43 protein-coding genes and 1 tRNA gene (1 of these 44 running past the window's edge) are annotated in these 57,671 nt (G+C 41.4%); 24 read left to right on the top strand and 20 right to left on the bottom strand.

Annotation, left to right across the window (positions count from 1 at the left end; translation table 11 throughout):
- The 3 genes in view from leuD to leuB are tightly spaced (at most 25 nt apart) and all read left to right on the top strand, a layout consistent with a single transcriptional unit that may run on beyond the window.
- On the top strand, positions 1-257 hold the final stretch of the coding sequence (leuD, locus tag H6A27_RS08200) for a 3-isopropylmalate dehydratase small subunit (RefSeq protein WP_204508323.1). 346 nt of this gene lie to the left of the window's left edge; the window shows 257 of its 603 coding nt (coding positions 347-603); its start codon lies beyond the left edge, outside the window; it ends in the stop codon at positions 255-257.
- Positions 258-274: 17 nt separating this feature from the next.
- A complete protein-coding gene (locus H6A27_RS08195) occupies positions 275-1,795 on the top strand; it encodes an alpha-isopropylmalate synthase regulatory domain-containing protein (protein ID WP_204508321.1) in 1,521 nt (506 codons plus the stop codon).
- Positions 1,796-1,820: 25 nt separating this feature from the next.
- Positions 1,821-2,882 (top strand): 3-isopropylmalate dehydrogenase, encoded by a 1,062-nt coding sequence (gene leuB, locus H6A27_RS08190; RefSeq protein WP_204508320.1) that lies wholly within the window; start codon positions 1,821-1,823, stop codon positions 2,880-2,882.
- A gap of 89 nt (positions 2,883-2,971) precedes the next feature.
- On the opposite strand, the gene H6A27_RS08185 is transcribed toward leuB, so the two are convergent.
- From H6A27_RS08185 to msrA, 5 genes are all read right to left on the bottom strand, one after another.
- Entirely contained in the window at positions 2,972-4,276 is a 1,305-nt protein-coding gene (locus H6A27_RS08185) for a tetratricopeptide repeat protein (RefSeq protein ID WP_204508318.1), read from the bottom strand.
- A gap of 15 nt (positions 4,277-4,291) precedes the next feature.
- The gene (locus H6A27_RS08180) at positions 4,292-5,506 is read right to left on the bottom strand and encodes a TlpA family protein disulfide reductase (RefSeq protein WP_204508316.1); all 1,215 of its coding nucleotides are present in this window, start codon (positions 5,504-5,506) and stop codon (positions 4,292-4,294) included.
- An 82-nt stretch (positions 5,507-5,588) separates the two neighbouring features.
- Positions 5,589-6,866: a M56 family metallopeptidase gene (locus H6A27_RS08175; protein ID WP_204508314.1), complete on the bottom strand. Its 1,278-nt coding sequence runs from the start codon at positions 6,864-6,866 to the stop codon at positions 5,589-5,591.
- Positions 6,867-6,915: 49 nt separating this feature from the next.
- Positions 6,916-7,281: a BlaI/MecI/CopY family transcriptional regulator gene (locus H6A27_RS08170; RefSeq protein WP_204401433.1), complete on the bottom strand. Its 366-nt coding sequence runs from the start codon at positions 7,279-7,281 to the stop codon at positions 6,916-6,918.
- A 226-nt stretch (positions 7,282-7,507) separates the two neighbouring features.
- A complete protein-coding gene (msrA, locus tag H6A27_RS08165) occupies positions 7,508-7,993 on the bottom strand; it encodes a peptide-methionine (S)-S-oxide reductase MsrA (RefSeq protein ID WP_204508312.1) in 486 nt (161 codons plus the stop codon).
- Positions 7,994-8,107: 114 nt separating this feature from the next.
- Between msrA and H6A27_RS08160 the strand changes: the two genes are divergently transcribed.
- The gene (locus H6A27_RS08160) at positions 8,108-8,932 is read left to right on the top strand and encodes a tetratricopeptide repeat protein (protein WP_204508311.1); all 825 of its coding nucleotides are present in this window, start codon (positions 8,108-8,110) and stop codon (positions 8,930-8,932) included.
- Between the two features lie 149 nt (positions 8,933-9,081).
- On the opposite strand, the gene recQ is transcribed toward H6A27_RS08160, so the two are convergent.
- Complete coding sequence (gene recQ / locus H6A27_RS08155) at positions 9,082-10,902, bottom strand: DNA helicase RecQ (RefSeq protein WP_204508331.1); 1,821 nt, start codon at positions 10,900-10,902, stop codon at positions 9,082-9,084.
- A 329-nt stretch (positions 10,903-11,231) separates the two neighbouring features.
- Between recQ and H6A27_RS08150 the strand changes: the two genes are divergently transcribed.
- From H6A27_RS08150 to ffh, 9 genes are all read left to right on the top strand, one after another.
- Complete coding sequence (locus H6A27_RS08150; RefSeq protein ID WP_204401429.1) at positions 11,232-11,696, top strand: helix-turn-helix domain-containing protein; 465 nt, start codon at positions 11,232-11,234, stop codon at positions 11,694-11,696.
- Positions 11,683-13,647 (top strand): dipeptidyl-peptidase 3 family protein, encoded by a 1,965-nt coding sequence (locus tag H6A27_RS08145; protein ID WP_204508310.1) that lies wholly within the window; start codon positions 11,683-11,685, stop codon positions 13,645-13,647. The genes H6A27_RS08150 and H6A27_RS08145 overlap by 14 nt, the downstream gene beginning before the upstream one ends.
- A gap of 8 nt (positions 13,648-13,655) precedes the next feature.
- Positions 13,656-14,327, top strand: coding sequence for a DNA alkylation repair protein (locus tag H6A27_RS08140; RefSeq protein WP_204508308.1), 672 nt, complete (start codon positions 13,656-13,658; stop codon positions 14,325-14,327).
- 53 nt (positions 14,328-14,380) lie between these two features.
- Positions 14,381-14,839: a Fur family transcriptional regulator gene (locus H6A27_RS08135; RefSeq protein WP_204401423.1), complete on the top strand. Its 459-nt coding sequence runs from the start codon at positions 14,381-14,383 to the stop codon at positions 14,837-14,839.
- A gap of 23 nt (positions 14,840-14,862) precedes the next feature.
- A complete protein-coding gene (locus H6A27_RS08130; RefSeq protein WP_204401421.1) occupies positions 14,863-16,134 on the top strand; it encodes an adenylosuccinate synthase in 1,272 nt (423 codons plus the stop codon).
- A 371-nt stretch (positions 16,135-16,505) separates the two neighbouring features.
- Complete coding sequence (locus H6A27_RS08125) at positions 16,506-18,455, top strand: ABC-F family ATP-binding cassette domain-containing protein (RefSeq protein ID WP_204508305.1); 1,950 nt, start codon at positions 16,506-16,508, stop codon at positions 18,453-18,455.
- 14 nt (positions 18,456-18,469) lie between these two features.
- Complete coding sequence (locus tag H6A27_RS08120) at positions 18,470-20,506, top strand: M13 family metallopeptidase (protein WP_204508303.1); 2,037 nt, start codon at positions 18,470-18,472, stop codon at positions 20,504-20,506.
- Between the two features lie 162 nt (positions 20,507-20,668).
- Entirely contained in the window at positions 20,669-21,991 is a 1,323-nt protein-coding gene (locus H6A27_RS08115) for an MATE family efflux transporter (protein ID WP_204508329.1), read from the top strand.
- Between the two features lie 70 nt (positions 21,992-22,061).
- Complete coding sequence (gene ffh, locus H6A27_RS08110; protein ID WP_204508301.1) at positions 22,062-23,387, top strand: signal recognition particle protein; 1,326 nt, start codon at positions 22,062-22,064, stop codon at positions 23,385-23,387.
- A gap of 99 nt (positions 23,388-23,486) precedes the next feature.
- Here the strand turns inward: ffh and H6A27_RS08105 are convergent, their stop codons facing one another.
- Complete coding sequence (locus H6A27_RS08105; RefSeq protein ID WP_204508299.1) at positions 23,487-24,650, bottom strand: exo-beta-N-acetylmuramidase NamZ family protein; 1,164 nt, start codon at positions 24,648-24,650, stop codon at positions 23,487-23,489.
- A 70-nt stretch (positions 24,651-24,720) separates the two neighbouring features.
- Here H6A27_RS08105 and H6A27_RS08100 point away from each other — a divergent pair, with 70 nt between their 5' ends.
- Together H6A27_RS08100 and H6A27_RS08095 are read left to right on the top strand one after the other, a co-directional pair.
- On the top strand, positions 24,721-25,257 hold the full coding sequence (locus H6A27_RS08100; protein ID WP_204401411.1) for an HD domain-containing protein: 537 nt from the start codon (positions 24,721-24,723) through the stop codon (positions 25,255-25,257).
- A gap of 101 nt (positions 25,258-25,358) precedes the next feature.
- On the top strand, positions 25,359-28,115 hold the full coding sequence (locus H6A27_RS08095; RefSeq protein WP_204508298.1) for a putative LPS assembly protein LptD: 2,757 nt from the start codon (positions 25,359-25,361) through the stop codon (positions 28,113-28,115).
- A 9-nt stretch (positions 28,116-28,124) separates the two neighbouring features.
- On the opposite strand, the gene ung is transcribed toward H6A27_RS08095, so the two are convergent.
- Positions 28,125-28,787 carry a uracil-DNA glycosylase gene (gene ung, locus H6A27_RS08090; protein ID WP_204508297.1) on the bottom strand — a complete coding sequence of 221 codons (663 nt, stop codon included), beginning with the start codon at positions 28,785-28,787 and terminating at the stop codon, positions 28,125-28,127.
- Positions 28,788-28,920: 133 nt separating this feature from the next.
- Entirely contained in the window at positions 28,921-29,961 is a 1,041-nt protein-coding gene (gene asnA, locus H6A27_RS08085) for an aspartate--ammonia ligase (protein ID WP_204401405.1), read from the bottom strand.
- A 228-nt stretch (positions 29,962-30,189) separates the two neighbouring features.
- Here asnA and H6A27_RS08080 point away from each other — a divergent pair.
- Positions 30,190-30,261: transfer RNA gene (locus H6A27_RS08080), tRNA-Arg, on the top strand.
- A gap of 411 nt (positions 30,262-30,672) precedes the next feature.
- Positions 30,673-31,422 (top strand): copper homeostasis protein CutC, encoded by a 750-nt coding sequence (locus tag H6A27_RS08075; protein ID WP_204508295.1) that lies wholly within the window; start codon positions 30,673-30,675, stop codon positions 31,420-31,422.
- On the opposite strand, the gene H6A27_RS08070 is transcribed toward H6A27_RS08075, so the two are convergent.
- The 3 genes from H6A27_RS08070 to nagB all read right to left on the bottom strand — a co-directional run bounded on the left by H6A27_RS08070 (position 31,406) and on the right by nagB (position 36,966).
- Positions 31,406-34,039, bottom strand: a complete 2,634-nt coding sequence (locus tag H6A27_RS08070) for a transglutaminase domain-containing protein (protein WP_204508288.1) — start codon at positions 34,037-34,039, stop codon at positions 31,406-31,408. The two genes, H6A27_RS08075 and H6A27_RS08070, sit on opposite strands and share 17 nt — an antisense overlap.
- Before the next feature lie 129 nt (positions 34,040-34,168).
- Positions 34,169-36,154: a glucosamine-6-phosphate deaminase gene (locus tag H6A27_RS08065; protein WP_204401399.1), complete on the bottom strand. Its 1,986-nt coding sequence runs from the start codon at positions 36,152-36,154 to the stop codon at positions 34,169-34,171.
- A 20-nt stretch (positions 36,155-36,174) separates the two neighbouring features.
- Positions 36,175-36,966 carry a glucosamine-6-phosphate deaminase gene (gene nagB, locus H6A27_RS08060; RefSeq protein WP_204508287.1) on the bottom strand — a complete coding sequence of 264 codons (792 nt, stop codon included), beginning with the start codon at positions 36,964-36,966 and terminating at the stop codon, positions 36,175-36,177.
- A 182-nt stretch (positions 36,967-37,148) separates the two neighbouring features.
- Between nagB and H6A27_RS08055 the strand changes: the two genes are divergently transcribed.
- Positions 37,149-38,351, top strand: a complete 1,203-nt coding sequence (locus H6A27_RS08055) for an ROK family transcriptional regulator (protein WP_204508285.1) — start codon at positions 37,149-37,151, stop codon at positions 38,349-38,351.
- 61 nt (positions 38,352-38,412) lie between these two features.
- On the opposite strand, the gene H6A27_RS08050 is transcribed toward H6A27_RS08055, so the two are convergent.
- The 4 genes from H6A27_RS08050 to lysS form a co-directional block, all read right to left on the bottom strand.
- On the bottom strand, positions 38,413-39,144 hold the full coding sequence (locus H6A27_RS08050) for an inorganic diphosphatase (RefSeq protein ID WP_204508283.1): 732 nt from the start codon (positions 39,142-39,144) through the stop codon (positions 38,413-38,415).
- Positions 39,145-39,236: 92 nt separating this feature from the next.
- A complete protein-coding gene (locus H6A27_RS08045) occupies positions 39,237-40,586 on the bottom strand; it encodes a glucose-6-phosphate isomerase (protein ID WP_204508282.1) in 1,350 nt (449 codons plus the stop codon).
- 10 nt (positions 40,587-40,596) lie between these two features.
- Positions 40,597-41,592: an NAD(P)H-dependent glycerol-3-phosphate dehydrogenase gene (locus H6A27_RS08040; RefSeq protein ID WP_204508279.1), complete on the bottom strand. Its 996-nt coding sequence runs from the start codon at positions 41,590-41,592 to the stop codon at positions 40,597-40,599.
- A 20-nt stretch (positions 41,593-41,612) separates the two neighbouring features.
- Positions 41,613-43,343 (bottom strand): lysine--tRNA ligase, encoded by a 1,731-nt coding sequence (gene lysS / locus H6A27_RS08035; RefSeq protein ID WP_204401387.1) that lies wholly within the window; start codon positions 43,341-43,343, stop codon positions 41,613-41,615.
- A 245-nt stretch (positions 43,344-43,588) separates the two neighbouring features.
- Here lysS and H6A27_RS08030 point away from each other — a divergent pair, with 245 nt between their 5' ends.
- The 6 genes from H6A27_RS08030 to H6A27_RS08005 all read left to right on the top strand — a co-directional run bounded on the left by H6A27_RS08030 (position 43,589) and on the right by H6A27_RS08005 (position 49,800).
- On the top strand, positions 43,589-44,350 hold the full coding sequence (locus H6A27_RS08030) for an amidohydrolase (protein ID WP_204508278.1): 762 nt from the start codon (positions 43,589-43,591) through the stop codon (positions 44,348-44,350).
- Between the two features lie 8 nt (positions 44,351-44,358).
- The gene (locus tag H6A27_RS08025) at positions 44,359-45,981 is read left to right on the top strand and encodes a thiamine pyrophosphate-dependent enzyme (protein WP_204508276.1); all 1,623 of its coding nucleotides are present in this window, start codon (positions 44,359-44,361) and stop codon (positions 45,979-45,981) included.
- Positions 45,978-46,565: an indolepyruvate oxidoreductase subunit beta gene (locus H6A27_RS08020; protein WP_204401381.1), complete on the top strand. Its 588-nt coding sequence runs from the start codon at positions 45,978-45,980 to the stop codon at positions 46,563-46,565. The genes H6A27_RS08025 and H6A27_RS08020 overlap by 4 nt, the downstream gene beginning before the upstream one ends.
- Positions 46,566-46,608: 43 nt before the next feature.
- Positions 46,609-47,916: an aminotransferase class I/II-fold pyridoxal phosphate-dependent enzyme gene (locus H6A27_RS08015; protein ID WP_204508274.1), complete on the top strand. Its 1,308-nt coding sequence runs from the start codon at positions 46,609-46,611 to the stop codon at positions 47,914-47,916.
- A gap of 39 nt (positions 47,917-47,955) precedes the next feature.
- Entirely contained in the window at positions 47,956-49,257 is a 1,302-nt protein-coding gene (locus H6A27_RS08010; RefSeq protein WP_204508273.1) for a phenylacetate--CoA ligase family protein, read from the top strand.
- 126 nt (positions 49,258-49,383) lie between these two features.
- Entirely contained in the window at positions 49,384-49,800 is a 417-nt protein-coding gene (locus H6A27_RS08005; RefSeq protein WP_204508272.1) for an ACT domain-containing protein, read from the top strand.
- A gap of 61 nt (positions 49,801-49,861) precedes the next feature.
- Here the strand turns inward: H6A27_RS08005 and H6A27_RS08000 are convergent, their stop codons facing one another.
- From H6A27_RS08000 to H6A27_RS07985, 4 genes are all read right to left on the bottom strand, one after another.
- A complete protein-coding gene (locus tag H6A27_RS08000; RefSeq protein ID WP_204508270.1) occupies positions 49,862-51,109 on the bottom strand; it encodes a sensor histidine kinase in 1,248 nt (415 codons plus the stop codon).
- Complete coding sequence (locus H6A27_RS07995; protein WP_204508268.1) at positions 51,106-52,464, bottom strand: sigma-54-dependent transcriptional regulator; 1,359 nt, start codon at positions 52,462-52,464, stop codon at positions 51,106-51,108. The genes H6A27_RS08000 and H6A27_RS07995 overlap by 4 nt, the downstream gene beginning before the upstream one ends.
- Positions 52,465-52,601: 137 nt before the next feature.
- A complete protein-coding gene (locus tag H6A27_RS07990) occupies positions 52,602-54,941 on the bottom strand; it encodes an ABC transporter permease (RefSeq protein WP_204508266.1) in 2,340 nt (779 codons plus the stop codon).
- Between the two features lie 124 nt (positions 54,942-55,065).
- Positions 55,066-57,402 (bottom strand): ABC transporter permease, encoded by a 2,337-nt coding sequence (locus H6A27_RS07985; RefSeq protein WP_204508264.1) that lies wholly within the window; start codon positions 57,400-57,402, stop codon positions 55,066-55,068.
- Positions 57,403-57,671 lie beyond the last annotated feature (269 nt).

Below are 57,671 nucleotides of genomic sequence, written 5' to 3'. Positions count from 1 at the left end.
ATTTCGTTCTTCCGGTAGTGGTAAGCGAAGAATTCCTTAAAGAGCTTTTCGATTCCATATATGCAGATCCTAAAACAGAGGTAGAGGTAAATCTTCCTGAACAGACTATCACCAACAAGGCTACAGGCAAATCGGAGAAATTCGAGATAAATGCCTATAAGAAGCACTGCCTGATGAACGGTCTGGACGATATAGATTTCCTTGTAGAAAACAGGGACAAGATAGCAGCATACGAAGAAGCTGTAAGTAAAAGATAATAATTGAACTGATAAATATGGATCATCCTGTAATAGAAATAATGGATACAACACTCCGCGACGGTGAACAGACCAGCGGAGTATCGTTTGTACCACACGAAAAACTGATGATAGCCCGCATGTTGCTAGAAGACCTGAAGGTTGACAGGATAGAGGTGGCATCGGCACGTGTGTCCGACGGAGAACTGAATGCTGTCAGGATGATATGCGATTGGGCAGCACGCCACAATATGCTATATAAGGTAGAGGTACTTGGCTTTGTGGACGGTACTGTCTCTGTTGATTGGATACATGATGCAGGTGGCCGTGTGATAAACCTTCTTTCAAAGGGCTCGGAGAAACACTGCCGTTATCAGCTGAAGAAAACACTTGAGGAACATCTTGAAGATATTCGCCGTACAGTGGCATACGCTTTGGACCGTGACATGGAAGTCAATCTTTATCTGGAAGATTGGAGTAACGGTATGAAAGACTCTCCGGAATATGTTTTCGGGCTTGTTGACGGATTGCTTGATGTAGGAATAAGGCGTTTTATGCTGCCCGATACTTTAGGTATTCTGAATCCTCTTCAGGTGATAGAGTATATGCGCAAAATGAAGAAACGCTATCCTGATTTGCATTTCGATTTCCATGCACACAATGACTATGACCTGGCTGTCAGCAATGTATTGGCAGCAGTTCTGAGTGGAGTAAAAGGTCTTCACACCACAATCAACGGCTTGGGCGAGCGTGCAGGAAATGCTCCTCTTGCCAGTGTGCAGGCGATATTGAAAGATCATTTTCAGGCTATCACACATATTGACGAAAGCCGTCTGAATGAGATAAGCCGTACTGTTGAATCATATTCAGGTATAAGTATTCCTGCCAACAAACCTATAGTAGGTCAGAATGTGTTTACTCAGGTGGCAGGTGTCCATGCCGACGGTGACAGCAAGAACAATCTTTACTTCAACGATCTTCAGCCGGAACGTTTCGGTCGTGTGAGGGAATATGCTTTGGGTAAGAACTCAGGTAAGGCGAATATCCGTAAGAATCTTGAAAGCCTTGGATTGGAGCTCGATGAAGAATCAATGCGCAAGGTGACAGACCGTATCATCGAACTTGGCGACCGCAAGGAACTTGTGACTCAGGACGACTTGCCTTATATCATTAGTGATGTGCTCAAACATGATACGGTAGATAAAAAGGTCAAGCTTTTAAGCTACTTTGTCACCCTTGCCCAAGGATTGAAACCTATGGCTACATTGAGCATAGAGATAGACGGTAAAGTATATCAGGAAAGCTCAAGTGGTGATGGTCAGTACGATGCTTTTGTACGCGCATTGCGAAAGATATATAAAGGGACACTGAACCGTAAGTTCCCTATGCTTGTGAATTATGCCGTTACCATTCCACCGGGCGGACGCACAGACGCATTTGTACAGACAGTGATAACATGGAATTATGAAGACAAGGAATTCCGTACCCGTGGTTTGGATGCCGACCAGACAGAAGCAGCAATTAAAGCTACAATAAAAATGTTGAATCTTATTGAATAGAAAATAAACTTAAAACTCAAATACAATGGATTTTAAAATAGCAGTATTAGCCGGTGACGGAATAGGACCGGAAATCTCCGTTCAGGGAGTTGATGTAATGACAGCCGTTTGTGAGAAATTCGGCCATAAAGTTTCATACGAATATGCCATCTGTGGTGCAGACGCAATAGATAAAGTTGGCGATCCGTTTCCGGAAGCAACTTACGAGGCTTGTAAAAATGCCGATGCGGTATTGTTCTCGGCAGTAGGTGATCCTAAATTCGATAATGACCCTACAGCAAAAGTCCGTCCGGAACAGGGACTTCTGGCTATGCGCAAGAAACTCGGTTTGTTTGCAAACGTCCGTCCAGTGCAGACTTTCAAATGCCTGGTACACAAGTCTCCTCTTAAAGCAGAACTCGTTGACGGTGCAGACTTTCTTTGTATCCGCGAGCTGACAGGAGGTATGTATTTCGGCGAAAAATATCAGGATAACGACAAGGCATACGATACAAATATGTACACTCGTCCTGAAATCGAAAGAATCCTGAAAGTAGGTTTCGAATATGCGATGAAACGCCGCAAACATCTTACTGTGGTAGATAAGGCAAATGTGCTTGCTTCTTCACGTTTGTGGAGACAGATTGCCCAGGAAATGGCTCCGCAGTATCCAGAAGTGACTACAGACTATATGTATGTGGACAATGCAGCAATGAAGATGATTCAGGAACCTAAGTTCTTCGATGTAATGGTTACAGAAAATACATTCGGTGATATCCTTACAGATGAAGGTTCTGTAATCAGCGGTTCTATGGGACTTCTTCCATCTGCTTCTACAGGCGAAAGTACACCGGTATTCGAGCCTATCCACGGTTCTTGGCCACAGGCTAAAGGGCTGAACATCGCCAATCCGTTGGCACAGATATTGTCTGTAGCAATGCTGTTCGAATATTTTGATTTGAAAGAAGAAGGAGCATTGGTCCGTCGTGCCGTTGATGCTTCGCTTGATGCCAACGTACGTACTCCTGAAATTCAGGTAGAAGGCGGTGCCAAATACGGTACTAAGGAAGTTGGCCAGTGGATTGTTGACTATATCAAGAAAGCATAATCATTACTCATATACAATATAAGAAGTCCGGACAGTTTTTTATCTTCTGTCCGGACTTTTTTTATATTCTGTGGTCGAATGTAATAATCTTACTGTGGTTTTCCTTTAAAGAATTTATGTTCCTTGATATTCTTGATTTTTATTTCTGCGTCTTGATAATAGGTTCTTCTGTCATTGTCTATTTCTCCGTTCTCGTCATATTTATAACGCTTGTCTTCGGGAACATTCTCCATATATTTGTTGAAATATTTTAAAGCATTCTCGTAGTCATCTCTGTAATAATATCTGCATCCGATGGTATAGAACAACACATTATCCTTGGAGTATTCGTATTGCTTTAATAAAGCGGCTATTTCACTTTTGGTGTCAAGGTTCAGCTCGCAGCATTCTGCCAGACCTTTGTAGAGTCGGATCATAACACTGTCTGTTGGCATGGTCAGCGATATGGCAGTATTCATGGCTTCTACACCTTCTTCTTTCCATGAAGTACGGGCAGCAGATTTGGCGAAATAATATAAGGCTCCTGTGTTTGGTCCTGACGGTTGCATTATGCTTATAGCCTTTTTCAGATTGTCGTAAGCGGAATAAAAATCATAGTTGCCGTAGTACGACATACCGAGATAGAACAATGTCAAATAAGAATTGTCGCCCATTCTTTTCAGGCTTTCATATCTTTCTATCGCTTTGGGATACATTTTCATCATGCAGAAAGCTTTTGCATTTTGGCGGTTCACGTCTATGTTGAGCGAGTCATGTCGTCGGTATTCCTCTGTAATGAGCATCGCGTATGAATACTGCCCATTGTTATTTACCATATTGGCTATTCTGGATATAATCTGAGGGTCCAGCGAATCACGGCGAAATGCGGCATTATATCCGGCAAAGGCAGATAGAGGATCTTCGTTTTCGTAAGTTTCTCCCAACAGGCGGTAAGCCGTGGCAGAAGTGGAATCACGGTCTATCCAGTCATGACATGCTTTCCTCGCATTTTCCAGGTCGTCAAGAGCAATCAGGGCATTGATGTGTTTTTGTCTGAAGAAAGATTTGTCGGGGCTGAGTCTCACGGCATGAGCGTATGCTTCAGAACTTTTCCTTACATCTCCAATCCTTCTGTAGCACTCCGCTATTTCTGCCCATGATTTTAGTGAAGTACTGTCCCGCTCAAGTCTCTTCTGGAGTAGCGGAAGTGCGGTTTGCCATTTGTTGAGTTCCTTACAGGCCTGTAGCCTGAATTCCGTACATTCCTCGTCAAGCGAGTCGGTACACGAAGTAATTTCAAGAACCTTTTCGTATTCGTAATTATCAATTGCAATTCTTATGCTGTCCTTGTTTTGAGCCAGCACTCCGAGCGTAAAGGTGCATGACAAACAAAAAAGAAGTCTTCCTGATTTCATATTTGTGTATGTGATTTATAGATTTTTCTTAATCTCGTCCTCTATCTCTTTGTCACTTATCTTTTCGGCGTATCCTTGGAATTTCTTCAATATCTTTCTGTCTTTACCTATCAGATAAAATTGAGGAACACTGCTTCCGGCCTGATAGTCATTAATAAGTTTTTCTATACTTTCCTTGTCGGCAGTGAGGAATTTGTATTTTATATCATTCTTCCTGATATAGTTCTCGCTCGATGATTTTCTCTTTATCCATGTCTCAACAGCTATGATTTCAAGCTCATTATTGTCGTATTTCTCTCTAAGCCTGTTCAGGAAAGGGATAGAAACTTTACACGGACCGCATCCTATTCCTGTGAGCTGTAGCAGGACAATCTTAGATTTAATGTCTTTAAGTGAGATTTTCCGGTCGTTAATATCAGTCAGAGTCCATTCCGGAGCAGTCTTGCCTGTCATGTCAACGGCAGGCTTCTCTTTTTTCTGTCCTCTTATATACCGTTCATAGCCTTCCGGATAGTAATCTTCTGCTATTATTTTTCCCATTCCCGAGGGGTTGAATACAAAGTCGGAACAGATTTCTTCATTTATATTATGTTGCATTTCCCTGCGATAGCGGTATGGTATATCATTTTCTTTAGAAATCCATACTTTGTAAATAGATGTAGGGTCGTATGTGTATGGGTTTTCCGGCAAATATTGTGCCTTACCGAAAAATTCTACCTGATTGGGCATATTTATCGTCAGTTCCATAAGAAAATCCTTTCCTTCGTCCTTCAGTGTTAGGACAATGCTGTCGTTTGTGTTCAGCGCATAATCTATTATTGCTTTCATGTGATAAAAAGCTTCTTGTTTGATTAATCTGAACGCTACAGGCCTTTTTCGTGTGAAGTCATCTATCACTATTTCTTTCTCCTTTTCTTCAATATACGATTGAACAGTTCCGTCATATACTGATAGAGGATGCTTGAATTCCTTATCGGATGCAATGATATATGAATAACCTATGGCGGTATCTTCAGGATTTACATGCTCGTATATTTCCCTATGTTCGTTGTAAACAGGTTCATTGTCTCCCGGCTCCCAAGATTTAAGTACACAATGGTATTTTACGGAATTTACCTTGTTCATATTCTCAAGCACTTCAGAAAGATATTCCCTGTCAGTTTTCTTTCCGCAGGCGGAAAACATTACCATGAATAATATGGAAATATAAATGTAGATATGTGTTTTCATAAATAGTGATAGTCTTATATTAAGAATCCACTTTAAGATTCCTGCCGTTAATCACATCTTAAAGTGGATTCAGAAAATTGATTTACTGTAGTCTGAATGTTACAGGGACGGTGTATTTAACTCTTACAACCTGACCTTTCTGCATTCCAGGTTTCCATTTAGGCATTTCGCCCAATACTCTCAACGCTTCTGCATCAAGGTCCGGATCTACAGAACGTAAAACGTTAAATTCAGTAGGAGTGCCGTCCTTTTCAACTACGAACTGAACGATTACTCTTCCTTGCACTTTTTTGTCCTGAGCTGCTTTAGGATATTTAATATTATCCTTAAGGTATGTCATAAGCTCCTTCATGCCTCCCGGAAATTCCGGCATTTGTTCCACTACTGCGAATGTTTCGTCCGTTGTTGCTGGTTTGTCAATAGGAACTTCTACCGCATCAGGTTTTACAGTAGTAGCGTTTCCTTTTACATCATCAGTCTTTGTTGCTTCCGAAGAGCATGAAATGTTTCCGGCAAGGAGTAGAGCAAAGGCCGGAATGGCGAACAGGGCATATTTGATATGTCCCGCACCGTTTGTCTTTTTCTTGTTCATCATAATGATACGTTGTTTAAGGTGAGAAAAATTAAAATTATTAGATAAACCGTACTTGTGATTGTATGTCAGTCCAAGCAGGTGATATTGATAGCTTTTTGTGGCGAATCCGGCATCCATAACCTTTCTGTCTGCCAGAAATTCAAGATTCAGTCTCACTTCGCGTTTCATCAGCCATGCGAATGGATTTATCCAACAGCATATATTTACAAGTTCTGCTATAATTATATCTATGGAATGTTTCTGGCGGACATGAGCCATTTCATGAGTGAGAATTTCGCTCATTTCCTCTTCTTTCACATTGTCAGGATTCAGGAAAATCCAATTGAAGAATGAAAACGGACCGGACTTGTCTTTCATGCATTTAATACGTATTCCGTTCACTGTCTTTTCAGGTGTGCGGAGTATAATCAGGTATAGGCTTATGGCCTGAATAATCAGTCTTACGGATAATGCCAATATTCCGGCAATGTATATATATTTTATCCATTCGGAAATTACAAATACCTGATTTCCCGGTTCAGTTCCGGCCGTTCCGACTACTATTTCAGGAATAGTGGTGGAATAATCAAAATTTGTCAGCATTACCAGGCTGTCGCGCGTCTCCATCCATTCACGGATATCAATCAGCGGTATGATGAACGGAAGGATAAGTGCCAGCATAAGTATCAACCTTCTTGAATTGAAGAAAGTATCGCGTGTGCATATCAGTTTGTACAGAGCGTAAAACAGGATTATGCCCAAATTGACTTGAAGTAGGTATATCATAAATAAGGTATTTTAAGTATTGAAGATTTTACAGTTATCTGACAGAGATTTATTTGTCTCCGTCTTTTTCTATCAGATTTATGATTTCGTTAAGTTCGTCTTTCGAAATCTTCTGTTCCTTGGCGAAGAAAGAAACCATTTCCTTATATGAGTTGGCAAAGTAGTTTTTCACCAGACTGCTTACCGAGCTTTTGGTGTATTCTTCCTGTTTCACCAGCGGTGTATATCTGTAAGTGTTTCCGAACTTTTCGGCTTTCAGGTAACCTTTTCTTTTAAGGTTGGTTATTATTGATGCAACCGTGGTATAGGGTGGAAGCGGTTCGTCATAACATCCCACTACGTCTTTCACATAGCAAGGACCAAGTTTCCATATAAAACGCATAGCTTCTTCTTCCTGAAAAGTAAGTTTTTCCATATCGTATCAATCTTTTAATTACTAACTTTTCGCAAATCTACGAAATAATCGTAATTGTGCAAATATTAGAAGGTTAAACATGGTTAATGACGGAAATAATTCATATTGGCAGTTCGGAGTGCCGGTGTCAATAAAAAAACGACAGGTCATTCGAAATAAAATGAACTGTCGTTTTAGTCAAAATGAACTGTCGTTTTATGACGGTTTTCCTGAAGTGGAAATTATGTCAAAATTTTTTTACTCTGATATGGCAATAAGGCTCGCCGCCTGTTTTGTCATAGTAATGCTGATGATAGCCCTCAGCTTCCCAAAAATGTGAAGCCGGAGTAAGAGCTGTGTTTACTTCATATCCTTTGTCGCGTAAGATGGAAATTACATTCTGCGCCTGCTCCAGCTGTGAATTGTCAAGATAGAAAATCTCGCTTCTGTATTGAGGACCTATGTCAGGACCCTGTCCGTCGGTCTGTGCGGGGTCGTGTATTTCGAAAAACAGCTTGCACAGGTCTGTGTATGAAATCTTTTCGGCGTCATATTCCACAAGCACAGCTTCGGCGTGTCCCGTAGTGTGAGCCTTTACTTCCTGATATGTAGGGTTTTCCTTGTGTCCGCCTATGTATCCCACTGTGGTGTTTATCACACCGTTTGCCCTTTCCATCTGGTGTTGTACTCCCCAGAAACATCCGCAGGCAAAAATAGCTTTCTCTGTTTTCATGATTTCAGTCTGTTTTATAAATGAATGTGCAAACATACAAAAAGATTTTAACTGCTGCACTATTTATCTGTTTATCTGTTACCTTTGCGCCATAACTACTGTGAACTCGTCATTATGAAGAAAATATTTATACTCATTTTTATATCGCTTTGTACTTTTTCCAAATCGTATTCCCAAGCTTACAATGAGGTTGTGGAACGTGCTATGAAATATGCATTGAGCGACAGTCTTGTGCAGGCGGAACAACTTTTCCGCGAGGCTTTGAAGATGGACCCTAACAATGCGCGTAATGCCCTTCTTTTTTCCAATCTTGGTACAGTGCTGAAACGCATGGGGCGTACTGATGAGGCAATAGAGGCATATACAATGGCACTTAATATCACTCCGTATTCCACAGCCATGCTTCTAAACCGTGGAACTCTGTATCTGGACAAAGGATTGGATTCGAAGGCATACGTCGATTTCTGTAATGTGATAGACCTTATACCGGAAAATATTGAGGCTCGCCTTTACCGTGCATACATATATATGCAGCGTCGTGAATACAAGGAGGCGCGTATAGATTATAATGTGATAGTTGGAAAAGAGCCGTCGCATAAGGCTGCACGTATAGGTCTGGCTATGCTGGACCAGCGCGAAGGAAACCTTACTGCGGCTCGTGACAAATTGAATCTGCTTATAGGTGAGTTCACTGATGATGCTTCACTCTTGTTAATGAGGGCTAATCTTGATTTGGAAAGAGGGTATCCTGAGGCGGCCGTTATTGATCTGGAAGAAGTATTACGCCTTAATCCGAAAGATGCGGAGACCACTGTGCAGTTGGGCGATGTATATCTGTCGCTAAAAGATAAGAATAAGGCTCTCAAGGCATACGAGAAAGCCATCACTCTAGGAATACCTCGCCCGGTGCTTATGGAACAGATGAAGAAATGTAAATAGAAATTCCTAATCATAGTTGGCGTTACACGTACGTGTTACGGGCGTGACGCGCTTGTGTTTCGCGTGTGACACGGTCGTGATACACGCGTTACACGTACGTGTAACGCTAACTATGTCAGTTCTTTTGATATAAAAACTGTGTTTCCCTCTTATTCATTTACGAAAATCTTTATTGCATTTACGAAATCGCGTCCGTATTTCTTCTTTTTGTATTCGCTGAATCCGGAAATGTCGTCCAGAGCTTCCATTGTCATAGGCTTCTTGTCGCAAAGCGATTGCAGCGTACTGTCGGACATTACAATATAAGGAGGTATAGCTTCCTGTTCTGCCAGCTTCAGTCTCAGCAGGCGCAAGGTTTCGAACAGGGTGTCTTCTTTCTCTTGACTGCTATAAGCATTTTTCTTAATCTGTACAGGCGATGAGCTGATGGTTTTCTTTTTATATTGCTTATTGGAGAATTCATCTTCTTTAATTACAACCAGTTCGGCGTTCAGCTTGCCGTATAAGACTTTTGCTCCCAGTTCTGTTATTTTAAGATGATTGTTTTCATTGTAGGCTATTTCTATATAGCCCATGTTAAGCATTTGCAGCAGATAGTTCTGCCAGTGGCGTGAAGGTATGTCCCTGCCCACGCCAAAGGTCTTTATTTTGTCGTATTCCTTTTCGGTAATTTCTTGTGTAAAGTTTCCACGGAGTATTTCTATGAGTGTTCCGGTAGCTATCTGCTGGTTGGTTCTTGCTATTGCACTCAGGGCTTTCTGTATAATAATAGTTCCATCAAATCTTTCAGGAGGATTACGGCATACGTCGCAGTTCCCGCAGTCATGCTCCATGGTTTCTCCGAAGTAGCTCAGCAGTATTCTTCGGCGGCAGATGTCGGCTTCGGCATACTGTTGCATGCGGTTCAGTTTCTCTATGTTGATTTCTTTCTGGTTGCTTTCTTCGGCAAATTTGGTGAGCTGAATCATGTCGCCAAGCGAGTAGAACAGCATTGTGTCACTCTTCATTCCGTCTCTTCCCGCACGTCCTATTTCCTGATAGAAGCTTTCTATACTTTTGGGCAGGTTGTAGTGAATTACCCATCTCACGTTTGATTTGTCTATTCCCATGCCGAATGCTATAGTGGCACATACTATCTGTACACGGTCGTTTATGAAATCGTCCTGAGCCTTTTCGCGTTCTGAGTTTGATAGCCCTGCATGATACACTGCTGTGTCGAAGCCTTCGTCGTAAAGCAGTTCGGCAACCTTTTCGGTGGTCTTTCTGCTCATGCAGTATATGATTCCGCTTTCATTGCCATGCTTTTCAATAAATCTTTTAATTATTCTGATTTTCTCTTTCTGCTGATAACCTTTTTTCACGTCAAGACTCAGGTTAGGACGGTCGAACGAGGAAATGAACACTTCCGGTTCATTCATTTTCAGCTGTTTTACGATGTCCTGACGTGTAATTTTGTCTGCAGTGGCAGTAAGTGCCACTATCGGAATCCGGGAGAACTGTTTTCTAAGTATGTCCAGCTGTGTGTATTCAGGGCGGAAATCATGTCCCCATTGTGAAATGCAATGTGCCTCGTCTATTGCAAAGAGTGATATTTCAATGTCTCTAAGCAAGTAGTTTATTTCGGATATAAGTCTTTCTGGAGAGATATACAGCAGTTTGACTTTTCCTTGCAGACATTCCATACGTACATTGGTGTTGTCAGTGTCGGTATTCATGCTGTTCAAGGCACGTGCCGTAATACCGTTTGCTTGCAGGGCTTCCACCTGGTCTTTCATAAGTGATATGAGTGGTGATACTACAATGGCTGTACCTTTCATCATCAATGCCGGAATCTGATAGCATAACGATTTGCCTCCACCGGTAGGCATCAGTACGAGGGTGTCTTTTCTGTTTAGTATATTTGTAATTATTTCTTCCTGTTGCGGACGGAATTTGGTATATCCGAAATATGTTTTGAGAATGTTTCGCATTTCTGTTTCTGGGGTTTTAAGCGGATGCAAAGATAATATAAAATTCATTGCGTTAATAATTGTACATTACAAACCGAATTTCATTTAAACAGTATTTAAATACCGTTTGAATACTGTTTGAAGACGAAAATTTTGTCCGTGAGAAAAAATATATATAAATATCTTTGTTGCTTAATAGATAGAGAGTTGTATGTGGAATGGTAAAAAAAGAACTCTTTGAGATATAAAAAACTACACGAAAAATTTTGACAAAGATTTTGTGGTCTGAAAAAAATCTTACAAATTTGTATTGAAAAATTGTAAACTAAGACTAAAACATATCAGCACAAATGGAAAATAATCATGGAGTAATCAATTCGGAAAGCAATGATCAGGAGAAGAGACCATATAATTTGCGTGACAAGAAAATCAAGTCTGCGCCATATAGGGATCTTATCAGGACTGAACTTGCGGACGAACTTTACGACAGAATATACGAACTGGTGGTGACTAACAAAAGATATAAACAACCGAACTTCTCCGCCAGCGACTTGGCAAAAATGCTTAAGACTAATACCCGGTATCTTTCCGCAGTGGTAAATTCAAAATTTAAAATGAACTTTTCATGTCTGCTTAATGAATATAGAATTAAGGAGGCAAAACGCATGTTGACCGACAAAAGATATGCAGGGAAAAATATTGAGGAAATAAGTGCCATGTCAGGATTTGCCAACAGACAGTCTTTCTATGCTGCCTTTTACAGAATTGTAGGTATTACTCCTAATGAATACAGAAAGAATCATGAAAACATCTGAAGATAATTTTAATTATTCTGTAGAGCAATTTGCCGATCTGCAGATTTTACGATACAAAGTACAGGGATTTGAGTCATTGACATTAAACCAGAAAAAACTTATATATTATCTTTCTGAAGCCGCGCTGAACGGGCGTGATATTCTTTTTGACCAGAATGGAAAATATAATATGAAAATTCGCCGTCTGTTGGAGGCTGTATATCTGAACTACGATGGCGACCGTTCTGATTCTGAATTTCAGGCATTCGAAGTGTATCTTAAGAGAGTGTGGTTTGCAAGCGGAATTCATCACCATTATTCCACAGATAAATTTATTCCCGGATTTTCAGTTGATTTCCTCCGTAATTCTGTTATGGCTTTGGATAAGTCATTGTTGCCATTATCAGCAGGAGAGACCGTTGTAGGCTTGTGTAATGAGTTGTTCCCGGTTATGTTCGATCCGGAAATGATGCCTAAACGTGTCAATCAGGTTGATGGTGAGGACTTGCTGTTGACATCAGCATCCAATTATTATGTAGGGGTTACACAGCAGGAAGCCGAGGAATTTTATTCCGCCATGAAATCACCTGATGATGAGACTCCGATTATGTACGGAATGAATAGCCGTCTTGAGAAGAAGAATGGTAAGATAACCGAAGTGGTCTGGAAACTCGACGGCGAATATGGAAAAGCCATAAGCAAGATTGTTTATTGGTTAGAGAAGGCTATGGATGTAGCTGAGAACGAACATCAGAAAGAGGTTATACGTTTGCTCGTGGATTTTTATCGTACGGGCGATTTGAAAGTGTTTGACGACTATTCCATTTGCTGGCTGAAAGATACGGAGTCGAGAATTGATTTCGTCAATGGATTCATTGAAAGTTATGGCGATCCGTTGGGAATGAAAGCAAGCTGGGAGTCCATTGTAAACTTTAAGGACCTTGAAGCTACACATCGTACTGAGGTGTTAAGCTCGAATGCTCAATGGTTTGAGGATAACTCGCCTGTTTCATCACAGTTCAAGAAAACTGAGGTGAAGGGTGTGTCGGCAAAGGTTATTACTGCTGCGATTCTTGCAGGTGACCTTTATCCTGCAAGTGCTATAGGCATAAACCTGCCAAACTCTAACTGGATTCGCAGTATCCATGGCTCAAAGTCAGTTACTATAGGTAATCTGACAGATGCTTACAACAAGGCTGCAAAAGGAAACGGTTTCAGAGATGAGTTTGTATATGGTGAATACGAGAAGGTACTTCTTGACAAATATGCTGATATAACAGGCGATTTGCATACTGATCTTCATGAATGTCTTGGTCATGGTTCCGGAAAACTTCTTCCTGGTGTCGATCCTGATGCGCTTAAGGCATACGGAGCCACAATAGAGGAGGCACGTGCCGATTTGTTCGGCCTTTATTATCTGCCGGACGCAAAAATGGTAGAACTCGGGCTTACTCCTGACGGTGAGGCATATAAGGCTGAATATTATTCGTACATGATGAACGGTTTGCTGACTCAGCTTGTCAGAATTGAACCGGGATGCTGTATCGAGGAATCGCACATGCGTAACCGACAGCTTATTGCTGCATGGGCCTTGGAGCATGGGGCAAAAGATGAAGTTGTAAAACTTGTTGTAAAAGATAAAAAAACTTATGTCGTAGTAAACGATTATGATAAGTTACGTTCTCTGTTCGGTGAATTACTTGCTGAAATTCAAAGAATAAAGAGTGAAGGCGACTATGAAGCCGCACGTGAGCTGGTAGAAAAGTACGCCGTAAAGGTAAATCAGAAATTACATTCTGAAATTCTTGAAAGATACAGAGAACTGCACCTTGCACCATACAAGGGATTTATCAATCCGGTATATACAGCGTTGACTGACGACAAAAACAATATAATTGATGTAACAATAGATTATAGCGAAGGTTATGCGGAACAGATGCTTCGTTATAGTCGTGACTATTCTAATCTTTGATTTAAAACATGAACGACGTACAGGAAACAATAAAGGACATAAAGTCGAAATTCCGTTTGTTTATGAACGGAGTCATTTCTCAAAGCATGCGCGAAAAGGGAATGGACTACAAACTGAATTTCGGTATTGAATATTCCCGTATCAGGGAAATTGCTGCCGAATATGAAAAAAATCATGAGCTTGCGCAGGCATTGTGGAAGGAGAATATTCGTGAGTGTAAGATTATGGCAACCTTGCTTCAGCCGGCAGATACCTTCTGTAAGGAAATAGCAGAGATATGGATTGACGATATGAAATATCCCGAGCTGGCTGAGTACACTGTAATGAACATATTACAGCATGTGGATTACGCGTCGGATGTGGTATTTAAATGGATGGCAGACGAGCGTCCTTATTATCAATTCTGCGGATATATGCTTATGACACGACTCCTGATGAAAGGCATGAAGATGAACGAACGTGCCGAGGCAGAGTTTATGGATCAGGCTTTTACGGAAATAGAAGGCGGTGAACCTATGGTAAAAAAGGCTGCTGCTACAGCCCTGAAAAAATTCTCAGTACAGTCAAAGGATAATGCTAAACTTGTAAGCAGGCAATTGGGACTTTTGAGCAAAACTGCCAATCCGGAATTGAAACTTTATATCGACGAAATAAAATATGATATAGAATATTGTCAATAGTTTTCTTGAATTGAGTAAATTATATTAACTTTGACCGCTGAAGATATTTTTTAATGGCAGACAAGATAAAAGATACGGTAAAACAGGTACTTACTGAGTACTTACAGAAGAACGGACATCGTAAGACGCCCGAACGTTATGCTATACTCGATTCCATATATTCTATAAAGGGACATTTCAATATAGAGACCTTGCTGCAGTATATGGAAGAAAAAGAAAAATTCCGTGTCAGTCGTGCCACTCTTTATAATACAATTATTCTTCTTATTGATGCCGGTCTGGTTATTAAACATCAATTTGGCAATACTTCGCAATACGAACGTTCGTATAACAATGAAACCCATCATCACATGATTTGTACTTCTTGTGGAAAAGTGTCGGAATTTGAAGATGAAAATCTTAAACAAGCAATAGTACAGAGTAAATTGAAGGGTTTCCAGCCTACGCATTATTCATTGTATATATATGGATTATGCAGTAAATGTGTGTCTAAACGAAAAAAGAATAAATAAAAACTATTTTAAATATAACAATCATGAAAGTAGATGTCTTGTTAGGTTTACAGTGGGGCGACGAAGGAAAAGGTAAGGTAGTAGATGTCCTGACTCCACGTTATGATGTAGTTGCGCGTTTTCAAGGTGGTCCGAATGCAGGTCATACTCTGGAGTTTGAAGGACAGAAATACGTTCTCCGCTCTATCCCATCAGGAATTTTCCAGGGTGACAAAGTAAATATTATTGGTAACGGCGTTGTGCTTGACCCATCATTGTTCAAGGCTGAAGCCGAAGCATTGGAAGCAAGCGGACATCCTTTGAAGGAACGTTTGCACATTTCTAAAAAGGCACATCTCATATTGCCTACACACCGTATTCTTGATGCTGCGTACGAAGCGGCAAAGGGAGCCTCAAAAGTCGGTACTACCGGTAAAGGTATAGGTCCTACTTATACAGACAAAGTTAGCCGTAACGGTTTGCGTGTTGGTGATATATTGAATAACTTCGAAGCTAAATATGCTGCCGCTAAAGCCCGTCATGAACAGATTCTGAAGAGCTTGAATTATGAATATGACATTACAGAGCTGGAAAAACAGTGGATGGAAGGCATTGAATATCTTCGTCAGTTCAACCTTGTTGACAGCGAGCACGAAATAAACAACCTTCTTAAAGAAGGCAAGAGCGTGCTTTGCGAAGGTGCTCAGGGAACAATGCTTGACGTTGATTTCGGTTCTTATCCGTTCGTTACTTCTTCGAATACTATATGCGCAGGGGCTTGTACAGGTCTTGGACTTGGTCCAAATAAAATTGGCGAGGTATATGGTATCATGAAGGCTTACTGTACACGTGTAGGTTCTGGTCCTTTCCCGACAGAATTGTTCGACGAGACAGGCAAGACTATTCGTGATCTTGGTCATGAATATGGTGCTGTGACAGGCCGTGAACGTCGTTGCGGATGGATTGACCTTGTTGCTCTGCGTTATTCTATCATGGTTAACGGTGTTACTCAGCTTATCCTTATGAAGAGTGATGTTCTTGACGGATTTGATACAATCAAGGCTTGTGTGGCTTATAAGGTTAATGGCGAGGAAATTGATTATTTCCCATACGATATCAACGAAGGTGTTGAGCCTGTTTACGTTGAATTGCCTGGATGGAAGACTGATATGACAAAGATGACGAGCGAAGACGAATTCCCTGAAGAATTCAATGCTTACATATCATTCCTTGAAGAACAGCTTGGTACACCAATCAAAATCGTTTCTGTTGGTCCTGACCGTGCACAGACTATCGAAAGATATACTGAACAATAATCATATATATTAGATTATAATCCTTTTGAACTGCTGGTTTCCATTTGAAGTTTGGAAATCAGCAGTTTTTGTATTATCGTAAGCCAAATTGATTATTTACTGAATAAATATTTATGAATTCATTATTTTGCTTTTATTTTGAAAGAATTTTGACGTAAATTTTTTCATCTGTTGATTTTTGTATATATTAGGGCAGAAAATTGTTATATATTATCTCTCTCTTAAATATAATCCTTCAGTTGGGAGGCGTTCTCAGTGATTGAGAGCGTCTCTTATTTTTTATTTACTAAATAAAATCTTGTTAATCAATACTCCCAATTTAATGTAAAAATACTAACTTTGCCGACACTTTGTAAATCGATATATAGCGAATGATTTCAGTAGAAGGATTAAAAGTAGAGTTTGGAGTTACTCCTCTGTTCGAGGATGTATCGTATGTCATAAATAAGAAAGACCGTATAGCATTGGTTGGTAAAAACGGAGCAGGAAAATCTACAATGCTTAAGATATTGGCAGGATTGCAGATGCCTACGGAAGGTGTTGTCGCGGTGCAGCGTGGTGTAACTATTGGTTACTTGCCTCAGGTAATGATTTTAAGCGACACACGTACAGTAATGGCTGAAGCGGAAACGGCTTTCGAACATATATTCGAACTTCAGGAAAGCATTTCGAAAATGAATCAGGAATTGGCCGACAGAACTGATTATGACTCTGAAAGTTATCATGAGCTTATAGACCGTTTCACTCACGAGAATGAGAGATTTCTTATGATGGGTGGAACAAATTACAAAGCAGAGATAGAACGTACCCTTACGGGACTTGGATTTAACAGGGAAGATTTTGACAGACCTACATCCGAGTTCAGCGGTGGCTGGCGTATGCGTATTGAATTGGCAAAACTGCTGTTGCGTCGTCCTGACGTGCTTTTGCTCGACGAGCCAACCAACCATCTTGACATAGAAAGTATTCAGTGGCTTGAAAATTTTTTGAAGATGAGTCCCGGCGCAGTTGTATTGGTCAGCCACGACCGTGCCTTTATAAATAATGTGACAAACAGGACTATAGAAATATCTTGCGGACATATATATGATTATAAAGTTCCGTATGATGAGTTTGTCGTATTGCGTAAGGAACGCCGTGAGCAGCAGTTGCGTGCATACGAGAACCAGCAGAAAGAAATCAAGGATACGGAGGAATTCATCGAACGCTTCAGATATAAGGCTACTAAAGCTGTTCAGGTACAGAGTCGAATAAAGCAGCTTGAAAAGATTGTGCCTATTGAGATAGATGATGAGGATACATCTTCATTAAGACTGAAATTTGCCCCGGCAATTCGTTCGGGAAACTATCCGGTAATTTGTGAGAATGTAAAGAAGGCATACGGTGATCATGTAGTGTTCCATGATGTCACGCTTACAATAAACAGAGGTGAGAAGGTCGCTTTTGTCGGTAAGAACGGTGAAGGTAAATCTACACTTGTTAAGTGTATCATGGACCAGATACCATACGAAGGGAAACTGGTTATCGGACATAATGTGCAGATAGGTTATTTCGCACAGAATCAGGCACAGCTCCTCGACGAGAATGTAACTGTATTCGATACCATCGACCGTGTGGCAAAAGGGGATATCCGTCTGAAGATACGTGATATTTTAGGTGCGTTCATGTTCGGTGGAGAAGCTTCGGACAAGAAAGTAAAAGTCCTTTCCGGAGGAGAACGAAGCCGTCTGGCAATGATAAAACTTCTGCTCGAACCTGTGAATTTCCTTATACTTGACGAACCTACCAACCATTTGGATATGCGTTCCAAAGATGTACTGAAAGAGGCTATCAAAGAGTTTGATGGAACGGTAATTGTCGTATCCCACGACCGTGAGTTCCTGGACGGACTTGTAACCAAGGTATATGAGTTTGGTGGTGGTGTAGTGAAAGAGCATATCGGAGGTATATACGATTTCCTGCAGAAAAAGAAGATGGAAAGCCTTAACGAACTCCATCTGTCGCAGTCGCCTACAGCTTCATCGCAGAAGAAAGATGTGCAACAGCCGGCACAATCGGAAAGTAAGCTTTCTTACGAAGCTCAGAAGGAACTGAACAAGAAAATCAGAAAGCTTGAAAAACAGGCCGCCGACTGTGAAGACAGAATTTCCAAAATAGAAACTCAAATATCACAACTGGAAGAAAAGATGGCAACTCCTGAAGGAGCATCCGACATGAAACTCTATGAGCAGCATCAGGAATTAAAAAAACAGATTTCGCAGATTGAGGAAGAGTGGGAGACGGCACTGATGGAAATAGACGAACTTAAAAAAGAACTATAACTAAATATTAATTTATGAAAACTAAACATTGTATTGCTTTTGCAGCATTGGCTGTTGCCGCACTGTCCGGATGTGCAGGCCAGAAGGAAGCAAAGGTGAGCACAGGAATAAACCTTGCCAACCTTGACACAACAGCAGTTCCGGGAAATGATTTCTTCCGTTTCGCTTGTGGAGGTTTTAATGATTCTCATCCGCTTACAGCTGAATACTCACGCTATGGAGCATTCGAAATGCTGATGGAAGACAACCAGAAGCAGTTGAAGGAAATGATTGAAGAATTTGCTTCAAAAGAAAATCCTGCTGGAAGCCAGGGACAGAAAATCGGAGATTTGTATAATCTGGCAATGGACAGCGTAAAGCTTAATGCAGACGGTATAGCTCCAATCAAGCCTATGCTTGACAGAATAGCTGCAATATCTGACAAGAACCAGATTATGCAGGTTAAGGCTGAAATGTTCAACAACGGTATCGGTACATATTTCAGCAACTACGTTTACGGTGACCCTAAGAACAGTACTTTGAATATCTTCCAGATTGCCCAGGGAGGTATTAATCTTGGCGAAAAGGAATATTATCTTGATACAGACGAAAGTACAACTGCTATCCGTGAACAGTACAAACTGTATATCACCAAGCTTTTCACATTGGCTGGTTTCTCAGAAAATGAGGCTAAACAGAAGATGGCTGACGTAATGGAAGTTGAAACAGCTATTGCAAAGGCTTCTTACAGCGCAGTTGAACGTCGTAACCCTGAAGCTAACTATCATAAGATGTCATACGACGAACTGAAGAAGACTTTCCCGGGAATAGACTGGGACGCTTATCTTAAAGCTTTGGGTGTAGAAGGTGTTACAGAATTGAATGTTGAGCAGATTGAACCAATAAAGGAAGTTGAAGAACTTATCAACACATTGCCAATCTCACGTCATATTTCATATCTTCAGTATAATCTTCTTGATGCGGCAGCAAGTTATTTGAGTGACGATTTTGTTGCGGCAAGATTTGATTTCTACGGAAAGGTATTGTCAGGTCGTCAGGCAAACCAGCCACGCTGGAAACGTGCCGTAAATGCCGTAAACGGAATGTTGGGCGAGATAGTTGGTCAGATGTATGTAGAGAAATACTTCCCTGCCGCAGCTAAGGAACGTATGGTGGCATTGGTTAAGAATCTTCAGTCTGCTCTTGGCGAACGTATTCAGGCACAGGAATGGATGAGCGACAGCACTAAGGTGAGAGCTATGGAGAAACTTTCTACATTCCACGTAAAAGTAGGTTATCCTGACAAATGGAAAGATTATTCAGACCTTAACATTGAAAAAGATTCATACTGGGCAAATGTATGCCGTGCTGCACAGTGGGGAACAAAAGATATGTTCAGCCGTATCGGAAAACCTGTTGACAAAGATGAATGGTTGATGAGTCCTCAGACTGTAAACGCATATTACAATCCTCAGACTAACGAAATCTGTTTCCCTGCCGCAATTCTTCAGTATCCGTTCTTCGATATGAATGCTGACGATGCTTTCAACTATGGTGCTATCGGTGTGGTAATAGGTCATGAAATGACACACGGATTCGATGATCAGGGACGTCAGTATGACAAGGACGGTAACTTGAAAGACTGGTGGGCTGATGGTGACGGTGACCGTTTCAACGAACGTACAAAAGTAATGGTTGACTTCTTCAACAACATTGAAGTTCTTCCTGGATTGAAAGCTAACGGACAGTTGACTTTGGGTGAAAACATAGCAGACCACGGAGGTTTGAATGTTTCTTATCTGGCATATAAGAATGCGACAAAGAACAATCCTCTTCCTGAAGAAGACGGATTTACAGCTGACCAGCGTTTCTTCATCGCATACGCAACACTTTGGGCAGGTAATATCCGTGAAGAGGAAATCCGCTCACGTACTAAGTCAGACCCTCACTCACTTGGCGAATGGCGTGTAAACGGTGCTCTTCCTCATGTTGACGCATGGTATGAAGCGTTTGGAATCACAGAAAATGATTCTATGTACATTGCGCCTGAAAACCGTTGCCGAGTTTGGTAATAGTTGAATGTTTATTATAACTTGAAAGCCGTTTGTAGTTTAAGAAATGCTGCAAACGGCTTTTTTATGTTATTATTGTATCGGCCAAACTATGTAGAGTATCCTTCTTTTTGTATCTTTGCTGCATATTTATAACTATAGAATAAACATCGTGATATGACAATGTATTCCAACAAAGAAATATGGCGCGTTACTTATCCCATACTTCTCGGGTTGCTTGCCCAAAATATCATTAATGTTACTGACACAGCTTTTCTTGGTCATGTAGGTGAGGTCGCTTTAGGTGCTGCGGCTATGGGAGGACTGCTCTATATCTGTATTTATACCGTAGCTTTCGGTTTCAGTATCGGTTCACAGATTCTTATTGCCCGTCGTAATGGCGAAGGAAACTATCGTGATGTAGGACCGGTGATGATACAGGGCAGCATGTTCAGCTTTCTTATGGCTGCAGTCCTTGCCGTAACGATGTATGTCTTTGCCGGACTTTTGATTCGAATGCTTATTACTTCCGATACTATATACGAAGCCACATATCAGTTCTTCACATGGCGTATCTGGGGCTTGCTGTTTGCTTTTCTTAATGTGATGTTCCGTGCTTTTTATATCGGAATAACAAATACAAAGGTGCTGACTATGAGTTCCGTGGTGATGGCACTTGTAAATGTAGTACTCGATTATGGACTGGTGTTCGGCGAACTTGGCTTGCCACAGATGGGTATTAGGGGTGCTGCCTTAGCGTCTGTCATAGCCGAGGCATCGTCTCTTATATTCTTTTTTGTATTTACTTATTTTAAGATAGACCTTAGGAAATACGGTTTCAGGCGTTCATTCAGATTCGATTTCGGAATGGTGGGCAGAATATTGAAGATATCATCGTTCACTATGGTGCAATATTTTCTTGCCATGGCTATATGGTTTGTGTTTTTTATGGCTTTGGAACGTTTGGGGCAGAGGGAGCTTGCTATAGCTAATATAGTGCGCAGTGTATATGTTGTCCTGCTTATTCCGGTTCAGGCATTAGCCACTACTGCAAACACACTTGTGAGCAACCAGATTGGTGCCGGAGGAACGGATAAGGTCATGGCGTTGCTTCATCGGATAGCAGGTATATCTTTCCTGATAATGGTTGTATGCGTTTTGTTCACTATAATATTCCCTAATCCGATATTGTCTGTTTACACGAGCGATTCAAGTCTTGTTTCAGAATCAATTCCCGCACTTTATGTGGTGTGTGCGTCTATGCTTGTCGCTGCATTGGCAAATATATATTTCAACGGAATATCGGGTACAGGCAATACTCAGGCAGCACTTGGAGTTGAGGTTGGAGTACAGGTGTTTTATGCGATATACGTTGTTGTGGTAGGAATGGTATTGCGTCAGCCCGTAGAGATATGTTTCACTACAGAGATTATTTATTATGTATTGATGCTGATTTTTAGCATTATATATTTGAAAAAAGCTAAATGGCAGAATAAAAAGATTTGAGAGTTTATTTTTTTTATGTATTTTTGCACCCCGTTGAAATAGAAGAAATTAAGAAAAATCCAAATAATATATGTTCGATAATTTAAGTGAAAGACTTGAGAGGTCGTTTAAAATATTGAAGGGTGAAGGTAAAATCACCGAAATCAATGTTGCCGAGACTCTGAAAGATGTACGTCGCGCCTTGCTTGATGCCGACGTGAACTATAAGGTAGCAAAGAACTTCACAGATACAGTGAAGGAAAAAGCCTTGGGACAGAACGTGCTTACAGCAGTTAAGCCAAGTCAATTGATGGTTAAGATTGTTCACGACGAACTTACCAAACTGATGGGTGGAGAAACTGCCGAGTTGGAACTTAAGGGCCGTCCGGCTGTAATACTTATGTCAGGTCTCCAGGGTTCCGGTAAGACAACATTCTCCGGTAAACTGGCACGTATGTTGAAAACCAAGAAAAACCGCAAGCCTTTGTTGGTAGCCTGCGACGTTTACCGTCCTGCGGCTATTGAACAGCTTAAGGTGCTTGGACAGCAGATAGAAGTTCCTGTATATTCTGAACCTGAAAGCAAAGATCCTGTAAAGATTGCCTTGAATGCGATTCAAGAAGCAAAGGCTAAAGGTTATGATTTAGTCATTGTAGATACAGCCGGTCGTCTTGCCATCGACGAACAGATGATGAACGAGATTGAGGCTATAAAGAAAGCCATCAACCCTGATGAAACTTTGTTCGTAGTCGATTCAATGACAGGTCAGGATGCTGTAAACACAGCACGCGAATTCAACGAACGTCTTGACTTCAACGGTGTTGTTCTCACTAAGTTGGATGGTGATACCCGTGGTGGTGCCGCACTTTCTATACGTACAGTAGTAAACAAGCCGATCAAGTTCGTAGGTACAGGTGAAAAACTCGACGCGATTGACTTGTTCCATCCGGCACGTATGGCAGACCGTATCCTCGGTATGGGTGATATCGTTTCACTTGTAGAACGTGCTCAGGAACAGTACGACGAAGAGGAAGCAAAACGCCTTCAGAAGAAAATCCAGAAGAACCAGTTCGATTTCAATGACTTCCTTGCCCAGATAAACCAGATCAAGAAGATGGGTAACATCAAGGAACTTGCTTCTATGATTCCTGGTGTAGGTAAGGCTATCAAGGATATTGATATTGACGATAATGCGTTCAAGAGCATTGAGGCTATCATCTATTCTATGACTCCAGAAGAACGTACTCATCCTGAAATCCTTAACGGCTCGCGCCGTATGCGTATCGCAAAGGGTAGTGGTACAAACATTCAGGAAGTTAACCGTCTTCTCAAGCAGTTCGACCAGACTCGCAAGATGATGAAGATGGTAACTGGCAGCAAGATGGCCGGTATGATGCAGAAAATGAAAAAGAAATAATACATTTCGTTTTGAAATATAATAGCGGGCTAAACATCGTTTGAATAGTGTTTAAATACTGTTTAAACGGTGTTTAGCCCGAATTTTTTGGAGGTATTTTTAGTATAGGATATACTTCTTTCTCATTTCCTTATATCTATTTAAATCTTCAATCCAGACTGAACGTATTTCTTCTTCAGATTTGCCTTTTAGCATATCAAGTCTCACCTGGTTTGTACCCATCAGCAGGTCGAACCATTTTGGACGTGTCAGAAATGATTCGATTTTGTTCATCTTCTTGAATTCATTGTACATTTCTAAGACATACCTTAATGAAAATCCGTTCAGAGTTTTTGTATCAGTTTTTCTCAGGTCAAGTCCATGACATTCGGTATTCTTGTGTAGAGGGTTTTTGTCGAATCCTTCCAATGCTTTCGGTGTGAAAGAAAAAGGATATTTGTCCTTAGGCAATAACGGTGAACCTATCACCTGGAATGGGAAATAAGTTCCTCGTCCTACACTGACTGATGTAGCCTCGAACAGGCATAGTGATGCATAAAGAGCAATAGACTGGTCGTTCGGCAGATTTGGTGATGGTTTGACCGGAAGCGAATACGGATCACCATGTTTCCATCCTTTTATTTTGATAACGGAGAAGTTGCATTTCAGATTGTTGCCAAGCCATCCTTCGCCGTTTATCATTCCTGCGAGTTCGCCCATTGTACACCCATGAAGTACAGGTATAGGAAGCATTCCTACAAAACTTTTGTATTCCTTTTTCAGTATCGGGCCGTCAACATAGTCGCAAGGGTTCGGGCGGTCAAGCACTATAAGCTCTTTCTTGTTTTCGGCGCATGCCTGCATTACATAATATAATGTACTTATGTAAGTGTAAAATCTTGCTCCTACGTCCTGAATGTCGAATATTACCAGATCAATGTTTGCCATATTGGCGGCAGACGGTTTTTTGTTTTTGCCGTAAAGTGAAATAATCGGAGTTCCGGTTTTCACGTCTTTACCGTCCCTTACTGTTTCACCGGCATCGGCATTGCCTCTGAAACCATGTTCAGGCGCAAACAGTGCAACAGGCATTTTGCCTAAAGAGCATAGAGTGTCAAGCAAATGTGTATTGCCTACAAGTGAAGTCTGGTTTGCCACCAGAGCAATTTTTCTGTTTTTTATAATGGCGGAAAGCTCTTTTATCTGGTCGGCTCCATTTTGAATATTGGATGCTTTGCAAAGGTTTGTAAATGTAATTAACAGTAAAATAACGAGATATTTCATGATAGGACAATAATATTTATTAGTTTTGTAATTCAAATTATAATATTGCAAATATAATAAGTTTCATAATATGAACCCAATAGCATTAATTGATAAATATTATCCTGAGGAAAACGAACTCAAAAGAATATTGTTGAAACACAGTCGTTCGGTAGCTGACAAAGCTCTTGATATGGCCCGCAAGCATCCTGAACTTAATCTTGACTCTCAGTTTATTGAGGAAGCGGCAATGATTCATGATATTGGAATTTTCCTTACTGACGCTGATGGTATTTTCTGTTATGGAACTTATCCGTATATATGTCATGGCTATCTTGGAGCTGATTTGGTAAGAAAAGAAGGATTTCCTCGTCATGCCTTGGTATGCGAACGTCATACAGGTGCCGGTCTGTCATTGAAGGCAATAGTTGAGCGTGACCTTCCTGTTCCGCATAGAGATATGCTTCCTGTCAGCCTTGAAGAACAGTTAATATGTTTTGCCGATAAATTTTTCTCAAAAACAAAACTGGATAATGAAAAGTCGCTTGAGAAAGCACGCAAAAGCATAGAAAAACATGGTGAAGAAGGGTTGATTAGATTCGACAAATGGTGTGAGATTTTTCTTTAATATTTATTTTGTCGTAAAAATACTTTAAAAACTTACTACCTATAGTGTTATTTAAGTGATAATGCTTACTTTTGTATCGCTTATTGCGAAAAGTATATATAATGACATCGTTTAAAAGAACTACATACATATTCATAACTTTATTTCTGCTCGGATTCATTTCCACTTTTTATGCTGAGGCGCAGCGTGTAAGAGGAAGACGTTCGGGTAGGAATGTATCTTCTCAGGTAAAAACAGACTCTTTAAGTCTTGACTCTTTGGCTGTAGATTCGCTTTCGTCAGACTCATTGTCTTCTGATTCTACAGGAAATAAAGATGCACTCGATGCTCCGGTTATATATGAAGCCAGTGACTCTATAGTTTTCACCAAAGGTGGTTTCGCACATCTTTATGGCTCTGGAAAGGTCAATTATCAGAAAATTGAGCTTACATCTGCCGTGATAACCATGAATATGGACAGTAATACTGTATATGCCAGAGGTGTGAAGGATACAGTAGGTGTTGAATCCGGTTTACCTGTATTCAAGGACGGTGAGACTCCATACGAGTCGAAGATAATGCGATATAATTTTAAGTCGAAGAAAGGATTCATAAACGGTATTGTTACCCAGCAGGGCGAAGGATATGTAACCAGTCGTGACGCAAAGAAAGGGCCTGATGATGAGATCTATATGCAGCACGGACGTTATACTACGTGTGATAATCACGAACATCCTCACTTCTATCTGCAACTTTCAATGGCTAAAGTGCGCCCAAAGAAAAATGTGGTTTTCGGACCTGCGCATCTTGTCGTTGAGGATGTACCTCTTCCTATTGCTGTTCCATTTGGATTCTTTCCGTTCAACAGTAGTTATTCTTCCGGTTTTATTATGCCGAGTTATGGTGATGAACTGAATCGTGGATTCTACCTGCGCGATGGTGGATATTATTTTGCGATAAGTGACCAGATGGATTTGAAGGTGCTTGGTGAAATCTTTACGAAAGGTTCGTGGGGAGTATCTGCCGCGTCTAATTATAATAAAAGATATAAGTATAGCGGTTCGTTCAATGCAAGTTATATTGTGACTAAGACGGGCGAAAAGAATATGCCTGACTACTCTGTCTCAAAAGACTTCCGCATACAGTGGAGTCATCGCCAGGATGCCAAGGCCAGTCCGAACAGTTCTTTCTCGGCCAGTGTGAACTTTGCTACAAGTAGTTACGACCGTTCCAGTTTGAGCAGTTTGTATAATCCGCAACAATATGCGCAGAATACCAAGGCTTCAAGTGTCAGTTACTCACGCAGTTTTCCGGAAATAGGACTTAACATTTCCGGTTCGTTCAATATTACGCAGAACACACGAGACTCGTCTATCAATATGACATTGCCTGACGTAAATATATCATTGAACCGTATTTACCCTTTTAAGCGCAAGAAAGCGGTTGGCGACGAACGCTGGTATGAGAAAATCTCTTTCCAATATACCGGAGCCATGACAAATAGTGTAAACACTAAGGATAATCTTATTTTCAAGACTCCTCTTACACAGTGGAAAAACGGTTTCCAGCATAAGATTCCTGTATCAGCGACTTTCAATCTGTTCAAGTATATCAATATAGTACCTTCATTCAATTATACAGAGAGATGGTATCTGAACAAGATAAAGAGGAGTTATGATCCTACTCTGAATACTTCGGACCATATACGTAAGGATACTATTAGTGGTTTCAACCGTGTATATGACTATAATATGTCTGTACAGATGAATACAAAGCTATATGGTATGTACAAGCCGCTTTTCATGAAGAGTAAGGAAATACAGGTCCGACATGTGTTTACTCCTACGGTAAGTTATACATATACTCCTAATTTCGGTACCAAGCGGTTTGGATATTATGATACATATACTTATACCGACGAGGACGGAGAAGTACGTACTGTTGAGTATTCGCTTTATGACGGTATGACGTATGGTACTCCGGGAAAGACTATGTCGCAGAATATTTCATTCTCCGTTGACAATAACATTGAAATGAAGATGAAGTCAGACCGTGACTCTACTGGTTACAGGAAAATTAGTCTTGTTGACCAGTTAGGAGCATCAATGTCATACGATGTTGCAAACAAGAGATGGAGTGACTTGAGCATGAATGTTCGTCTGAAACTGACAAAAAGCTATACTTTCAATATGAATGCTTCGTTTGCTACTTACGCTTACGAGTTTGATAAAAACGGTAATGTTGTAGTAGGCGATCGTACAGAATGGTCGTATGGACGTTTCGGACGATTCCAGGGATATAGCGGCTCTTTCTCTTATACGCTTAATAATGATACGTTCAAGAAACTGTTCGGAAAGAAGGAAGAGAAAGGTGACAAAAAGAACGGTGAGGAGAATAATGAGGATGAGAATACTGAAGAAAATACCGAGGAACAGCAACAGAACAATTCCAATATGAGGAAAACGGAGGCCGCTTCAGTCGGCTCAGACGGATATATGGCATTCAAGTTCCCATGGAGTATAAGTTTGAGTTACAGTTACAGTATTCGTGAGGATAATTCGGATAAGAAGAAAATTAATATAAAAACCATGCGTTATCCGTATAAACTTACTCATTCGCTGAATATTTCTGGTAACTTTAAGATTGGTAGCCGTTGGAATATGAATTATTCTACAGGATATGACTTTACTACTAAGGAACTGTCAATGACAACATTGAACATTACGCGTGACCTTCACTGCTTTAACATGAGCTGCGGATTGGTGTTCGGTCCTTACACTTCGTATAACTTCACGATACGCGCCAACTCCAGCATGCTTACCGATGCCCTTAAATGGGATCAGCGAAGCAATACCGGTAGTGCGGTAACGTGGTATTAATATCATGACTTACCAGTCAATGGCTGTTTTCCCGTGTTTTACAAGATAGTCATTGGCAAGGCTGAAGTGATGATTGCCGAAAAAACCGTTGTGTGCGGATAGTGGCGACGGATGTACTGATGTAAGTACAAGATGTTTGTTTCTGTCTATGAACGCTCCTTTCTTTTGGGCATACGCTCCCCATAGTATGAATACAAGATTGCTTTTTTCTTCGGCCAGCTTCCTGATAACAGCATCTGTAAATTCTTCCCATCCTCTTCGCTGATGTGAACCTGCCTGGTGTGCCCTTACTGTTAGTGTGGCGTTAAGGAGAAGTACCCCTTGCTCTGCCCATCTTGTGAGGTTGCCGCTTTGTGGAACAGGCTTTCCCAGGTCGCTGCTTATTTCCTTGAATATATTTACAAGCGATGGTGGAGGCTGGATTCCGTCGTTTACGGAAAAGCATAATCCGTGTGCCTGTCCCGGACCGTGATATGGGTCCTGACCTATTATTACTACCTTTACATTATCGAATGGGCAAAGATTGAATGCATTGAAAATGAGCTTTCCCGGAGGATAAACCGTTGTTTCGTGGTATTCCTTTCTTACGAAGTCTGTAAGCTGTATAAAATAATCTTTAGAGAATTCAGGCGTCAATGCCTTTTTCCATGATTCTTCTATCTGTACGTTCATTGTTTGGATATTGAGTGTTTTTTATATATCGGCAAAGGTAACATTTTAAAAATAAAAAAGCAACGGAATTCATCACTCCAGGACGGTGTGCGAACTCCGTTGCATGTATAATTAATATTCTCGTTTAGTTGCCTTAGATAAGTGTCATACCGCATTCTTCGCATTCTTTACGCATGCTTTCCGGCCAGATGCTTGCCTGTATTTCTCCTATATGAGCCTTTTTGAGGTATAGCATACACAGACGTGACTGTCCGATACCTCCACCGATACTGAGAGGAAGAGAACCGTTCAACAGCCTTTTGTGGAAATACAGTTCCTTTCTTTCTTCTTTTCCGGAGAGTTCCAACTGGCGTAACAATGCTTCCTTATCTACACGGATACCCATTGACGAAAGTTCAATGGCGCGTCCCAAAACGTCGTTCCATACCATAAGGTCGCCATTCAGTCCTGGTAAACCTGTTGCGGGATCTATTGTGGTATAGTCATCATAGTCCGGAGCACGAAGGTCATGAGGCTTTCCATTGCTCAGATTGCATCCTATACCTATTATAAATACGGCACCGTATTTCTTTGTTATAAGGTCTTCGCGCTCTTTTGGAGTCTTGTCCGGATACATCTGCAGAAGTTCTTCCGAGTGTATGAACTGTATGTCGTGTGCGAGGAATGATTTAATCTGTGGGTACATTTCGCATACCATATATTCTGTGCGTCTCATTGCCGAATATATTCTGGTGACAATGCTTTTCAGAAAATCAATATTTCTCTGTTCCGGTGTGATAGTTCTTTCCCAGTCCCACTGGTCAACATAAAGTGAGTGTAAGTTTCCTAATTCTTCGTCAGCACGGATTGCGTTCATATCTGTATATATACCATAACCCGGACCTATGTTATAGTCGGCAAGTGTCATTCTTTTCCATTTGGCAAGCGAATGCACAACTTCAGCTTGTTGGTCTCCCAAATCTTTGATAGGGAATGATACTGCACGTTCCACTCCGTTCAGGTCGTCGTTTATACCCATACCCTTAAGGACGAACAAAGGGGCAGTTACACGGCGTAGTCTGAGTTCCGAAGACAAGTTTTGCTGGAAAAATTCTTTTATTTGTTTAATGCCAAGCTCTGTCTGTTTCATATCAAGCAGGGCTTTATAGTTGGCAGGTTTTATTAAGTAACTCATGATTTAGTGGTATTAGTTTTGTTGGCAAAGATAGATATATTTTGTAAATGTGCAATCGTATTTACCGAAAACTTGTCAAAAAGCTTGTGATTTTATTGAAAAGTATTGAATATTGTCATAAAGTTACTTCTGCGTCGGGACATAATGGTGGTATTTTCTTATAAGTTTGTTTCTTAATTCGGATAAACTTATTATTTTTGTATCCGATTTGCGGAAAGCAAATATTATGCGCTCATAGTTCAATGGATAGAATACTGGATTCCGGTTCCATCGATTGGGGTTCGACTCCCCATGGGCGTACAAAAGATGAGTGGCCGACTTGTTTGTTTTCAAATAAGTCAGCCACTCTGTCTTTTATATTCCGGTACCGCTTACGAGGATATTCGTGATAAATACAGAACACTTGAGCCGGATACAGTTGTAATTTAAATATAGATATTGAAAAAACTTTCGATTCTTGGTGCTGACCATCGTCGGCAGTGCTGCTGACCATAGTCGGCAATGCTGCCCACTATAGTCGGCAATGCTGCTCACTATAGTCGGCACCAAACTTTGCGGGCTCATAAAGATGTGTGAATGATTACAAAATATCGTTTGAATAATGGCTGAAATGCATGATGTTTTAAAAACTTACTATATCTTTGGATATGGCAGTATGCTATTATGCGTAATGAACTTGTGATGTGCAAACAGGCAGATATAATTTGATTTATGGGATATATATTTGAAATTTGTGCCAACTCTGTTGAGAGTTGTCTTGCGGCTCAGGAGGGTGGAGCTAATCGTGTGGAATTGTGTGCTTCGATGCCTGAAGGCGGAACTACTCCTTCTATAGGAGAAGTAAAGCTGGCGCGTCGTCTGTTGGATATTAAACTGCATGTTATAATACGTCCGCGTGGAGGAGATTTTGTATATACTCCGTTGGAGCTGGATATTATGGAAGAGGATATACGTGCCGTAAAGGAAGCTGGGGCTGATGGAGTGGTTTTCGGGTGTCTGACTCCGGAAGCGGAGCTTGATGTCGAGGCTATGGAACGTCTTGTAAAAGCTTCTGAGGGTATGAGTATAACATTTCACCGTGCTTTTGACTATGTGCGAAACCCCGGGCAGGTTATGGAGAAACTTATCGGTATGGGGGTATCGAGAATTCTTACTTCTGGTCAGCAGCCTACTGCACATGAAGGAGCCGACCTGCTTGCCGCACTTGTAAGGCAGGCCGGCGACAGGATTATAATAATGCTTGGATGTGGAGTGAATGAGAATAATATACTTGGCTTGGCTGAAAAAACCGGAGCACATGAATTTCATTTCTCTGCACGTGAAAATAAAGAAAGCCGGATGCGGTATCGCAACCCGGCCTTATCTATGGGAGGAACGGTGACGGTAGATGAATATATCACTCCGGTTACTACCGCCGCCCGTGTACGTAATACAATTAATGCGCTTACAGACCGTTTATAGTTTTAACCAACTGTTCGCCTGTACCTATTGTGTAGCCGTCTATCTGGAATACAACCCGGTTGAATGTATCACCGATAATGAATATAGGAAGGTTTCCGCCGTTGGACAGCTTCATGTTCTGTGAAATCTCGTTACGTATTGCATTGTTGGTGTCGATACCGTAAACGATATTGGAAGGAAGATTTGGAAAATCGGTAGGAGAGAATTTATTGTATGATTTCTCGTCAGGGAATAACAATATCATTTTGCGTCCCCATTTTTCCAGTTCTTCCTTTTTGATTTCAATGTCTTTCAGCGCGTGGTTTGTTGGCTCCTGACCTGTACCGAGTATGCCGACAACGAAATATCCTCTTCCTGTTGTTGAAAGAATAGATGTTTCCGATTTTGTCTTGACATCGGTGTATTTCAGTTCTGAGTTGAAATTGCCGATGATTCTGATTTCCTCAGTATTGTCGCGCATTACAAATTCTATTTTTGTTTCTTTGCCGCCTTCAATAGTGAAGAATGTGACATTGCTCATTACCCCACCATCCGCAACGCGACTGCCAGTTACAAGCATGTAATATCCTTCTTCAAGTTTTTCTCCGTTCTTTAGTAACGAATCCCATGTGGTGTCTTCAGGATAGTTCAAAAGTTTGAAACTGCCGTCTTCATACTTGGATATAGTGAAATGTGTGTAATATTTCGGGTTGTCCAGTCGTGGAATAGCCTTATAGATGGCCTTCAATGTTCCTTCTGCGGTTTCTGATTTCTCTATAACGTCGAAATTTACCTGTTGTTCCTTTCCGTTATTCATATAATATACGTTTCCTGTAACAGGGTCTTTCCAGGCTTCTATGTTAAGGCTTCTGGCAGCTGCGACAAAGAATATTTCGCGTGACAGCGAATCAACAATCCTGCTTTTCCATGTGCCAATAGGTGATGTAGGGACAGAGCCTTTGTTCAAGTCGTTCCTTACTGTAATGCTGTCCGAACACCATGCAACCAGCGATTGAGGATTTTCAGTAAACTGTTTCTGTAGTTCCTGTGGAATTTCTTTTTTGAGGAACGAGCGGTATGGTGTGAGTAATTCGTTTTCTACTCGAGGGCAGAGAACATATTCGGCCTTTGCTTCCTGTTGAGTATTGTATAAATGGTCTTCAAGTACCTTGCAAGGAGTGTCTCTCAAATCCTTATCTGTGATGGTTTGTAATAACTCTATTGCCCTTTTACTCATTTCGTTTTTCGACGCGTTGCCCAGGAACGTCATAATGTCTTTGTAGTTACCCCTTGATTTTGTGATGAAAGGCTCTACTGATTCGTATTCAAGTTTGTTAGCCCGGGCAAACTGCTCTATTTCGTCCTTATCGGGGAATGTTCCTATGTAGGCATTTCTGATTGAATCTTCCTGATGCAGTCTTATGTCGTTTTCGATACGCTGTTCTTCACTTACAGCTGGTATTTTTGCGTTTTCGGCAGGAGGGATTATGTTTAAGTTTTCGGTGTAGGCTTCGTTCACATTGTGACCTAAAGTGATGTCCACAGCCTTTTCTTTGCCGAATGAAATTTTTCTGATGCCGAACTTGTCGTTGTGTGAGGCAAATACCACCATGTCTCCCAAACCGGCTGAGAGTGAGACCTGTCCTTGGGCATTGCTTTTCTGTTTATACACTGTAAAGAATTCGGCATAATTGTATATTTTGAATTCAACGTTTGCATTTTCTACAGTGTTTCCGTTTTCATCTTTTACGGTTACAGTTACTGATGCTTTGTCGGCATAGTTTTCAATGATGTTTATTTCGGTATAGTTGGCTGTCTGTAACATTGTTTCCTCTTTTCCGCTATACGCTCCGAACACCTTTGTGTGCATGAGCATGCCTCTGCTTGCTGGCGAATTGAACCACCCCAAGTTAAGTACAGGTTCAGGCTCGCACGCACCGAGGAAATACCATTTCCCGTCAACCCATGCTTCTACCCATGCATGGTTGTCGTCAGTGTGTGCCCATCTTGGAGTATATACCTGACGTGCAGGAATACCTATGGCCCGAAGTGTTGCCACCAGCAATGTCGATTCTTCGCCACATCTTCCGTATGCTGTCTTTATTGTTGCAAGAGGTGAGCTTGTACGGATGTCGGAAGGTGTATATGAAGCTTTTTCGTGACACCAGTGGTTGGCTTCCAATACCGCGTCCAGCATTGACAGATTTTTTACTCTTGGCCACAGCTCGTTTTGTATATACTCGCGCGAGTTATCAAGATTCTCGTTGTTTATTCTTATTGGAAGTACAAAATGTCTGAATATGTCGTCCGGAATATTCTTTCCCCATGATGATGCGTCTCTTATGTTGAAAGACAGTCGTACATTATTTAGAAAGTATTCTCCGGAATTGTCGGCAATGTCGCTTATGGGCATATAGGCATACAAAAACTGGAGCGCTTCTTTTTCCTGAGCAGTCATTTCATTGCTGAATACACTGAACAGATTTCCATTTTTAAGTATGGACTTTTTCTCGGCAAAATCATTTTCCACGCGTGTCCTGTAATCTGAGTCATTAATGAAATGCTTTTCGTTGTTGCAACCGGTTGAAAGCAGGCATACAGATGCCAAACTTAATGAAAGAAATAGATGTCTGAACATAATTGTGATTTTTGTTAGTTGATTATAGGTAAGGATATGATATCGTATAATTTACCTTATAAAGAAAAAATCCTGCAAAGCGGTATTTAAAGCCTTACAGGATTTTATTTGACTGACTTTTAAATCTTTTTATAGAGGCTTGTATTCCACGAATGCTTCCATTGCTTCGTAACATGCCAGTCCCAATCCGTCGTAGAGTAGTGCTGTACCGCGGTTACGGTCTTCACTTCTTTGCCAGAACAGACGTTCGTCGTTGCCAAGGAATGGAGCGCTTTCCATCTGTGACTGATGTTTGAGAATAGAGTTTCGTTTAGCACGGAGTTCTTCAGGGCTCAATGGAACAGCCATTTCTATGTTTTCGATTTCCCATTCAGCCCATGCTCCACGATACATCCATATTCGGCATTCGTTGAGCCATTCGGCACCAGCATTCTTCTCTTCGTCTATGGCTGCGAATACAGCGTCTGTACATACTCTGTGAGTACCGTGAGGGTCGGCCAGGTCTCCTGCAACATATATCTGGTGAGGCTTGACTTCTCTCAGCAGTTTTAGTACGATTTCTACGTCGGGCAGACTGATAGGGTTCTTTTCTATTTTTCCTGTTTCGTAGAAAGGAAGGTCAAGGAAGTGACATCTTGACAAAGGAATGTTGTTGTATGTACATGCCGTACGTGCTTCACCTCTGCGGATAAGGCCTTTTATTGTAAGGATGTCTCTTGAATCAATATCTCCTTCTTTCTTTTCGAAAAGGAATTTCTTGATTTCGGCATACTTGTCGCGGATAGTCTGGTTCTGGTTATCGTCGAACAATTGGTTGAAACCATTGATGAAGTGCATAAATCTTACAACTTCTTCATCGCCAACAGCAATATTTCCGGAAGTCTGGTATGCCACGTGTACTTCATGTCCTTGTTGTACAAGTCTTCTTAGTGTACCTCCCATTGATATGACATCATCATCAGGGTGTGGCGAGAATACAATGACTCTCTTCGGGAACGGTTTGGCTCTTTCAGGACGATAAGTATCGTCGGCATTAGGTTTGCCGCCGGGCCATCCTGTTATAGTGTGCTGAAGGTCGTTGAATACCTTTATGTTTACGTTGTATGCAGAACCGTAAAGAGCAAGTAGTTCGCTCAGTCCATTCTCGTTATAATCTTTGTTTGTAAGTTTAAGTATCGGTTTTCCCAACGTCTGGCATAGCCACACAATGGCACTTCTGATAAGTTTGTTGTTCCATTCGCAGTTGGTAACCAGCCATGGACGCTGTATTCTTGTAAGATATGCTGCAGCGGCAAGGTCTGTACAGACTTCAGCGTTGGTATGCATTTGCAGGTATGAAGCAGGCAGTGTGTCTGAGACTTTTTCTTCTACTGTCTTACGGATAATTTCTGCTTTGTCTTCTCCCCAAGCAAGCAGGAATACTTTTCTTGCGCTAAGAATTGTTTTTATTCCCATGGTTATAGAGCAAGGAGGAAGATTATCCACTCCAAGATTGCGCGATGCCTCACTTCGTGATGTATTGTCAAGCAAGATAAGACGTGTTGTCGAGCTTGCCTGTGAACCAGGTTCGTTCATTCCTATTATACCTCTTCTTCCTATACCGAGGACAGCGATGTCTATACCCCCGAATGTCTGGATTCTCTGTTCGTATAATCGGCAATGGTCTATTATTGCATCCTGCGGGATGCTGCCTTCCATTGTGAAAATGTTTTGTCTGTCTATGTCAACTTGCGAGATGAACATTTTCATCAGATGACTGAATGTACTTCCGGCACCTTCATTAACCGGATAGAATTCATACAGATTGAACAATATTACATTTCTGAAGCTTACGCCTTCGTCTTTATGACGGCGAATCAACTCGGAGAACAGCGGTCTTAGTGACGAACCTGTACCAATGGCTATTGTACAGAATTTGCCTTCACGCTGTCTGTCCTGTATCTTTGCTATTATTTCGTTTGCTATGTGCTTTGTACCTTCGTCCATCGATTCGAAAATATTCGTATTTATCTTTTCGAAACGAGTAATTACAGAGCGTTCTACAGCATTACCTGGCTTATAGTAGCGGGTAGATACATTTTTTAGCGATATTTGCGATGAAAGATTTGTTCGCATAATAACTCTGGATTATAGTATTAAATATTGTTTTTTTCAATATCCTTAAAGTACTTGTATGTTCCTACTTTAAGTTCGTCAGTAGCTGCTTCATCGCAAACTATAATGCCATGCTGGTGCATCTGAAGCGCGCTAATAGTCCACATCTGTGTTATTCCACCTTCAACGGCATGCTGTAATGCGCGTGCCTTATTGTGTCCGTTGCAGATTATAAGTACCTCTTTGGCGGCAAGCACTGTGCCCACACCTACAGTAAGAGCTGTTTTAGGAACTTTGTTCACGTCATTGTCGAAGAAACGTGAATTGGCAATAATAGTGTCTGTAGTAAGAGTCTTTACTCGTGTACGCGAAGAAAGAGACGAGCCTGGTTCGTTGAATGCGATGTGTCCGTCAGGACCTATACCGCCAAGGAACAGATCAATACCTCCGAATTTTTCAATTTCTTTCTCATAATTTGCACATTCGGCTTCCAGATCGGCCGCGTTACCGTTTAGGATGTGGATGTTTTCTTTACAGATATCTATATGGTTGAAGAAATTGTTGTACATGAATGAGTGATAGCTTTCCGGATGTGATTCAGGCAAGCCGACGTATTCATCCATGTTGAATGTAACTACATTCTTGAACGATACTTTACCTTGTTTGTTAAGCTCAATAAGTGCTTTATACATTCCAAGAGGAGATGAACCTGTAGGAAGACCAAGAATGAAAGGTTTTTCTTTTGTTGGATTGGCAGCATTAATCTTGTTTGCTACGTAATTGGCAGCCCAGTTAGAGATTGCCTGATAATCTGGTTCAATAATGACTCTCATGATTTTTTGATTTTATTAGTTTATATATAAGTTAACTATATGCTTATTATAAATGATTTTTATTGATAACTATGCAAAGATACCTATCATTAATTAGAAAGACAAATAAAAAAAAAGGTTTTTTGTTGGCGTGATATTAAAAAAATTATTATTTTTGCGACATATACTATAAAAATATAAATATGGGACGGAAGCTATTGGATGAAATTCAGAAAAGCACGAAAAGTGCAACGATGAAGCGTCGCATCATTACTCATTTCATTTATAATGGGGATGCTACGATTACTGACCTTTCTAAAGACATGGATTTAAGTATTCCTACGATTACCAAACTGATTGATGAAATGTGTGATGACGGCTATGTCAATGATAATGGTAAACTGGAGACTAACGGAGGAAGGCACCCTAATTTATATGGATTAAACCCTGAAGCGGGGTATTTTTTGGGTGTTGAGGCTGCATTAAACTATTTGAGTTTTTGTGTGGTTAACTTCAGGGGAGAAATATTGGATTACAAAACGAGGATTCCTTTTAAACGGGAAAATACTGTAGAGTGTATGGATAAAATGTGTGATGAGATACGTTCATACATTGATTCATTGCCATATAATAAAGAAAAGTATCTTAATATTTGTGTGGGATTGCACGGACGAGTAAATCCTCAGACCGGATGCAGTTATGGAACATTCAATTTTGCCCAGACTCCTATTAGTGAAATGCTGACTGACAGGATTGGTATTAACGCATGTGTTGACAATGATAGCAGGACAAGTGCATACGGAGAGTATATGATGCATTCTGTTAAGTGTCCGAAGAATCTCATTTTCATAAACTTAAGCTGGGGTTTGGGAATGGGTATAATTATTGATGGAAAGTTATATAATGGTATGTCGGGATTTGCGGGTGAGTTTGGACATAATTTTGGATATGATAACCAGCAGATATGTCATTGTGGAAAGAAAGGATGTATTGAGACTGAGGTCTCATGTTCTGCATTATACCGTAAATTCATTGAGCGATTGAAGAAAGGTGAAAGCTCAGTTATTCTGAAAGAAAAATCAATTGACGAAATTCAACTTGATGATATTTTCAATGCTGTAGAAAGAGAAGATGTCCTTGCTATAGAATTAGTGGAGGAGATAGGCCAGAAACTTGGTCGTCATATTGGTGGACTGATTAACATCTTCAATCCTGAACAGGTAATTATTGGAGGTGATTTGTCAAGAGTAGGTGATTATCTTCTTCATCCCGTAATATCAGCCATAAGAAAACATACTCTTAATATGATGTACCGTGACTCTGATATTGTGCTATCTGAACTAAAGGATAAGGCTAATGCTGTAGGTTCAGCATTGTTGTCGAGAAGTAATTTGTTTGTAATTTGAAGATATTGAATATATAAAAATCAAAACAGTCAGGCTAAGATGAAGCTTGACTGTTTTTTGTTTATCTGCACATTTCGTTTTTTACTGAATCCCATTTTTCGGATAATTCAAGCATTGAGCCGAACAAAAGGTTGGCTTCTTCGTCGAGTAAAGCCGAATCTGGTAGTGGACCTGTATTTACGGCAATAGTGAATATTCCTGCTGCAACTCCTGCCTTAACCCCTAATGGAGCATTTTCTACAACTATAGCTTCGTTGGCTTCTATGCCGGCTTTCTTTAATCCCATAAGGTATGGTTCTGGATTTGGCTTTCCGTATTTTACATCAAAAGCTGTAACCATGAATTCTTTTTGAAAAATTCCGGGGAAATGATGATTGAGGTTGTCCAAAAGAGACAATTGTCCTGATCCTGTAACCAATACCGGCTGTAATCCGGAATCTTTGATGTTGCGCAACAGTGTATATGCGCCCGGCATAGGCTCAGCCTTTGGAAGACTGTTGAATATTTCGCTTTTAGTCTGGTATATTTTCTTTATTTCTTCTTCGCTGGCGTTGTATCCTCTTTCTCGGGTACATACAATATTAATTGTGCTTGCTCCCGTACGTCCTTCGTGCATAAAGGCTTCTTCTTCGCTAAGATTCATTCCATAAATGGACATGGCTTTGTTCCATGCTTTTGCATGATTCTTCATTGAGTCAAACAGTACACCATCCATGTCGAACAGTACAGCCTTTAAGTTTATTTTGTTGTATCCTTTTTCTTCTAAATAATTCTTTATTGCTTTTTCAAACATTCCTGATGCTTTAATTGTTTAAAGGCACGTACTACCATGTGAGTAATACGTGCCTTGTGTCTTTTTGTTTTATTGTATTCTTTGAGTGTATATTATTTCTTCAAACGAGCTTGGATTGCCTCAGATTCTTTTTCATAACCTGGCTTATTGAGGAGAGCAAACATATTTTTCTTGTATGCTTCAACTCCTGGCTGGTTGAATGGGTTTACATCAAGTATATATCCGCTGATACCGCAAGCTTTTTCGAAGAAGTATATCAACTGTCCGATATAGTATTCGTTCAATGCAGGAACAGAAACTCTCATGTTAGGAACACCACCGTCAACGTGTGCCAACTGAGTTCCGAGTTCAGCCATCTTGTTTACTTCGTCAACTCTCTTGCCGGCAAGGAAGTTCAATCCGTCAAGATTCTGTTCGTCTGTAGGAACACGTAACTCGTGATTAGGAGTTTCGATAGAGATTACAGTTTCGTAGATAGTACGTTCGCCTTCCTGAATCCACTGTCCCATAGAGTGAAGGTCTGTTGAGAAATCAACAGAGCTTGGGTATATACCTTTGCCGTCTTTACCTTCTGATTCGCCGTAAAGCTGTTTCCACCATTCGTTGAAGTAATGAAGTTTTGGTTGATAGTTAACCAAAATTTCAATTTTCTTTCCGTTGCGATAAAGCTCGTTACGTGTAGCGGCATAAAGAGCGGCAGGGTTTTCGTATAAGTTTTCGTTTGCGCAAACTTCTTCCATTTTGCGTGCGCCCTCAACAAGCTTTTCGATGTCTATACCTGCAACTGCTATTGGAAGCAGACCAACAGGAGTAAGTACAGAAAAACGTCCGCCTACATTGTCAGGAATAATGAATGATTTGTAACCTTCGTTGTCGGCTGTTACGCGTGCAGCGCCTTTCTTTGCATCTGTAACGGCTACGATAACCTTGCGTGCCATTTCTTTACCACGCTGGTCTTCACACTGTTTCTTAAGAAGACGGAAAGCAAGAGCTGTTTCAGTTGTTGTTCCTGATTTAGATATGTTGATTACACCAAATTTTTTGTCTTTCAGGAAGCTTGTCAATTCGTAAAGATAATCTTCGCCGATGTTGTGTCCTGCAAAAACAATAGTTGGTTCTCCCTCTTTCTTTTCTTTTAGCCACTGGAAGCTGTCAGACATTGCTTCAATAACAGCACGTGCTCCAAGGTAACTACCACCGATACCGGCAACAACCACTACTTCGCAATTTTCACGAAGAACTTTAGCTGTAGCTTTGATGTCTTCGATATGTTCTTTAGTTATAGAAGATGGAAGATGTAACCATCCCAGGAAGTCGTTTCCAAGTCCTGTTCCTTTTTCAAGGGTTTCCATACATGTCTTAACTACTGGCTCGTAAGCTGCCAGTTTACCTTCTGCCATGAAGCTGACAGAATTTTCAATGTTCAATTTAATATTTTCCATATTCACAAGTTTATCTGAATGAGTCTGTTAAAAGCTTAATTTCTATCATTGGCGTTATACGTTCGTAAAGGATATTATAAACTGCATCTACAATAGGCATATTAACATGCAGATGTTTATTTAATTCCTTTATACATTTTGTGCCATAATACCCTTCAGCTATCATTTCCATTTCTATTTGTGCGCTTTTTACAGAGTATCCTTTTCCAATCATAGTTCCGAAGACTCTGTTACGGCTGAAATTAGAATAGCTTGTTACAAGCAAATCACCTAAATAGGCTGAATCGTTTGTACATCTGTCCACAGGGTGTACAGTATTCAGGAAACGGTTCATTTCTTGTATCGCATTTGAAATGAGTACAGCCTGGAAGTTGTCTCCATATTTCAGTCCGCTGCAAATACCAGCGGCGATAGCATAAACATTTTTCAATACAGAGGCGTATTCGATACCTGCCACATCTGTATTTACTGAAGTTTTTATGTAGTGTCCTGTCAGTTGTTGTGCAAACATTTTAGCCTTTTCAATGTCTTTACATCCTACGGTAAGGTAAGAAAGACGTTCCAATGCCACTTCTTCTGCGTGACAAGGACCGGCTAATACTGCGATATTTTCTTCAGGAACTCCATATACTTTATTGAAATAATCGGAAACAATAAGATTCTCATCTGGTACTATACCTTTTATGGCAGTAACGATGAACTTATCTTTAATCTTGGTTTTTAGCTTTTTCAGATGGCTCTTAAGATAAGGCGAAGGTGTCACGAAAATCAGTGTATCCGATTCCCTTACTACCTTATTTATATCTGATGAAAAGTTGATATTCTTAACATTGAAGCGCACGCTGGTCAAATAAGCCGGATTATGTCCGAGACGTTTGAAATCTTCAATTCTGTCGTCTCTGCGCATATACCAGTTTATTGATTCGGTTTGGGTAAGAATAATCTTTGCGATAGCCGTAGCCCAGCTACCTCCTCCCATAATAGCTATTTTACCAGGGAATTTCACTTTGATTATTGTTTAAATACTTATTTTATATTTTGTATCCAGTTGCTGACTTCGTCAACTGTCGGATTTTTCAGTTCCAGTTTGTATTTCTTGTTTACTCCGCAGATGTCCATGTGAAGTTTCTGAGGGTTTACATCTTTCATGTCTGCAACGAGATTGTATCCGGCTTTTTGGATTAGTGCAACCCATTCTTCAGGAACACCAATCTCCATGAATTTTGCAGGAGCATCTTTAGGAATAACCTTTTCCGGTCTCATTTGAGGGAAGAACAATACTTCCTGAATTGTACTCTGACCTGTCATAAGCATTACAAGACGGTCCATACCGATACCCATACCTGAAGTAGGAGGCATACCGTATTCAAGTGCGCGAACGAAGTCCTTGTCGATAATCATTGCTTCGTCGTCCCCCTTTTCGCTAAGTCTCATTTGTTCTTCGAAACGTTCAAGCTGATCTATAGGGTCGTTAAGCTCTGAGTAAGCGTTACAAAGCTCTTTACCGTTTACCATAAGCTCAAAACGTTCTGTCAGTTCAGGATTGTTGCGGTGACGTTTAGTAAGCGGTGACATCTCGATAGGGTAGTCGGTAATGAATGTTGGCTGTATGTAGTTGCCTTCGCAGAATTCGCCGAAGATTTCGTCGATAAGCTTGCCCTTGCCCATAGTGTCGTCAATTTCCATATTGAGTTTCTTGCAAACTTCACGAATCTGGTCTTCGTTCATTCCTGTAAGGTCGTAGCCTGTGAATTCCTTGATAGAATCAAGCATAGTAACACGCTTGAATGGAGCCTTGAAGTTGATTACATTGTCGCCTACTTTTACTTCTGTAGTACCGTTTACGTCAAGACAGATTTTTTCAATCATGTTTTCAGTAAACTTCATCATCCAGTTGTAGTCCTTGTATGCCACATAGATTTCCATACAAGTGAATTCCGGATTGTGAGTACGGTCCATACCTTCGTTACGGAAATTTTTACCGATTTCATATACACCTTCGAAACCACCTACGATAAGACGTTTCAGATAAAGCTCGCTGGCGATACGCATGTACAAAGGAATGTCGAGCGCATTGTGGTGAGTGATGAACGGACGTGCTGCCGCACCACCTGCGATGGCTTGCAGAATAGGAGTCTCTACTTCGATGTAACCTTTCGAGTTGAAGTATTCGCGCATAGAATTGTAAACCTTGTTGCGCTTCAGGAATATATCTTTCACTCCGTCGTTTACTACAAGGTCAACATAGCGCTGACGGTAACGGAGTTCAGGATCTTCGAACTTGTCGTATGCCACTCCATCCTTGTATTTTACGATTGGGAGAGGCTTGATAGATTTTGAAAGAACTGTAAGTTTCTTTGCATGTATTGAAATTTCGCCCATTTGAGTGCGGAAAACGAAACCTTCTATACCAACAAAGTCACCCAAGTCAAGTAAACGTTTGAAAACTACATTGTATAAATCCTTATTCTCATCAGGGCAGATGTCATCGCGAGTGATATATACTTGGATACGTCCTTTAGAATCCTGTAACTCGATAAAAGACGCTTTGCCCATTACACGGCGTGACATTATACGTCCGGCTACAGAAACCATGCGAGGTTCTGCCTCATCATCCTTGAATTCATCTTTTATATCAGTAGAAAATGCGTTTGTTACATACTCTGCTGCAGGATACGGGTCTATGCCCATAGCTCTCATTTCGTTCAGACTATTGCGTCTGATAATTTCCTGTTCACTTAGTTCTAATACGTTCATTTCTTATATATTAACTATATTTTGGTACAAAAATAAGAAACATTTCGCAATATATTTATATATGTGTGTCACTTTTTGCGTAAATAACCTGACTTATGCACTTTTTTCAGTGTTCTTTGTTGTGGGTTATGTTGTATTTTACTGTCAAAAATGTTCATTTGTTTTGGTATGAGAAATAAAATGTCGTAATTTTTTGTGAGTTATCATTAAATTGTTACCTTTGGCGAGTTCTAAACTTGAAAAGCATGAAGATAGTGATTTTACAAACAGATATTGTTTGGGCCAATCCTTCGGCCAACATTGAGAAGGCCGATGAAATTATAAACAGACATGAAGGAGTTGATATATTTGTTTTGCCTGAAATGTTTTCTACAGGTTTTTGTACAAATCCAGAAGGTATTGCTGAAAAATCAAATTCCGGAACATTGGAATGGATGAAGCGTACTGCACAGCGGAAAAACTGTGCTATGGCAGGAAGTATTGCATTGGAAGATAATGGTAAATACTATAACAGATTCTATTTTGTTCATCCGGGCGGTACTGTGGACTGGTATGATAAGAAACATTTGTTTACATTTGGCGGAGAACACAAAAGGTTTACAGCCGGTTCTAAGCGCATAATAGTCAATTATAGAGGAGTACGAATCCTGTTACAGGTTTGTTATGATTTGCGTTTTCCTGTGTGGAGCAGGAACAGAAACGATTACGATATAGCCATTTATGTGGCAAGTTGGCCGACCCCTCGTGTGGAAGTATGGAAACTGTTGCTGCGTGCAAGAGCTATAGAAAACCAATGCTATGTGGTTGGGGTGAATAGAGTCGGTAAAGACCCGGATTGTGATTACATAGGTGGAAGTGCCGTCATAAGCCCTTATGGCAAAGTAGTGGCAGCTTGTGAAGATGGTAATGCTTGCGAGGCTGTGGCTGACATTGATATGTCGGAACTGGAAGAATTCCGAAAAAAATTCCCGGTATTGAATGATGCCGATTCTTTTGAATTAGTATAATAAGTAATATGGAAAATAGTAAGAAATTATTACTCTTGGGCGACCAGGCTATTGCCTTAGGAGCCATACATGCGGGTATATCCGGAGTATATGCTTATCCGGGTACACCTTCAACAGAAATAACAGAATATATTCAGGAACATCCTTTGGCTAAAGAACGCAAGTTACACAGCAGCTGGTGTACAAATGAGAAAACTGCTATGGAGGCAGCTCTCGGAGTGAGCTATGTAGGCAAACGTGCATTGGTCTGTATGAAGCATGTTGGTATGAATGTTTGTGCCGACGCTTTTGTCAATTCCGGCATGACTGGTGTGAATGGTGGAGTGGTTGTTGTTGCTGCCGACGATCCGTCTATGCACTCATCACAGAATGAGCAGGATTCAAGATTCTATGGAAAGTTTGCGATGATTCCTATACTTGAACCTTCATCACAGCAAGAGGCTTACGATATGATGCAATATGCATACGAAATGTCAGAACGCGAGGGTACACCAGTGCTTATGAGGATTACCACTCGTATGGCACATTCGCGTGCTGATGTGGCAGTTAAAGATACCCCGTCTGAGGTTGCTGCTACAGGTAAGTCATCATCGCCTGCCAACTGGGTCCTTTTACCTGCCAATGCCCGTCGCCGCAATAAGGAAGTGATCGGACTTCAGCCGGTATTGCGCCAACTTTCTGAAAAATCCCCTTTTAATAAGATTGATAATATAGTTTCTGAAAAAGCGGATTTAGGTATTGTCGCATGCGGTATAGGATATAATTATGTAATGGAGAATTATCCTGACGGATGTCCTTATCCTATAGTAAAAGTTTCACAATACCCGTTGCCGATGGACAAAATAACTTCTTTGGCAAATTCTTGTAAGGAGATTCTCGTTGTGGAAGATGGTCAGCCTTTTGTGGAAGAGCAACTTCGCGGCTTGCTTCCTTCCCAATATGTTGTGAAAGGACGTCTGAGTGGTGCATTGCCACGTACAGGGGAATTGAATCCTGATAATATCAAAGCCGGACTTGGACTGAATGACGCAGAGGTATATCCTTCTGCACAGAATGTTGTACCACGTCCGCCTGCACTGTGTAACGGATGCGGACACCGTGATGTTTATGATGCTCTTAATAAAGTTGCCGCAGAGTATGCCGATACAAAAATATTTGGTGATATAGGTTGCTATACTCTTGGAGCTCTTCCTCCATTCCGCGCTTTGCACAGCTGTGTTGATATGGGAGCTTCCATCACTATGGCTAAAGGTGCTGCCGATGCAGGTCAGTTCCCTTCAATCGCAATTATAGGAGACTCTACTTTTACCCATTCCGGTATGACTGGACTTCTTGATGCTGTGAACGACAAATCAAATATCGTCGTAGTAATTTCCGACAATCTTACTACAGCCATGACAGGCGGTCAGGATTCTGCAGGAACAAATAAGTTCGAGGCAATCTGTCTTGGTCTTGGAGTAGAACCGGAGCATGTACGTGTAGTAGTGCCTTTGCCAAAGAATATGGATGAAATCACACGTATCATCCGCGAAGAAATAGAGTATAACGGTGTATCTGTGATTATTCCACGCAGAGAATGTATGCAGACACTTAACCGTAAATTGAAACAGAAAAGAGCCGAAAAAAAATGAAAACAGATATAATACTTTCAGGCGTGGGAGGTCAGGGTATCCTCTCAATAGCCACAATAATAGGTGAGGCTGCCACCCGTAGTGGACTTAAACTAAAACAGGCCGAAGTACACGGAATGAGTCAGCGTGGAGGAGATGTACAGTCAAATCTTCGTTTGTCGGACAAACCTATATCTTCCGATTTGATTCCTTTAGGTGGTGCCGATATGATTCTTTCTCTTGAACCGATGGAAGCCCTCCGATATTTACCGTTCCTTTCCAAAGACGGATGGATTATCACATCTTCTACTCCGTTCAAGAATATCCCGAATTATCCGGAAGTTGAGTCTGTAATGGCAGAGCTGAATTCACTGCCAAACGTCATTTCGCTTGATATTGATGCTATAGCCAAAGAAAACAATATGCCAAAATGCGGTAATGTTATTCTTCTTGGGGCGGCGGCAGCATTTTTCACCATTCTTGAAAAGGAAACGCTTTATCACAGCATAGAGCGTATTTTCGGTTCGAAGGGTGAAGCCGTGGTGGAGATGAACCATCGTGCATTCAATATCGGATATGAGTATAGTTTAAAAAGAATCAGTTGACAAGGCTGCAGTTACAAGTTGTCACCTAAAAATAATTATCAACGTGAAAGTCTTCAGTAAAGAATTAGTAGAGCAGGTAGTAAAAGAGATGAAGGTTGCCGACCTCCGTAATGCTACCATAGGCGATGTCCTTCTCGTTGCATCTCGTCTTGAACAGCTTACAGGCATTCCTTTCATCCGTATGGACCAGGGATCTCCGGGCCTTCCTGCCAACAAGATAGGTATTGAAGCCGAAAAGGCGGCTCTTGACAAAGGTTTGGGAGCGCAATATCCTGCTGCAGCCGGAGTTCAGGAACTTAAGGAAGCTGCATCGCGATTTATCAAAGCATTTATCAACATAGACATTTCGCCTCGTGCATGTTTGCCTACCACAGGTTCCGTTGCAGGTTCATTCGGAGCATTCATAGCGTGTACGCAGCGTATTCCCGGAAAGGACAAGGTTCTGTTTATAGACCCTGGTTTCCCGATTCAGAAATCTCAGTTGCGTATCCTTGGAATAAAATGGAAACTATTTGACATATACAATTACCGTGGTGAGGCTCTTCGTGCTAAACTTGAAAGTATGATGGCCGACGGCGATGTTGCCGCAATAGTATATTCCAATCCTAACAATCCCGCATGGTTCTGCCTGGACGAGGAAGAACTGAAAATCATAGGCGAGCTTGCCACAAAATACGACAGTATTGTTATGGAAGACCAGGCATATTTCTGTATGGACTTCCGCAGTCCGTTCGGTCGTCCGTATCAGGAACCATACGTGCCGACTGTAGCAAGATATACCGACAATTATATCCTTATGCTTTCCGCTTCTAAAATATTCAGCTATGCAGGACAGCGCATCGCCCTGGCATGTATCTCCGACAAGCTTTTCGACAAGCAGTATCCGGCACTGGCAGAGCGGTATGAGGATTCGGGAATATTCGGCCCTACATTCATCGCGTCCATAATGTATATGATAACTTCCGGCTGTACTGCCACAACGCAGTATGCCATGGCGGAAATGCTGGACAAATCGGTGGAAGGAGTGATAGATTTCGTAGAGGATACACGCGAGTATGAACGTCGCGCACGCCGGATGAAACAGATATTTACTGACAACGGATTCAGTATCGTTTACGATTATGATGTCCACCAGAAAGTAGGCGACGGTTTCTTCTTCACTCTTGGTTATCCTGGTATGACAGGAGGAGAATTGCTCGAAGAACTGATGTATTACGGGGTGAGCAGTATTTCCCTCTCAACAACAGGAAGTGAGCAGCAGGGAGTTCGTGCATGTACGTCACGTATGAGAGATGAACTTTATCCTGTACTTGAGGAAAGAATGAAAGCCTTCAGGGCAGACCATCAGTAGAAAAACAAGTAACAAATATAACCTTTAAAGATAATACCCATGTTTTGGAATGAAAATAAAGAATGTATGCCTCGCGAGCAGATGCGCGAGCTGCAGGGGAAAAGACTTCAGAAACTGGTGACATACGTCTATCACAATGTCCCGTTCTACAGAAAAAAAATGCAGGAGATGGACTTGTCGCCTGATGATATTCGCAGTATAGACGATATAGTGAAACTCCCTTTCACAACCAAGCAGGACTTGCGCGATAACTATCCGTATGGATTGCAGGCTGCACCTGCATCGGAGATAGTACGTGTACACGCGTCTTCAGGTACAACCGGTAATCCTACCATTGTGGGATATACACGTAAAGACCTTGCCATTTGGTCAGAAGTGATGTCACGCTGTCTTACGGCATACGGAGTTACGCGTGATGATACATTCTCGGTTAGTTACGGTTACGGACTCTTCACAGGTGGTCTGGGAGCACACTATGGTGTGGAAAATCTTGGAGCAACGGTTATACCTGCATCTACAGGTAATACAGAAAAACACATCCGTCTTATCCGCGACCTGAAGATTACCGGTATAGCATGTACACCGTCGTATGCCATGTATCTTGCAGAAGTGATGGAGAAGATGGGGCTTACTAAGAATGATCTTGGGCTTCGTATCGGTGCTTTCGGTGCAGAACCGTGGACAGAAAATATGCGTAAGGAAATAGAAGAACGTCTCGGACTGAAAGGTTACAACATTTATGGTCTGAGTGAGATAATGGGACCGGGTGTATCATACGAGTGTCAGGAACAGAACGGGTCACACATCAATGAGGACCATTTCTTCCCAGAAATCATCGATCCTAACACGCTTCAGCCGTTGCCTTACGGACAGCAGGGTGAACTTGTCTTTACTACGCTGACAAAGGAAGGAATGCCATTGCTCCGTTACCGCACTAAGGACCTTACGTCTCTCATTGACGCTCCATGTCCGTGCGGACGTACATCTGTGCGTATGACTCCAATCATGGGACGTAGCGATGATATGCTAATCATCCGAGGTATCAACGTATTCCCGTCGCAGGTAGAAAGCGTTATCCTCGAAATGAAGGAATTCGAACCTCAGTATATGCTGATTGTTGACCGTAAAGGCAATCTTGATTCTCTGGAAATTCAGGTTGAGGTACGCCGTGACTTTTTCAGCGATGATATTGGAGCAATGCTTGCCTTGAAAAAATCACTTGCCGACAAGCTGAAGAGCGTACTCTCCATCAGTGCCGATGTCAAGTTGGTTGAACCTAACAGCATAGCCCGCAGTCAGGGAAAATCGAAGAGGGTGATAGATAACCGTAAGTTGGTGTAAAATAAATATGTTACAAGGCTACAGTTACAAGGGGACAAGGCTCTCCATCCTGATGGCAACCTCGTCAACTTGTTAACTCGTCAACTTGTCAACTAAAGAACTCAAAAACTTAAAAACTCATTCACTATGACCATAAAGCAATTATCAGTATTCCTGGAAAACAAGACAGGAAGAATAAACGATGTAGTCCGCACATTGGGACAGAACGGCATAAACATGCACGCCTTCAGTATGGCTGAGACAACAGATTTCGGAATCCTACGCCTTATAGTATCCGATGTTGACAAGGCCGTAGAGGTATTGCGTGAACAGAACTTTGCGGTAATGTCAACAGAAGTTATATGCCTCAGTTGTGACAATACTCCGGGTTCTCTTGCTATTATTCTGGAATATCTGGCAGAGGAAAAAATCTTTATAGAATATATGTATGCTTTTGCCCAAAATGACAAGGCACATGTGGTGATAAAGCCTAACGACCTAAAGGCGTGTCTGGCAGTGCTTGATGCAAAAGGCTGTACAGTATTGAAGAAAGGGGATTTGTAATATAATTTAATACATAGAAATATTAAAAGAAGTCAGGTGTGGCAAAAAACACCTGACTTTTTTATTTGAACTGTAATTTGAAAACCGTATTCTTCTCATTGCTGCACACCAATGATATACTTCCGTTGTGGAGACGCATTATCTGGCGGGAAAGACTTAATCCCACTCCAGTTCCTTCCTGCTTTGTGGTATAGAACGGAACGAAAATATCCTCATAGTTCTCTTTGTTTATAGGGGTGCCGTTGTTCGAAACATTTATTACCACAGACTCGGTAAAGTCTATTTCTGCAGTGATTTCTATTTTACTTGCTTTGGCTTGCAGGGCATTCTTTACCAGGTTGATGAATATTTGTGAAATCTGGTCTTCGTCTGCATATAACAGAATATCGTCGGACTTCTCTATATAACTTAAAGTCGCTCCTGACGCGTTGATTTGTTCACGTGTCAGTTGGGTAACTCTGTCAATTAGCTCTTGCAGATAGAAAGCTTTTTTTACAGGTGTGGAAACACGTGTCAGCGAACGGTAAGTGTCAACAAATTTTATCAGTCCGCGGGCCGATTCGGATATTGTATCAAGACCCAATTTGAGTTCTTCTCTGTTTACAGGCTTGTTTTCAGATGAAGTAATATCCATCGACAGTGTATGACTCAGCGAAGCAATTGGAGTTACGGTGTTCATTATTTCATGCGTAAGCACACGTATAAGTTTGTTCCACGACATCTCTTCGTTGCGCGACATTTCGTTGCTTATGTCATTTATAACTATAATCTTTACATTCTTTCCTTGCAATGATGTTTCGGTTGACGAAACTGAAAGTGTGGTCTGTCCCTTTTCGTTGTAGAAAGAAACACGCATCTCGTTGTTAGCTTCGGAAATGTTTTCAAAGCATTCCTGTATTTCCAGACTGACATTTGCCAATTGGCGTATATTGCTCAGCGTTGCCACTCCAAGTATATTAAGTGCTGCCAAGTTGCAGTATGAAACTTTTCCGCTGAATTTCTCGTTCAGTTCCACTACCACTATACCTGTCTTTACCCTGTCCAGCATCTGGCCGTAGTAACGTTCCTGTTCGTTTATTTCCTGCTTTTCCTTTTCGAAAATAAGACGTATTCTGTTCAGAGTCTTGTTTAATCTGCGGTACAGCACTTTCTTCTCGTCAAAACGGAAGTTTGTCTCCTTGTCTTCCAGTGCGTCAAGAATGTACGAAACCTTGCGGTGTGTCCTTCGTGCATAGTACATACCGGAAATTATTGCAGATATTAATGCAGTTGCAATAATGATTAATATGACATTTTCATACGAAATCATATATTATATTTTTTCAGTTTCGTATATAGGGTAGGGCGGCTTATGTTAAGCGATTTTGCCACATGAGTAAGATTGCCGTTATATCTTTCCATTGCGGCACGTATGGTTCTTTCTTCCACTTCCTCCAGGGTTTCTTCTCCTGAGGCTGATGCTTGCTGAACTTCATAGGTGTGTTGTCTGTCAGGCAGACAGAAGTCCGAAAGCTGAAGCTCCGTACCGTCGGTCAGGATTACTGCCTTTTCTATCGTGTTTTGCAGTTCGCGGATGTTTCCGTTCCACCTGCATGAAACCAATGCTTTTTCCGCTTCACTTGAAATGCCCGATACCTCACGATGATATTTCTCGGCATATCTCTTTATGAATATTTCTGCCAGAGGGATAATTTCGTCAGTTCTTTCCCTTAGGGGAGGAAGTTGCAGATGCATGGTGTTGATACGATAGTAGAGGTCCTCTCGGAACTCGCCGTTTCGTATCATCTCTTCAAGATTGCGGTTGGTGGCGCAGATGAGACGGATATCTACAGGAGTTGATTGCGAACTTCCCACCTTGCTTACCGTTCTGTTCTGAAGAACCCTGAGCAACTTGGCCTGCAGATTCAGAGGAATATTTCCTATTTCGTCAAGAAACAGGGTACTGCCGTTTGCCTGTTCTATTTTCCCCACTCGGTCTGTATGCGCATCCGTAAAGGCTCCTTTTACGTGTCCGAACAGTTCGCTTTCGAACAATGTTTCCGTTATCGCTCCAGCATCCACACAAACCATCGGCTTCATTCCTCTGTCCGACAGACGATGGATTTCTGCCGCAAGCACATCTTTTCCCGTACCGTTTTCTCCCGTAATAAGAATGCTTGCATCTGTTGAGGCTATTTTGTTTACGGTGCGGAATATATTTTTCATTTCCGGACTGCTGCCCCAGTGCATTGTTGCAGTCTGGCTTACCGCAGGTTTTATGCTTTTCTTTTTTGTTCCTACATCCCTGTGCTTGTAGGCGGCATCAAGCACAGAAATCAGTTTTTCGTTTTCCCAAGGTTTTACAATGAAGTCGAATGCTCCGCGCTTCATTCCCTCTACAGCCAGTGATATGTCAGCATACGCGGTGAAGAGTACAACTTCGGTAGTAGGGCTTGTCTTTTTGATTTCCGAAAGCCAGTACAATCCCTCATTTCCGGTATTGGCAGACGACTGGAAGTTCATATCCAGCAAAATCACGTCAGGCATAAATTCTCTTAACTGTGAATTTATGACGTTTGGTGATGCCACAGCCTTTACTTCCTTGAAGTATTTAGGCAGTAGCAGTTGGAGTGCTGCCCTTATTCCGCTATTATCATCTACTACTAATATTTTGGCTTTGTTCATGTTCGCTTTTATTGTTTGATGTGCAAAAATATAAGTTTTGGAGTTTATTTTGTCCAGTTGATTGAAAAATTATCCGCAGACACATCCATTCATCACGAACAGGTGTAGCCTGCGGCTTAATTAGAGAGATTTTTTATTTATTCGGTCTCCAATGATATGTTTGGAGATTCAAGTGCAAGTGAATTATATCTCACGGCTACAAGTACTGCCGTAAGCGCCTGTATGAACAGGAACACAAGCAGGAATATCCACCATGACACATTTACTTTCATTGCAAATCCCTGGAGATATTCGTTTATTGCTATCACCGCTACGGGTATTGAGATTATGAAACCTGCCAGGACAATAAAGAAGTACGGCTTGTTTCCCAGCCAGAGCACATCGGTGTAGTCTGCTCCGAACACTTTGCGCAGTGCTATTTCCTTTCTTTTATGCTGAATGTCGAATATCACCATAGAGAAGACGCCGACCAGTGACAATACTATTGCTATTATTGAAAAACATAGCATCGTGTTGGCGAAAGAATTCTCACGCTGATATTGTGCGGCAGTCACATTGTCGTAGAACAATACTTCGGTAGGATATTCGGGTTCCACTTTGCTGATTATCTCCTTTATGTGGGATACCGCTACAGTTCTGTCGTATCCGGAAGCGAGTCTCACAAACATATCCGACAGATATCCGCTTTCAGCCGGTAGAGATACAAAGCATACGGCGCTCTGGCTTTTGCGCATGGACGTGAAGTTTACATTGTCGCATATACCTATTGCCTCCGCTTCCATGGAAGGGATATTTCCGAGTTCCACACCGTAATTGTCCTTCATATACCGGTTTACTATAATTTCTCCTTTGCTCGTTTTCGGGAATGTTTTCCCTTCTGTTATCTTTATTCCCATCACTTCAGGAAAATCAGGAGTGACATATATCAGGAAGCTCGGAATGTCTGTTCCGTTATATTCTATTCCCTCGGTGCAATAAGTGTCCTGTGCTCCGAATCTTTCGGACGTGAATGCCACATTCTCTATTTCAGGATATTTCTGAAGTTCTTCCTTTATCCATGCGCCTTTGTTCTTCACTATGTCGCTTGTCAGTCCTGCAATGGCGATACGGTCCTTGTCGAACTTCGGGTCGAACTGAAGCATCATTCTGTTTTGCAGATAGATTGCCGCTATGAACAGAATCAATGAGCACGAGATGGCATACTGCACGCACAGGAGAGCCTTCTTGATTTTCATACCAGAAGAACTTAAGTTGAAGTTGCCTCTCATTGCAAGTTCTCCGGTATATGATGTGGCGAAGAATGCAGGATAAATTCCTGAAAGTATTCCGCCGGACAGAGCCAGAAGCAGTGTTATGATTACGATGGAAGAATTCTTCCCGAAGCTGAACACTGTGTTTACGATTCCCATTTCCGTGACGGCGGGAGAGAGGAAAACAACTGCAATCACTGCTCCGGCAAATGCTATGAGCGACAGCAGGACAGTTTCCTGAATTATCTCCATACGTATCGTGCGGGTGTCCTCACCAAGTATTATCCTGGTGTTGATGGATTTCAGTCTTGACGGAATGAGCGAGGTATAGAAATTTGTGAAATTCAGCAGGCCTACAATGATTATGAGGAATGAGATAATGGTCAGTACATTGTATTGTGTGATGCTTCCGCTCCGGAACACACGTCCGTCTGACTTCTCTTCCTGAAAATACACGTCAACTAATGGTGTGAGATAAATGGGGGTGAGACCACGGTATTTATCAAACTCAAACTTGCTGTTGAATTCATCTTCCACCAGAGAAACATTCTCGCTGTCGTCAAGACGAAGATAGCATACAAAGTTGCTTGCCCCGAAGTTCTGAAGGAAGAAATCCGGAATCTTCATGTATATCTCATTCCGTATCTGCGAGTTTGCTGGCAAATCCTCGTAAACGGCACCTACAGTCCATTTGTCGGAACGCAGAAATCCTGTACCGGACTTAATCTTCACCTGTTTACCTATGGGGGATTCGTTGCCGAAAATTTTGCGTGCCGTACTTTGCGGAATGGCAAGCAGTTCGTTTTTCGACAGTGTGGCAGGATCGCCTTCTACAATCTTTATTCCGAATACCTTGAAAAAGTCTTCACTCACCACATTGGCTGTTTCTATGAATCCGCTGGATACTCCGTCTTTCATAGTGGTGATATATACCTCGCCAAGGAACGGACATACCACAGTTCCTGCTACGATATGGCTTGACGAACGTATCACTTCGTCCGAAAATCCCGGAGGAAGTATCGAACGGAAAATGGTATTGTTATCCGAAAGATCCACCCTATAGATGTTTCCGGCATCAGGATGGAATCTGTCGAATCCCTTTTCAAAGTCCAGCTGTACGGATATGAGCATAAAGGCGCTGAATGCCAGAATCAGACCTATAAGGCTCATAAGCATTGGAACGAAGTATTTTCTTAAAGTATATTTTATGTTTCTCAGTGCTTGCATATTAAGTTTGAGTTCTTGAGTTTTTAAGTTACGAGTTGACAAGGTCGTCATGTACTAGATACTAGTTGACTAGGTACTAGGCTTCCTGGTCTCTAGTCCCTAGTATCTAAAAGCCTCGTCTCTTTTATTCGTTTTTAAGTGACAATACCGGATTGGCATTCGATATTTTCAGGCTGCAGATTACCACAGTAGCTACTACTATTATAGCCACTATCAGGTCTGCTGCAAGGAAATATAGCAATGACAGACAGACTTTCTCGGCAAACTGTTCCAGCCAGAGTCCTGCCACATAATATGCCAGTGCGTCGCCTATGATAAAGGCAACAACGAGCCATTTCATAATGCCGGCTACGAAAAGCGAAAGGATTTCTGCCGTGGTGGCTCCGTTAATCTTGCGTATGGCAATCTCCTTGCTCCTTCGTTGTGCTTCATCGCGGACGTATCCCACGAGTCCTAGGAAGGCTATCGCTATGGAGAATATACTTCCGGCAAGGATGGTATTCTTCATCTTCTTGTTGTCGTCATACATGCTGTTCATTACCTGTTCATATGAGAAAACCTCCATCTCCTTTTCGGTAATCACTTCACTCAGTTTGTTCTGAATTCTGTTTATTGTTTCAGGATTGATGTCCTTTACCTTTATAAGTATGTACGGCATATATTCATTATCTGCCTTACCTGTAAAGCGTACGCTCGGACGTTCGTCCATTCTGTTCAGCAGTCCGATACGGTAGTCCTCGTAAACTCCCGAGATTGTCAGAATTCCAAGGTTCATTGCCGAAGAGTCTGAATGCTCGGTCAGATAAATACCTTTTCCTATAGGGCCGTCGTTCCAGTCTGTAAACTCTTTCATCTTTTCCACGAAGCTGCGGCTGACGGCAATCTCGTTTTCTGTGGCAGGCACACGTCCTTCAATTATTGGAATGTCAAAGAACTCGAAGAAACCTTCTGTGCCGGCATACTGGTCGGCTATGTTGAAAAGTTCGCTGTCGCCACCGGGGAGATATACATTGTTTCCCGAGCAATAGTCGAATGGAAGAGTGTATGCCCTCTCCACGTCAATTACTTCGGGTAGGGATGATATTACTTCCACGCTTCTTGATGCCTGTATGTTATCTACTCCTCTGACATTATAATATAACACGTTGTCGTAATTATATCCCGGATCATCATTCAGAGCCTTGTCGTACTGAGCGGCAATGATGAAAACAAAACTCAGGAGGAACACGTTTATGATAAACTGGATGAACAACAGACAGAGTTTCCATTTCCTTTTGTTCTCCTTGTAGTTCATGAACGCCACGCTTACCGGAATCTTGTTGTAAAGATATCCCGGAAGCAAAGCCGAAACCAGGAACAACACCAGTATCACTCCACAGAGTATAATCATCGTCTCTTTTATGAATAGAGCCTCCAAACTGACTCCAAGCAGATATTCTATTGTCTGTCTGAATCCCAATATCATCAGGAATGCCAGAAGCAGTGAAAAGAACAGATAAACTGATGTCTCTTTTATCAGCATACCGTATATGTTTGTTCCTTCAGCACCATAGCATTTGTGGATGCCAATTTCCTTAGAACGTTTCACCATTTCCGATATGGATATAAGCATATAGTTCATCAGTGATATCAGAACCAGTACAAACGAAACTACGGAAAGGATGATTATAAGATTCCTTACGTACGGTTCGGATGTATGAAGCTTATGGAACGGACTGAGTACGCACCATATCTTGTATCCGCTGTTTTTCAGTTCCTCCATAGGCAGGTTCTTGTCCATCATCTTGCGTATGGCAGGGTCGAGGGATTCGGGTGTAACACCTTCTTCAAGTTTTACGTATCCTTTGTATCGGTCATTTCCGAGCCAGTTGTCTGTACTTTCCTTTGGATAAGTTTCCATTGAAAGCAGGATGTCGTAATACAGACTTCCGTTTTCCGGGAAATCTTCATATACTCCTCCTATGGTAAATTTCAGTTTGGGTGCTTCTTCGTTGTAAATAATCTTTCCTACTGCCTTGTCAATGCCTCCCATCTTTTCGGCAAACGAACGGCTTACCATAATGTTGAATTTCTGAGCCAATACTTCCTTCGGGTTTCCTGCCAGAATCTTACGGTCGAAGACATCGAAGAATGCAGTATCCGCCAAAACCAGCATACCGGTTACAAGAGCCTTTTCTTCCGTATAGAATTTTTCGCTTTCGAAAAGGAAGGTTGTACGTGTGGCGCTTTCCACTCCCGGTACATATTTCTTGAATCCGGGAGCTACTCCACCACTTACCTGACTGTTTTCGTCTGTTTCGCCTCTCAGTGAATACACTGCCTTGATGAGATATATTCGGTCAAGGCCTTTGTAGAAATTGTCGTATGACGACTCAAAGCATACCTTGGCTATAAGAATGCATCCTATGGCAAGGCCTATTCCTAGAGACAATATCTTCAATATGTTGTTGAACTTGAGCATATTTTTTCGTTTTTAAGTTACGAGTTGACAAGTTGACGAGTTGACAAGGTCTTATCCGGATGGAGAACCTTGTTTCCTTGTAACTGGAGCCTTGTCACCTGAAAAGAAGCCTCGTCATTTCTTTTATTCATTTTTCAGTGTTTCAGCCGGATTTTCCGAAGCAGCCTTATAACTGCATAGTGTGACAACTCCTACGGTAATTATCGCTACCATGACGAATGCCAGCAGGAATACCCACCAGTGCAACGGAGAGCGGTAGGCAAATGTGC

Origin of the sequence: Bacteroides caecigallinarum (assembly GCF_016902295.1) — a bacterium.
Classification (GTDB): domain Bacteria; phylum Bacteroidota; class Bacteroidia; order Bacteroidales; family Bacteroidaceae; genus Phocaeicola; species Phocaeicola caecigallinarum_A.
The sequence above is the reverse complement of the archived record's forward strand: the minus strand, read 5'-3'. Positions and strand labels throughout refer to the sequence as shown.

Coding starts and splice junctions, on each gene's coding strand:
- H6A27_RS08195 (WP_204508321.1), top strand. CDS start 275: ATGGATCATCCTGTAATAGAAATAATGGATACAACACTCCGCGACGGT.
- leuB (WP_204508320.1), top strand. CDS start 1,821: ATGGATTTTAAAATAGCAGTATTAGCCGGTGACGGAATAGGACCGGAA.
- H6A27_RS08185 (WP_204508318.1), bottom strand. CDS start 4,276: ATGAAATCAGGAAGACTTCTTTTTTGTTTGTCATGCACCTTTACGCTC.
- H6A27_RS08180 (WP_204508316.1), bottom strand. CDS start 5,506: ATGAAAACACATATCTACATTTATATTTCCATATTATTCATGGTAATG.
- H6A27_RS08175 (WP_204508314.1), bottom strand. CDS start 6,866: ATGATATACCTACTTCAAGTCAATTTGGGCATAATCCTGTTTTACGCT.
- H6A27_RS08170 (WP_204401433.1), bottom strand. CDS start 7,281: ATGGAAAAACTTACTTTTCAGGAAGAAGAAGCTATGCGTTTTATATGG.
- msrA (WP_204508312.1), bottom strand. CDS start 7,993: ATGAAAACAGAGAAAGCTATTTTTGCCTGCGGATGTTTCTGGGGAGTA.
- H6A27_RS08160 (WP_204508311.1), top strand. CDS start 8,108: ATGAAGAAAATATTTATACTCATTTTTATATCGCTTTGTACTTTTTCC.
- recQ (WP_204508331.1), bottom strand. CDS start 10,902: ATGCGAAACATTCTCAAAACATATTTCGGATATACCAAATTCCGTCCG.
- H6A27_RS08150 (WP_204401429.1), top strand. CDS start 11,232: ATGGAAAATAATCATGGAGTAATCAATTCGGAAAGCAATGATCAGGAG.
- H6A27_RS08145 (WP_204508310.1), top strand. CDS start 11,683: ATGAAAACATCTGAAGATAATTTTAATTATTCTGTAGAGCAATTTGCC.
- H6A27_RS08140 (WP_204508308.1), top strand. CDS start 13,656: ATGAACGACGTACAGGAAACAATAAAGGACATAAAGTCGAAATTCCGT.
- H6A27_RS08135 (WP_204401423.1), top strand. CDS start 14,381: ATGGCAGACAAGATAAAAGATACGGTAAAACAGGTACTTACTGAGTAC.
- H6A27_RS08130 (WP_204401421.1), top strand. CDS start 14,863: ATGAAAGTAGATGTCTTGTTAGGTTTACAGTGGGGCGACGAAGGAAAA.
- H6A27_RS08125 (WP_204508305.1), top strand. CDS start 16,506: ATGATTTCAGTAGAAGGATTAAAAGTAGAGTTTGGAGTTACTCCTCTG.
- H6A27_RS08120 (WP_204508303.1), top strand. CDS start 18,470: ATGAAAACTAAACATTGTATTGCTTTTGCAGCATTGGCTGTTGCCGCA.
- H6A27_RS08115 (WP_204508329.1), top strand. CDS start 20,669: ATGTATTCCAACAAAGAAATATGGCGCGTTACTTATCCCATACTTCTC.
- ffh (WP_204508301.1), top strand. CDS start 22,062: ATGTTCGATAATTTAAGTGAAAGACTTGAGAGGTCGTTTAAAATATTG.
- H6A27_RS08105 (WP_204508299.1), bottom strand. CDS start 24,650: ATGAAATATCTCGTTATTTTACTGTTAATTACATTTACAAACCTTTGC.
- H6A27_RS08100 (WP_204401411.1), top strand. CDS start 24,721: ATGAACCCAATAGCATTAATTGATAAATATTATCCTGAGGAAAACGAA.
- H6A27_RS08095 (WP_204508298.1), top strand. CDS start 25,359: ATGACATCGTTTAAAAGAACTACATACATATTCATAACTTTATTTCTG.
- ung (WP_204508297.1), bottom strand. CDS start 28,787: ATGAACGTACAGATAGAAGAATCATGGAAAAAGGCATTGACGCCTGAA.
- asnA (WP_204401405.1), bottom strand. CDS start 29,961: ATGAGTTACTTAATAAAACCTGCCAACTATAAAGCCCTGCTTGATATG.
- H6A27_RS08075 (WP_204508295.1), top strand. CDS start 30,673: ATGGGATATATATTTGAAATTTGTGCCAACTCTGTTGAGAGTTGTCTT.
- H6A27_RS08070 (WP_204508288.1), bottom strand. CDS start 34,039: ATGTTCAGACATCTATTTCTTTCATTAAGTTTGGCATCTGTATGCCTG.
- H6A27_RS08065 (WP_204401399.1), bottom strand. CDS start 36,154: ATGCGAACAAATCTTTCATCGCAAATATCGCTAAAAAATGTATCTACC.
- nagB (WP_204508287.1), bottom strand. CDS start 36,966: ATGAGAGTCATTATTGAACCAGATTATCAGGCAATCTCTAACTGGGCT.
- H6A27_RS08055 (WP_204508285.1), top strand. CDS start 37,149: ATGGGACGGAAGCTATTGGATGAAATTCAGAAAAGCACGAAAAGTGCA.
- H6A27_RS08050 (WP_204508283.1), bottom strand. CDS start 39,144: ATGTTTGAAAAAGCAATAAAGAATTATTTAGAAGAAAAAGGATACAAC.
- H6A27_RS08045 (WP_204508282.1), bottom strand. CDS start 40,586: ATGGAAAATATTAAATTGAACATTGAAAATTCTGTCAGCTTCATGGCA.
- lysS (WP_204401387.1), bottom strand. CDS start 43,343: ATGAACGTATTAGAACTAAGTGAACAGGAAATTATCAGACGCAATAGT.
- H6A27_RS08030 (WP_204508278.1), top strand. CDS start 43,589: ATGAAGATAGTGATTTTACAAACAGATATTGTTTGGGCCAATCCTTCG.
- H6A27_RS08025 (WP_204508276.1), top strand. CDS start 44,359: ATGGAAAATAGTAAGAAATTATTACTCTTGGGCGACCAGGCTATTGCC.
- H6A27_RS08020 (WP_204401381.1), top strand. CDS start 45,978: ATGAAAACAGATATAATACTTTCAGGCGTGGGAGGTCAGGGTATCCTC.
- H6A27_RS08010 (WP_204508273.1), top strand. CDS start 47,956: ATGTTTTGGAATGAAAATAAAGAATGTATGCCTCGCGAGCAGATGCGC.
- H6A27_RS08005 (WP_204508272.1), top strand. CDS start 49,384: ATGACCATAAAGCAATTATCAGTATTCCTGGAAAACAAGACAGGAAGA.
- H6A27_RS08000 (WP_204508270.1), bottom strand. CDS start 51,109: ATGATTTCGTATGAAAATGTCATATTAATCATTATTGCAACTGCATTA.
- H6A27_RS07995 (WP_204508268.1), bottom strand. CDS start 52,464: ATGAACAAAGCCAAAATATTAGTAGTAGATGATAATAGCGGAATAAGG.
- H6A27_RS07990 (WP_204508266.1), bottom strand. CDS start 54,941: ATGCAAGCACTGAGAAACATAAAATATACTTTAAGAAAATACTTCGTT.
- H6A27_RS07985 (WP_204508264.1), bottom strand. CDS start 57,402: ATGCTCAAGTTCAACAACATATTGAAGATATTGTCTCTAGGAATAGGC.